Origin of the sequence: Mucilaginibacter sp. NFR10 (assembly GCF_900100445.1) — a bacterium.
In the GTDB taxonomy this organism is placed as follows: Bacteria; Bacteroidota; Bacteroidia; order Sphingobacteriales; family Sphingobacteriaceae; genus Mucilaginibacter; species Mucilaginibacter rubeus.
This window is the reverse complement of record NZ_FMTV01000003.1, coordinates 461373-519043: the sequence shown is the minus strand read 5'-3', so window position 1 is coordinate 519043 and position 57671 is coordinate 461373. Positions and strand designations below refer to the sequence as shown.

Sequence of the window (57671 nt, the reverse complement as noted above, 5' to 3'; positions counted from 1 at the left end):
CAAACTCTCCAGCGAACATGAAGTGCGCAATAGGTGCACCATGGCTTCCTGGTCTTCATAAATAGACGCGCTATCCATAAAAGTACTCAGTGAATCATGGCAAAGCTCTGTGTTAAAGGCTTCTATGAATTTTTTGGCAAAATCTTTGTCAACAGATTGTGGGGTTGTCATTACAAATTCCACACGGTTACAGGTAGCCAGGTAGAAGATCTCCGGGATATTGAACTGCTTTTTAACTTGTGCAAGTTTATCTGTCAGATTTTCCTGGCAAACCACCAATCTACCCAATTCCTTCAGTTCAATCTGTTTGTGCGTAAAAGCTATTACCTTTAGATACTTCAAAGCAGTTTTAAATTTGACCGAACAAAAGTATCACTATTCGGCACATCCAATGTCAACACTTTGTCAAACAGGCTTATTTGGAATGGTTATAAATTGCAAAAACGGCTTGTTTTGCAGTATTTAAACTGTTTTGCAATGCGTATCACAAAATATTTGTAAATTAAAACATGGATAAGTATAAAAAAATAAGCCTGGTAATACTCGTGGCGTTTTACGTGCTTGCAGGCCTTAATCACTTCCGCGATCCGGGCTTTTACTACGCCGTAATGCCCAATAACCTGCTTTACCCAGAGACTGTTAACCTCCTTGCCGGGATTGCCGAAATTTCATTAGGTTTGTTACTTATACCATCCAAAACAAGATACTGGGCTGCCTGGGGAATTGTTTTAATGTTGATTGCCTTTTTGCAGATCCACGTGAGCATGGCATTTAAAGCGCCAATGAAGTTAAATTCCATAACGGTTACACCTTTTTTAGCATGGCTGCGCCTATTCCTGCAGTTTGTGCTGATCTACTGGGCCTGGTGGCACACAACCGATACTAAAAAAGCCTAAACCAAAACAGCGTTTGGCTGTTGCTATCGAAGCAAAATAAAAATATGGATCTGCAAAGTATTGAAATGCGTAACCTGGAGGTACAGGACTACCAGGAGCTGAAAAAATCAATGAAATCGGCCTATATGGATATGGATGAGGACTATTGGGACGCCAATTCTATCCGTAAGCTAATCAAAATATTCCCCGAAGGGCAGATCTGTATCACCGTTAACGATACGGTTGTTGGCTGTGCGCTGGCCATAATTGTTGATTACCAAAAATTTGGCGATAACCACACCTACAAGCAAATTACCGGCGACAGTACCTTTAAAACCCATAATGACAAAGGGGATGTATTGTACGGTATTGATGTGTTTATCCATCCTAAATATCGCGGCTTGCGACTTGCACGGAGGTTGTACGATGCCCGCAAGGCCCTTTGCGAAAAACTGAACCTGAAAAGTATTATTGCCGGCGGGCGTATCCCCAACTATCAAAAATTTCAGAACGAGCTTACGCCGCGTCAGTATATTGATAAGGTAAAGTATAAGGAGATCTATGATCCAACATTATCATTCCAGTTATCTAATGATTTTCACGTGCGCAAGGTATTGCGTAACTACCTGCCCGAGGATAGCCGCTCAAAAGGTTTTGCTACCCTTATTGAGTGGAACAACGTGTATTACGAGGAAGTAAGCGATGTTATCAATCATAAAACAGTAGTACGTATTGGCCTGGTACAATGGCAAATGCGTTCGTACAGTAATATCAGTGAGCTGATGAAGCATGCCGAATATTTTGTTGATGCGGTGAGCGATTACCAGGCCGATTTTATCCTGTTCCCCGAGCTGTTCAATACACCGCTCATGGCCGATTATAACCACATGGATTCGGCCAAGGCCATGCGCGAACTGGCCAAATATACCCAGCCCATTATCGAGGAGTTTTCAAAACTTGCGGTTTCCTATAATGTGAACATTATAGCAGGCAGTATGCCTTATATTTTTGAGGAATCGTTGTATAATGTTTCCTACCTGTTCAGGCGTAACGGCAGCATGGAAGAGGTATACAAAATTCACCCAACCCCGGCCGAGATTAGCTCATGGGGCATGCGCGGCGGCGATGAGGTGAAAGTTTTTGATACCGATTGCGGCAAAGTTGGCATCCTGATTTGTTATGATGTAGAGTTTCCGGAATTGTCACGCATTTTGGCCGGTCAGGATATGCAGATCCTGTTTGTACCTTTCCTTACCGATACGCAAAACGGTTACAACCGGGTTAAGTTTTGCGCCCAGGCCCGTGCGGTGGAAAACGAATGCTATGTCGCTATAGCGGGTTGTGTAGGCAACCTGCCTAATGTAAATAATATGGGTATCAGCTATGCACAGTCGGCGGTGTTTACACCTTCAGATTTTGGTTTCCCGACTAACGGGATCCAATCTGAAGCTACGCCAAACACCGAAATGATTGTTATTGCCGATGTTGACCTGTCGTTGCTGGATGAGCTGCATGAGTACGGCAGCGTGCAAAATATCAAAGACAGGCGCACGGATTTGTATAACATTACTTTTAATGGGAAGAGGGTGTAGGGATTGTCCCCCTTAGTTGTTCCATCAATGCCTCTGCGAGTTTAAGTTTATCCACAAAATTGCTTGTCGTTTAAACAGCAAGTCGTCGTGTTTTGCCCCTCTGGGGCAAAGGGTATTTTATAACTTTACGAGCTACAAACCTTTTGCACCTCTGGTGCATCTGTCCTTGGGCGATTAATACATGTTTATTAAATTGTAAAAATCCCCCAGAGGGGGAAAAGGTTTGTAGAAATAACATCACACCCTATACCCGAACCCCAGAGGGGTTCAACTTATCAAGATTACCCAATTTGACTATTGATTTTATGGATAAACTTAAACTGCGAGAGACCGTGATGGGACTGGAATGTTTTAAATTTTGTGGTTGCTGTTAAAAGAATCCCTGAATATTTTCCAGCCGGCTTTCGTGAGTTTCCACAATTTTAAATACTTCCCATCATCAAGAACTTTACCATTTGGGTCAAAAACCTGCCAGGTGCCTTCTTCGGTAATGTAAGCTTTACCATCGCCATAGATATTGCCCGTTTGGAATTTAACACCTTTCACTTTTCCTGCAACAAAGGTATCCTCGAAATCCTTTTTCAGTGCATTTTTGCCATTTATAGGCAGCATATTTGGCGCCAATAATATAGCATCATCAGTATACAGGTTTATGATTGAGGCGTCACTTTTTGCAAACAGCTCATAATAAAGTGTATTTATTTTTTGAATTGAGCTTTTGATCTGCTGTAAGCCGGGATTATTTGCCTGGGCGATGCTGCTTTTGTACGTTAAGAAAAGACACAGGCATATAATTGCTGCAGTTAAGGTTTTTTGTTTCATGATCCTTTAAATATTGAATGAATAACTAAAGCGAAATTATATCCTTAAAATGGACCAAAATTGTAAAAATCGGAACAGCTTAATTATTGAGCGCGGCAGAAAAATCGGTTGAACTTTCGGGCGAAAACCGGGAAGGGGGCGACCCAGTGAAGAATTTAAAATCCTTTATAAAATGCGACTGATCAAAGTACCCGCACTCATAAGCGATAGAGGTGAGCGATAGTTTGTTTTCGGCAACCCGGTAAAGGCTTTTTTGAAACCGTGCTATTTTAGTGTACAAGTTCGGGCTCAGCCCGGAATAGTTTAAAAATATTTTCTGAAGGTACCGGGACGAAAGACCGTATTTAGCTGCCACTGTATTGATATTCTCCAGAAAATCCTCTTTGCTTAAGTCAAACATGATGTTGTTGACCAGCTTTAGCTTGCTGAATTTAGGCCCTGAGGTTAACAACCTTTTCATCAGAAATTCCTCCACTAAATCTATTCTCCGGTCCGGTGTTTTGGCCTCCATCAATCTCAAATGTAACAAAGCAGCTTCCTTTCCTCCCAACTCTTTGAAATCAATGATCCGGTCATTAAATTCTTCTATCCGCTCATTAAAAAAGCAGGCGGCGGTATGGGTAAAAAAGCGGATCCCAAACATACAATGCTTACCGTAAGAGGTAAAAGTAAATGGCTGTATAGTTTGTCCCCACAATTGTATATCGGGACAGGTTACCAGGTCTCCATTTTTTATTTGTTGAGGGCCATCCGCTCCCAGGTTGAATAAGATTTCGACAGCGCCGGTAGCAAACACCTTGTCATCAGTCATAACAGGAATATCTGTTTCGCACACAAAATAACATTGTATGAAATCTTTTAGTATGCCATTAGGACGATATTCGGTATAGCGCATGTTGACCGCAATCTGATATATTCAAATTTAATATAACTGTTTGGATGATTTTGCTTTTCAAGGTTAAATAAAATCTGCGAAAGGCCTGAAGGGAAGATAAGGCTTCGGTTCAGTTGCACTGATTTATTTCAATAACATTTTCGGCCTTTAATACTAAATTAGCCGCCATGATCAGGAAAGATAATTTCACCCTTCCCGGCGCTAAAGGGCGGCCAATGCTTATCGATGTAACCTACGATGATGTTTTTAAAAATACACCACTGGTAATTTTTGCACATGGCTTTAAGGGGTTTAAAGATTGGGGCACGCATGATCTGTTAGCCCGGTACTTTGCCGAAAAGGGCTTTCGTTTCCTGAAATTTAACTTTTCGCACAATGGCACAACGCCTGCCAGCCCCTTAGATTTTGCCGATCTGACAGCCTTTGCCGATAATACCGTCTCTATTGAACTGGAAGATTTGGATACCATCATTGATTTTGCCTGTAGTGGGGCAAGTATGCCTATGGCTAATGGTGTATACCTCATTGGGCATAGCATGGGCGGCGGTGTAAGTATTATCAAAACTGCCGAAGATAGCCGGATTAAAAAGCTGGTAACTATGGCTTCCATATCCGGTTTCCGGAACCTGTGGCCTAAGCAAATAGAACAACAGTGGCGTTTGCAGAGCGTTTTTTACTTTGAAAATAAGCGTACCGGGCAGCAAATGCCTGTTAAATCAACCCTGTTAGATGATCTGGACAATCACCCGCTGAGGCTGGATATCATTAGGCAGGCAAGTTTAATAAAACAGCCATGGCTCATCGTTCATGGTGATGCCGACCCTACCGTACCTGTAAGCCATTCCCTGCAATTGCATGAAGCTAATCCTGCTGCGGAATACATAGTGCAAAAAGGTGCAGATCATACTTTTGGCGGCGAACATCCTTTTACCGGAGATGCTTTGCCTGCCCCGCTGGTTGAGTTTTGTGATACGGCAATATCATTCTTAAGTAAATAAAGGTTGAGCCGCTTCAACCATTCGTAACTTTTTTGCGTTAGTTATATCATACCTGATATTAGTACTATAATTGCTGTTATGAGTTTACCCGCATCGCGAAAAAAAGGACGAAAATATCTCAATACCATACCTACCGATGAGGCCGGCTTTGGTAAAATGATCCCCATTTTAAGGGAGTACATGAACAACAAGGCCGAAAATACGCCTAAGAAAACTTTAGGCCCTTTTAAAACAGATCTATCGGTTTACAGTACACCGCCCGCGTCGGGCTTGCGCATTACCTGGGTTGGCCATTCCAGTATCCTGATTGAGATTGACGGCAAGCGCATCCTTACCGACCCGGTTTGGAGCGAGCGGGTTTCGTTTTCGCAATCATTTGGGCCGAAGCGGTTTTTTCAACCGCCGATAGCTTTGGAAGATCTGCCCCCGTTGGATGCGGTGATCCAGTCGCATGATCATTATGATCATTTGGATAAGGCTACCATTAAGTTTTTTGCGGATAAAAACATCCCTTTTTTCTGTTCGATAGGGGTAGCGCAGTATTTAACCAACTGGGGCATGGCCGCCAACTTTATTACTGAAATGGATTGGGGCGACAGCGCCATGATTGGCAATGAAATTGTACTTACGGCAGCACCCTCACGCCATTTTTCGGGCAGGGGAATTGTTGGGCGAAACGAAACATTGTGGTCGTCGTTCGTGATCAAAGGTCCGCAGCATAATATTTACTTTGGCGCCGATTCGGGTTACTCGCCCGAATTTAAGGCGATAGGAGAGGCTTTTGGTCCGTTTGATTTGACTATGCTGGAGATAGGTGCTTATGGTAAATTCTGGCCGGATATTCATATGGGGCCTGATAATGCTTCAAATGCCCATCTCGATCTGAAAGGCAAATTGATGATGCCCATCCATTACGGTACGTTTAACCTGGCTCCGCATGCCTGGTACGAGCCTATTGAATGGCTAACCGCTATGGCAAACCAAAAACACATCGATTTATTTGTACCCAAACCCGGTGAGCCAACCGAAGTAAAAGGTGTCTTTAATTCTGATTGGTGGAAGGAATATTTATCTTAGAGGGATAAAAAACAATAAAAAGCAATAAAAAACATGTCATTGCGAGCGTAGCGTGGCAATCGTACGGAGGCAGGTCCCGCCCTGTATGGTATGCGATTGCTTCGTCGTGCCTCCTCAATGACATGGTTATGTAATCGACCATTCCATGTCCCAATCCTATATATTAGTCATTAATGGTAAACCCGAAGGTCCATTTACCATTCCCGAACTCAAAGCCCGCGGCATCAAACCCGGCGATTTTGTTAAAACCGACGATATGGTAGATTATAAAGAGGCTCAGGAAATTGCCGAATTAAGGGAACTGTTCGGCTTTGCCCGCCCTAAGTTGCTCATGCAATACTACGGCAGTTTTGACCAGCGCTGGCTGGCCTCGGCGCTCGACTGGTTTATCCTGTTCGGCGTATTTGTTTTACTGGCAGCCATGGCGGTGTTCCTGTTCATTACGGATAAGCAGGCGCGGATATATACCTCTATTAGCATTGTCGCTTTTACGCCCATAGGCAAATTTATTTATCATGTGGTAATGGAAAGCTCGGTTAAGCAGGCTACTTATGGTAAACAAATGCTCAAAATAAAAGTAGTTGATATGGACGGAAACAGGATCAGTGTTGGCAAAGCCATTGGCCGTAACCTGGCCAAAATATTTTCGGTATTAACCTTTTTTATAGGCTACCTGATGGCTTTTTTTAATAAACAGCAGCAATGTTTACATGATATGATAGCGGGGACACTGGTAATTAAGGATAGGTTGGTGTGAAACGGAAGTGGTTTCCTTTCTGTTAGGGAAAGCAATAAGTAAAGTACACGCAAGAAGTTCTTCAAGATAAGTTATTTTCTTTTAACCAGTTCATATTCCAGCTTACCCCATTTTAAATGGATGGAATCGGCACTAAAATCGGTTTTGTAAATATTTAGTGTGTCGCCTTTAACGCGAAAGAGAAAGTTTTTTTGATGGTGGGTATCCACATTAAAACTAAGCTGGTCAAGATCATTTTCCGGGCCGGCCACAAAATCAGTATTAACGTAATAGGTTTCATACTCCGAAAACCCTCTTACTTTACCTGCGTTGGTAAAAGTTACAGATGATTGTTTTCCGTCGGCCCCCGTCATTATATAATCGCCGGATATGAGTAGTTTATTGGTAATATAATCTATTCCGTAGCCCATATCGTTTACTATTTGTTTATCCAAAACCCTAATATACTTTGTGCTATCAATAACTTGGTTGTTTTTGTTATAATGATAAAGAAGTAAACTGGTATCGCCGCCTGTTATTTGATAACCAAGCTCGTAATAATTGGTACTCACTTCATAATCAATCCAGTTGGTTTTGAATGAAGCACGGTTATTACCTTGTTTTAAAAACAGGGTCAGGTTTGCTCCCTCATGATTATTTAAGCTTACGCCTGCTACAAGGCTATCGCTTTTTGCCGATCCCAAACTAATTTCAAGAGCGGCGATGCCGGATAATTTTTTTGATGAAATGTAAGGCGATTTGGTACGGATAAGATCGGCAATGTAGTCACTTTTCACCCAATTGCCGTGCATTATAGTTTTAATTTGCTGCAGGGAGTCCCGGTTAGGAATTGTATTTGCAGTTTGTTTATCGGATTGTGATGCAGTGTCGGAAACAGGTGTTTTGTTTTTGCTTTTACAGGATATAACGGCAATAAGAATTAGAATAAGCAAACTGCTGTTTTTCATAATTTGTTTTAAGGTTCTACCCGGCTAAGATATATAAATTCAGTTTGAGACTATTGGCTGCACAATAATTTATCCTTCATGCACAGGTAGCCTAATCCCAACATATTCACTAAATTTGCATTATATTAATTTCCATCATTGATGAATACTGATGCTGTTAAAGTGCTGCCCGGCCGTTATTGTAACTCGTTAACCGAATATTCACGCTTTGTTACCCGCGAGGTTAATATTGGCGACGTGCCTATGGGCGGGAATAATCCAATCCGGATCCAAAGCATGACTACTACTGATACCATGGATACCATTGGTACGGTTGAGCAATCCATCCGCATGGTTGATGCCGGTTGCGAATACGTGCGCATTACAGCCCCCAGCATCAAAGAGGCCCAAAACCTGGCCGAAATTAAAAAGCAGCTTCGCGCCCGTGGCTACACGGTGCCTTTGGTTGCAGATATCCACTTTACCCCAAATGCTGCCGAGGTGGCTGCCCGTATAGTTGAAAAAGTACGCGTAAACCCCGGCAATTACGCCGATAAAAAAAAATTCGACCAGATTGATTATACCGACCTGGAGTACCAGGGCGAATTGGAACGCATCTTCCAGAAATTTACACCGCTTGTAAAAGTTTGTAAGGAATATGGCACCGCTATGCGCATTGGCACCAACCACGGTTCGCTGAGCGACAGGATCATGAGCCGCTACGGCGATACCCCGCAGGGCATGGTTGAATCGGCCATGGAGTTTATGCGGATGTGCGAGCAGTTGAATTTTTATAACCTCGTGATCTCCATGAAGTCGAGCAATCCGCAGGTAATGGTACAGGCATACCGCCTGTTGGTTGAAACCATGGTTGCCGAAGGAATGAATTATCCGCTGCACCTTGGCGTAACCGAAGCAGGTGATGGTGAAGACGGCCGGATCAAGTCTGCCGTAGGTATTGGTACACTATTGGAGGATGGCCTCGGTGATACTGTTCGCGTGTCCCTCACCGAAGAGCCCGAAGCGGAAGCACCGGTCGCTATTGAGCTGGTTCGACGTTACACTATGAGGGAAAAGGCGAAAGGTGAAAGGCAAAAGGTAGCTACGGAAGTTAAAAACCTTTCGCCTTTAACCTTTGACCTTTTACCTTCAAAACACAACCCCTACGAATATAAAAAACGTGAAACCTACGAGGCCAACGCTTTCATAGGCGGGCATTTGGTGCCGCGGGTTGTTGTCGACCTATCTAAAAAGAACCTGAAAGACCCGGCGGTATTGAACGAGGCGGGCTACCTGTACTCGCCTTTGCTGGATAAGTATAACATGGCCGAGCAATCGGTTGATTTTGTTTACCTGGCCGATGAATTGCCTTCATTTACCTTACCGGGCAACTTAAAACAACTATATAATTATAATACCTGGCTTAAACTGGCCGATAAAACCAACTGCCACCCGGTATTTACTTTACAGGAATATATTGGCGATGTCGATCGTTCATCAAAACTGAACCTTGTACATTTAAAACCTGCTGATATTGATTCGGAAGATTTCGGATCAATTCAACTTGATAAGTCGCTGGTGTTGGTACTTGAAACAGATGCTTTACACGGCATGGCCGAGCAACGCTCCTTCTTTTTTAAAATGGAGGAACTGGGACTTGATGTGCCCGTGATTGTGAAGAGAAGCTATGTTTTTGAGTCGGAAAGTCCGGAAGTCGGAAAGTCCGAAAGTGAGAAAGTCCATAGTCCATGGACCATGGACCATGGACAAACTCTTCTCCAACTCTACGCCTCTACTGACCTCGGCGCTTTATTAGTTGATGGTTTTGGCGATGGTATCTGGATAGATGCACCTGAATTGCCTACAAGTGTAATTACTTCTACTTCTTTTGGTATTTTGCAGGCTACCCGGTCAAGGATTTCTAAAACGGAATATATCTCTTGCCCAAGCTGTGGGCGTACCTTGTTCGATCTGATGGTTACTACCCAAATGATCCGCAGTCGTACCAGTCACCTTAAAGGGTTAAAGATTGGCATCATGGGCTGTATTGTAAATGGTCCCGGTGAAATGGCTGATGCCGATTACGGTTACGTAGGCTCTGGTACTGATAAAATTACCCTTTACCGTGGTAAAGAAGCGGTAAAGAAAAACATCAGTTCGGCCAATGCGCTTGATGAGCTTATCAATATTATTAAAGGCGACGGCAATTGGATTGACGCGGTGCAGGAGTAATTATCTGAACCGGGATTAAGCTGATTTACCGGATTTAAAGATTTTTAAAGTCCCCTGAGAACCTCTCGCAGAGAGATTCTCAGGGGACTTTAAGTTTGACGATTCACCATGCATCCTGAGAATCCATAAATCCTAAAAATCATGGTTCAGAAGCTCCGGAAGTTTTCGAGTTGCAAAGAAAAATGACTTAATGACTAATGCCCCAATGACCTCTTAAAGAAGGTCAAAGCCAATATCTTTCCTAAAGTACATGCCATCATAATAAATCCGGCTTGCATCGGCAGTAGCCTGTTGCAGGGCGCTGAACATATTATCCTGTACGGTAGTAATAGCTAATACACGGCCGCCTGTGGTTATTACATCATTGCCATCCATTGAAGTGCCTGCGTGGAACACGATCGAGTCGCGCACGTTTTCGGTACCGGTAATCACCTTGTTTTTCAGGTATTCGCCTGGGTAACCGCCCGCAACCATGACTACGGTGGCCGCTGTTTTAGGGCTGATGATGATCTCTTTTTCGTTCAGGTTCCCTTCGGCAACGCCTAACAGCAAATCAACAAAGTCCGAATCTATACGGCGCATCACACTTTCCGTTTCCGGATCGCCCATACGGCAGTTGTATTCAATAACCCAGGGTTCACCATTGCTGTTCATCAAGCCAATAAAAATAAAACCTTTATAAGGGATGCCATCTTTCTTCAAACCTTCAATGGTAGGGGTGATCACGCGCTCCTCTACCTTTTTCATATAGGCAGCATCGGCAAATGGAACGGGAGAGATAGAGCCCATACCACCGGTATTTAAGCCGGTATCCCCTTCGCCAATACGTTTATAGTCTTTAGCCTCGGGTAAAATTTTATAGCTGTTACCATCGGTCATCACAAAAACCGAGAGCTCAATGCCTGTTAAAAATTGTTCAACAACCACACGTGAGCTCGCTTCGCCAAATTTAGCATCGGCCAGCATAGCAGTAAGTTCGGTTTGGGCTTCCTCTAAAGTAAGGCAAATCAGTACTCCTTTACCGGCTGCAAGTCCATCGGCTTTCAATACCACAGGTAAACCGGCAGTAGCCAAATAAGTAAGACCATCCTGCAGGGTATCTTTGGTGAAAGTTCTGTAAGCAGCAGTAGGGATGTTATGTCTTTCCATAAACTGCTTGGAGAAATCTTTACTGCCTTCCAATTGTGCGCCTTCCTGCTGCGGACCAACAACCGGGATGTTTTTCAATTGCTCATCGGCCAGGAAAAAATCATGAACGCCTTTTACCAGGGGCTCTTCGGGGCCAACCAATACCAGGTTGATATCCTCTTTTAAAACAAGTGCTTTAATGCCTTCAAAGTCGGTAACTTTAATATTTACGTTTGTACCGTATTGGGTGGTGCCGGCATTGCCGGGAGCAATAAAAAGTTTGTCGCAATGAGCGCTTTGGGCTACTTTCCAGGCGAAGGCACTTTCCCTTCCGCCCGAACCAAGGATCAGAATGTTCATGCGGCAAAGATAGTTTTTTTAATAAGCCTTTAATACTATATATGAGGCTACTTGTGTTATAAGTAGTAAATTTACCCCATGGCCCGTAGACTCGAAAAGTTTGAAAAGCTCCCGGTATACCAAAAATCGCAGGAATTATTTGACCTGGCGGATGTAATTGCCGAATCATTAAAGGAAGACAGCATGAAAGAACATCTGGCCATACAGATGTGCAGTAATGCCGCTCTTATCCAGGCAAAAATTGCCGGCGCCGAAGGTGGTAGCCTGTATTCGCTGCGGATGCAAAATGCTGTGCTCATTAAACTTGCGGTACAGGATATGTTTAATGCCGTATCTTTTGCATCAATGGTAAAAATTAATGAAGAGGACTATGTACAGTTGATGAGGGAAAAGGTAGAGGAGTTTCGCCTGGTTTTTGTAGAATGGATCAGGGGATTTGATAAAAGCTATGATATCCCCGACAATTGGGCCATCCGCTTTGATACCAGTACGCCCGAACAGGAAAAGATGGAAGAGCTGATGTTTGATGAAGACCGCTTTTTTGGAGAATTTAACGAGGATGACGAAGACATGGGCAGCTTCAATGATTTTGACGATGATGAAGAGGATGAGGACAAAAACGACGACGATAAATAAAGCAGAATGACATCAATTTGATTTCGGATATCGAATTTTCGATTTCGGATTTTGAAAACAAAAAAAGCTGAAGGATTTTCCCTCAGCTCTTTTATGTTTTTTAGCTTTCTGCTTTAAGCCTTCGGCCTTCAGCTCAATTAGCAGTATTGTTCAAACGCGTCAATCAGGTTATCGGCAATCATTTGTGCCGGGCGGCCTTCTATCTGGTAGCGCTCAATCATATGCACCAGCTTGCCATCTTTAAACAGCGCCATGGCAGGTGACGATGGCGGGTAAGGCAGCATATAGTTACGCGCGGTATCAACAGCTTCTTTTTCCATGCCTGCAAAAACGGTTACCAGTTTATCAGGATGTTTGCCGTTTGCGGCGGCAATTTTAGCAGCCGGGCGCGCGTTTGCCGCAGCACAGCCACATACCGAGTTAACCATTACAAATACTGTACCTTCGCTTTCAATAGCGTTTTTTACAGCATCGGCATCTTTTAATTCTTCAAAACCAACCCTGGTCAGATCTTCCCGCATCGGGGCTACTAAATATTCCGGATACATCATTTTTTTTTGCTTTACAATAAAATCAGTGTTACAAAAATAAGAAATGATACTTGGTTTACGTTTATAAAAACTCAATAATAACAATTGGTTGACGATTAACGTAGAAGGCTATTTCATTGATAACCTGTTTACATACATTTAATATTGTTTTATTAACAGTAATTTTTAACTTGCATACCCCTAATTTATTTTGAATTTGATGAAACTTAAAACACCTGATATTAGCACTGTTGTTATCATCAACAAAAATCAACAGCATACAAAATCATTACAAATAAAAACCAAGCACCTTAACAGGCTTAAACACTACGCGTGGAGCATAGCTGCTGTTGTTGCCGTACTTGGTGGCTTGGTGTTTTACCTGCATCACAAAAGCGCTGTGCAGGAGGCCGAAAACCAACAGTTACAGGCGCAGATAGCTAAACTTAAAGGCACCATGCCGGTTGTTAAAGCAGAGGTAAATACGCAGGGTACTACCCAGTCGTACATTCAATCTATCGAGGTTAAACTTAAAACTATAAATGAGTATTTAAAAAGGCGCGGCCTTAAAGGTTTTACTGTAAAGGGTACCGGGGGCGATGGCAACAGGGAAGGGGTAAAGCTACCCGATACCGAAGCTTACAGCCTGTATGACGATTACCTTAAACATTTAACAAGCACCATTGCGTTTACCCCGATGGGCTACCCGAGGATCAGCTCGTTTACCTCATTTTTTGGTTACAGGAGCGACCCTTTTGATTCGGAGCATGCCGAGTTTCACCCTGGTATTGATTTTAAAGGTAACCGGGGCGATGCAGTAAAATGTACAGCCAGCGGCAAAGTTGTTTTTGCGGGATGGGCCGGTGGTTATGGTAAATGTGTCAGGATTCAGCATATTAACAACCTGGAAACCTTGTACGGTCATCTTTCGAAAATTGAAGTGAAGGTAGGGCAGCAGGTTACCGTTGGTGATAACATAGGCAAGGTAGGTTCAACCGGGCACTCCACAGGTACACACCTGCACTATGAAGTACGTAAAAACGGGAAGCCGGTTAACCCGGTAAATTTTTTAACCCTGAATAAATAAGTTCTAAGCAGGAAGTTTGTTAAATCGAAAGTCTTAAATCCTGAGTCGGAAGTTGACCATGGATTATTATGATGCAGATTTAGAAACTATCGGCTTCGGACTTAGAAGTTAAGACTTTAAAAACATGGCTATTTTTTCTAAAAAAGATAAGGTTGCACTTGATTTACAGGCAATCTCGACCCTCATTAGCGAAGGCAGTGTATTAGAGGGTAACCTGAAAGCCCCGGCTTTTGTACGGATCGACGGACTGGTTAACGGCGATGTAATGGTTGATGAGGGCCTGATCCTGGGCGAAAAGGGGGAGGTTAAGGGCAATATAAGTACTAAAGAGATCTTTGTTTACGGCACTGTAAGGGGTGATATTAATACCTCCTCGCTTGAAATAAAAGCTACAGGCCGTATAACCGGCGACATCAAAACACAGAACCTGGCCGTTGAAAATGGCGGGGTTTACAATGGTAACCTGACTATGCAGCAGGGAGAGGTGCAAAAGCAGTTGCAGGCATAAGTCCCTTGTTTTTGTTTTGATACAGAAATACGTATCTTTATATTATGACTACGATGACATTAAATGTGCCTGATGCACTTGAAAAAGAGCATGATGAAACTGTGCGTTTTCTTGCCGCCAAGTTATATGAAGCTGGTAAATTATCGTTAGGGCAGGCTGCTGAAATGTGTGGAATGGAGAAGGTTGATTTTCCGGCAGTATTAGCTGAATTTAACGTTAACTATATACAATACAACTACGAAGATATATTGGCGGATGTAGCCCGGATCAATGGTTGAATACGCCGTTATCACCGATACCAGTTGTTTGATTTTATTAGATAATATCCAGGCGCTGCATATTCTCCAATCCGTTTATAATCATATCATAACCACGCCTGAAGTTGCAGCTGAATTTAAAAAGCCCTTACCCGAATGGATACAGGTAATGACTGTAAGAAATTCGCAATTAATTGCTGTTTACTGTTTGCAGGTTGATATAGGGGAAGCAAGCGCTATAGCTTTAGCACAAGAAATACCGGATACTTTACTTATTGTAGATGATTTTAAAGGCAGGCGACTTGCAAGTCAGCTTAATATCAAATTCACAGGTACCCTGGGTGTTTTGATCGCAGCTAAACAACAAAATAAAATTCCGTCATTGAGGCCCTATTTTGAATTGATTAAGTCAACCAATTTTCGAATTGATCCGTTATTGTTAGAGCGGATATTGAAAGAGTTGGAAAATTAATATCGGTTAGCTTTTTAAGCCGCAGGCTCATTTATCGGACATCCTCGAAGCGCGTGAACCAAACATTTCATTTTCACAAGGATATCAGTTAACTTTGCACTCTCAAAATAAAATCGATATGTCATCAGTAGAAACTGCATTCGTTAAATACAAAGTAAAAGATCTGTCGCTGGCAGAGTGGGGCCGGAAGGAAATTGAACTGGCTGAGGCTGAGATGCCCGGCTTAATGGCTTTACGTAAAGAGTACGGGCCAAGCCAGCCGCTTAAAGGCGCAAGGATTGCCGGTTGTTTGCACATGACCATCCAAACCGCTGTTTTAATTGAAACCCTGATTGCCCTTGGTGCCGAAGTTACCTGGTCATCATGTAATATATTCTCAACCCAGGATCATGCTGCTGCTGCTATTGCTGCCGCCGGCATTTCTGTTTACGCCTGGAAAGGCATGAATGCCGAAGAATTTGACTGGTGCATTGAACAAACTTTATTTTTTGGCGAAGACCGCCAGCCGCTTAACATGATCCTTGATGATGGCGGTGATTTAACCAACATGGTATTGGATAAATACCCTGAGCTGGTTGCTGCTATCAAAGGCTTATCAGAAGAAACTACCACCGGCGTACACCGTTTATATGAGCGCATGAAAGCAGGAACCCTGCCAATGCCTGCTATTAACGTTAACGATTCGGTTACCAAATCAAAATTTGATAACAAATACGGTTGCCGCGAATCATTGGTTGACGCTATCCGTCGCGCTACCGACGTGATGATGGCCGGTAAAGTGGCCGTTGTTTGCGGTTATGGCGATGTTGGTAAAGGTTCGGCCGATTCTTTACGCAATTCCGGCGTACGTGTTATTGTTACCGAGATCGACCCGATCTGTGCTTTACAGGCTGCAATGGAAGGTTTTGAAGTTAAAAAACTAAGCACTGCTATCACTGAAGCTGATATCGTGGTTACTGCTACAGGCAACAAGAACATTGTTCGCAAGCAGCACTTCCGTGCGTTGAAAGATAAAGCAATCGTTTGTAACATTGGTCACTTTGATAACGAGATTGACATGGCCTGGTTAAACGGTGCTTATGGCAATACCAAAGTGGAAATTAAGCCACAGGTTGATAAATATACCATTGAAGGCAAAGACGTTATTATATTAGCCGAAGGCCGTTTGGTTAACTTAGGTTGCGCTACCGGTCACCCAAGCTTTGTAATGAGTAACTCGTTCACCAACCAAACTTTAGCTCAATTAGAGCTTTGGACAAATGGCGCGGCTTACGAAAACAAAGTTTACACCCTGCCAAAACACCTGGACGAAAAAGTAGCCCGCCTGCATCTTGCAAAAATTGGTGTTGAGCTGGAAGTACTTGACCAGGATCAGGCTGAGTACATCGGCGTAACGGTTGAAGGTCCGTTTAAACCGGAATATTACCGTTATTAATCTTTTTAAGGTTAAACAATAAAGGAGAAAGCCGAAAGGCTCTTTGCTTGGAAAATATGGAGAGGCTGTATCACATGGTGATGCGGCCTTTTTTGATTTATATGATTTGATGTTTTTCATTGGTCAAGTTCGATGAACTATCCCGGGCATCAGCTTTTGGAGGGTGCAGTTGAAATGTGTTTCACACTTGAAGACGCGCCACAAACAGGGAGGACTTGCGGCAGTAATTGATAGGTTATTTGATATTTAAGCTGATATGGATTGAAAAATCAGTAATATTCCTGTTATAATAGCTGTAATGACTAAACCCCAACTTTTAATGTAGCTGATTTTTAAAATTTTCCCACCCATGTCTTCATAATACGGGTCCTTCCCTTTAACAAAAATTCTGTAAAATAAATATGCAATTGCTAAAGAGAAAATACCGTAGAAGAATAGTTCCCAATTCATTTTTTTAATACCGTTTGTTAAGGTTGTAGTTTGAGGTTTAAGCGAATTTAGAAATTATTACTCATAAGAATTTATTTTTCGCCAACACTTAGAGCCATTAAAAAATGGTAATATTTATGTAGTTATGACCGTTAATTGTTTGTCATTTGCTAATATTGACAATCGATTACAATGTGTGATCTGTACACATTTATACCTGTTTTATGCGTAAATTATTTACTTTATTATTTGTTGTTATTGCACTATCGGCCCGGAGCCAAACCAGGGGCGATTTTTCGGGCACCGTTACCGATAGCAAGAACCAGCCTATCGCGGGCGCTACGGTGTATTTGCTCAATACCAATTACCAAACCAGTGCCGACAGAAGCGGAAAATTTATTTTAAAAAGCATAACTGCCGGGAAATATACCCTGCATATCAGCGCTGTTGGTTATGCGGCTAAAAATATCCCGGTAATTATAATCGGTACCAGTCGCCCAATAACAATTCAGTTGAATGATGCCAGCAACCAGTTGGATGAGGTTACGGTATCTGCCCAAAAAACCGAAGAGCAGGCACAACGTGTACCATTCAGCATTTCAACGCTCTCGGCCAAACAAATACAGGATTACAGGCTTTGGGACCTGAAAGACCTCACCGCCATTGTACCTAACTTAAACTCAGGTGCTCCCGGCGATGGCCGTACCGTTACCGGCATCCGCGGGATTGTTACCACATCATACGATCCGGCTGTGGCTACTTACGTTGATGGTGTAAACCAATACGGACTGGATACCTATATCCCCCAATTGCTGGATGTGGATAGGATAGAAGTGCTTCGCGGCCCGCAGGGAACGCTTTACGGCCGTAATGCTACAGGCGGCGTTATCAATGTGATCACCAGGCAGCCATCAAACACCCTGAGCGGTTTTGCCGGTGTTGATGTGGGTAATTACAATCAACAGCGCTATACATTGGGCATCAAGGCCCCATTAGTAAAAGGTAAATTGTATTTAGGCGTAGCTGGAATTTATTCAGGCTTTAATGGTTTTTATACCAACACCTTTAATAATACCCATTTTGATAAACAACATTACTTTTTAGGTAACTATTACCTAAAGTTTTTGGCTACTTCAAAGCTCGCTTTCACCCTGAATGTAAAAAACTACAACAACCGCAACAACGGCGCATTCACTTTAGCCGGTTCGCCCGATGATGCTCTAAGTCGTCCTTTTGAGGTTAACCAGAACGCTACGACTAAAATGGTTGATAATACTTTCCAGTCATCATTAACGGCTAATTACAGCGGTAGTGATTTTAATTTTACTTCGCAAACATCTTACCAGGTAAACAACCGCTATTATACCACACCTATCGATGGCGATTTTTCCCCTATCGACGCCGTATCTATCGTAAACAACTATGGCGGCAAATGGAATAAAGTAAAAACCACCATCCAGGAGTTCCGCTTTACTTCGCCGGCTTCATCTGCCTCAAAATTGAAATGGGCAGCCGGGACTTATGGCTTTTATCACTATGCGCCAAACAGGCAGGGCACTTACTTTGGTGACGATGCCGGCGCTGTTGGCTCGCCGATGACGGATTTTACCAGTATCAATACCAATACCGACAGGAACTATGGCATAGCTGTTTACGGGCAGGCTACTTATGCCGTGAATGAGCAGTTTGACATCACCGCGGGTTTGCGTTATGACTACGAGCATAAAAAAGAAAACGTAATGGGCGAGTTTCTGCCAAATGGCGGCGAACCGGTGGTTACCCGTTCGGATACTTCGTCAACGGCACATTACAAAGCCTTTACGCCTAAAGTGAGTTTGGCTTACCATGTATCGGCACACAGTAATTTGTTTGCTACGTACAGCCGCGGTTTCCGCGCGGGAGGCATTACCGAACTGGGTTCTGATCCTTCGTCTCCGCCGCTTTATTCTTTCAAGCCCGAGTACAGTAATAATTTTGAAGTAGGATCAAAAAACGACTTTTTAGATAACCGCCTCCGTGTAAACGTAACCGCATTTTATACCCGCGTTACCGATGCCCAGGTACCAACCCTGGTATTGCCTGATGCTATTACCATTACCAAAAACGCAGGCAAGTTAAGCAGCAAAGGTATAGAGGCCGAAATTAACGCTACCCCAATTAAAGGCCTGGAGTTTGATTACAACTTTGGTTATACCCACGCCCGTTATACTACGTTGGTTGTAGGCAACAATGGCGAAGAGGTGAATTTGAAGGGCAACAAGCAAATTTATACACCGAACATTACCAGTATGCTGGCCTTACAATATGGCTATGATTTGGGCGGTGCGCTGAAAACCAAATTGATTGCCCGCGGCGAGTGGCGCTATCTTGGCGATCAGTATTTTGACCTCGCTAACCAGATAGAACAAAAAGGCTACAGCAAGTTCAACGCGAGGGTAGGTGTAAGCACCAAAAGGTTTGGGTTGTTCTTTTGGGAAAGCAATATCGCCAACAAAAAATACATTGATTATGCCTATGATTTCGGCGCGACACACTTAGGCAACCCGCGGACCTATGGAGTGTCGCTAAATACTACTTTTTAATTGAAAAAGCAGGTTCAAACGTCCATGTTTGAATGATGCTTTTTTATAGCATTGGGATGTGCGATTCCCCTCTCGAGAGGGGTGGAGGGGTGTGTTTCTGCTTTGATAAACTTACAAACACACCCCTGCTACCGCTCGACCCATCGCGCCCCCTCTCAAGAGGGGATTTTAAAATGCTTCTTCTAAGCCATGCCCGGGTAAGTCGACGCATTAGGTTATTTTACCTTATAATATCCCGGATATTTTTCGTTAATTCAATCAAAATCTGACTGTTAATAAACTCCGATCACCATGAAAAAGAATATCCTGCCGCTGCTTATCGCTATAATTACCATTGCTATCACTTTTCCCGCGCATTCGCAGGTTATTACCAAATACGGAGATAACGTAAGCACGCTTGATGGCATCATGAAAGCTTATTACGATGTGGTCTCGGTTAAGAAAGGCGAAAAGGTAAGCTATGAGCGCGACAGCCTGCTGCATATTGCCAATGCTCATGTTGGTGCAGGCTATACCGATAAGCAAGGCAAACAGCAGTTTAGCTATATGACGCTGAAGGAATACCACAAACTGGCCGACCCATCATTGTCAAAAAATGGTTTTGATGAGCGGGAGATTGCCCGGCGGGTTGAAAAATTTGGCGGTATTTACCACGTATGGAGCACCTACGAATCGCGCAACACAGCTGATGGGCCGGTAACCGAACGCGGCATCAACAGTATTGAACTATTTAACGATGGCACCCGTTTCTGGATCCTCGCCTGGTTTTATGATGGCGAACGGAAGGATAATCCGATACCTGCGGAGTATTTGAAGTAAGTTTTTTGGGTTCATGGTTGATAGATCATGATTCATAGTTTGAGTATAGGCATTTTTACCATGATCTATGAACCATCAACCATGAACAACTATCAACTATGAACAGAAACAAAAAACTGCTAACTTCACCGCCCTGAAATCATATACTTTAATTATGAAATTATTAGAAGGAAAAACCGCGTTGGTTACCGGCGCGTCAAAAGGAATAGGCCGCAAGATTGCCGAAAAATTTGCCGAGCATGGCGCTAATGTAGCTTTCACTTATTTGTCGTCTGTTGAAAAAGGCCAGGCCCTTGAGCAGGAGCTGCAAAGTTTCGGCACTAAAGTAAAAGGTTACCGTTCTGATGCTTCCAAATTTGATGAAGCTGATAAATTGATTACCGATATTGTTGCTGATTTCGGTACGCTTGATATTGTTGTCAACAATGCCGGTATCACTAAAGACGGTTTGCTGATGCGCATGACCGAAGAAAACTGGGACGAAGTGCTTGACGTAAACCTGAAATCGATATTTAATGTTACCAAGGCTGCCTCAAAAATCATGATGAAAAACCGCAAAGGTGTATTCATTAACATGAGCTCGGTTGTTGGTGTGCAGGGCAATGCCGGCCAGGCCAACTATGCTGCCTCAAAAGCAGGGATCATTGGTTTCTCTAAATCAGTAGCTAAAGAACTGGGCTCACGTAACATCCGTACCAACGTGGTTGCACCAGGTTTTATCCGTACCGAAATGACCGAAGTGCTCGACCCTAAAGTTGTTGAAGGCTGGGCAGCAGGTATTCCGCTTAAACGCGCCGGTGAAACTGAGGACGTAGCCAATGCCTGTGTATTCCTTGCGTCGGATATGGCCGCTTACATCACCGGACAGGTTATCCCTGTTGATGGTGGTATGTTGTAAGAATGCACCCCCTCTAAATCTCCCCCAAAAGGGGAGACTTGAAAAAGCTTTTAAGCCCTCTCCTTTGGAGAGGGTTGGGTGAGGTTTAAAACTTATTCCCCTCCTTTCACAATAATTTCGCATTTTGCAGGTAATGTTTATTGGGCCGGATGATCTGCGCCCTGACGATACTATAGCTACAAATGTTTTCACTTACATGGGGTTCTGTTTCGGGATGGTGGTTGCCTGCCGGTTTATTGCTTGGCTTGGCATATGCCTGGCTCATGTATCGCAAGCCAGTTGACCTAAGTAAAAACTTACGCTATGTCCTTGCCGCTATCCGGGCGGTAACCGTGTTTTTTATAGCGGTACTGCTCATATCTCCCCTGGTAAAAACGGTTAAATACGAGCAGCAAAAACCTTTAGTGCTTATTGCGCAGGATAATTCATCGTCCATCAATACTTTTAAACCTGCAGGCTTTAACTCATCTGCTTTTGTCGATGATCTGGCTAAACTAAAACAGGAACTTGGCGACAAGTATGATGTGCAGGAATTTAACTTTGATAAAGGCCTGCATTCCGGCCTTTCAAAAAAAATTAATGGTAAGCAAACCGATATAGCAGGTGCGTTGCACCAACTTAACGACAGGTTCACTAATCAAAACATCGGCGCGCTGATATTGGCAACTGACGGTTTATACAACCAGGGTAATGATCCGCAGTATGAGGCCAGGAATATCAAAACCAGCATCTACACCATAGCCCTTGGCGATACCACAGCCAAGCGCGACCTGCTCATCGGCAACGTGAATTATAACAAAACGGCCTTTTTAGGGAACGATTTTGTGATAGAAGTGCTTGCCACGGCTTACCAAAGCAAGGGCGAAAGTATGAACCTGTCGGTTACCGAAGATGGTAAGCAGGTGTACGCCCAAAGCATTGCGGTAACCGCGAACGATTTTAAAAAGATCGTCCCCATAAAGCTGAACGCTGCTAAAAAAGGCATCAGAAAATATACTATCAGCATTGCTCCTGTTAAGAACGAGCTGTCCATCCAAAACAATACCGAAACTATTTATGTGGAGGTGCTTGATGCCCGGCAAAAGGTGCTGCTGTTATACAACGGTCCGCATCCCGATTTAACGGTGATTAAACAGGCTATCGAAACCAATAAGAACTTTGAGGTAAAGGCAAGTTCACTTGCTGATGCTTCAAGCATTAAACCGGCAGATTATAGCCTGGTGGTCCTGTACCAGCTTTCGGCAGGCGAATATCCGCCGGTGAAAAACTTTATTGCTAAGAGCAAAACACCGGTTTGGTATATCGTTGGTTCACAAAGTAACCTACAGGCCGTTAACAGTGAGCAAAACACGGTACGCATAAGCGCAGGCCGTGCTGAAACGCAGGAAGTGATGCCCCTGCCAACTAATGATTTTACGGCTTTCACCCTCTCCGATTCAGCGCGAAAAAAGATTACCGGCCTTCCGCCATTAGTAGCGCCGTTCGGCAGTTACGGAACCGCTACCGGTGCTTCAGTTTTATTGAAACAAAAGATTGGGACTGTAGCTACTACCTATCCTTTACTGGCCTTTGGCGATGAGGCCGGCCGGCGTATCGCCGTATTAACCGGTGAAGGTCTGTGGCGCTGGCAACTGGCCGAATATCAAAACTATGGTAACCGCAACGCTATTGACGAATTGCTGAGCCAAACTGTACAGTATTTAACTGCCAATGCAAACCGTCAGCGTTTTCGTGTTTATCCGGCCCGTAATGTATTTGATGAAGGGGAAAACGTGATCCTTAATGCCGAATTATATAATGAAGCCCTTGAGTTGATCAATACCTCTGATGTAAAGATAGAGCTGAAAAGCACGGCCGGAAAAAACTATAGCTTCCTGTTTACACGTACCGGGCAAAGCTATCAACTTGATGCAGGCACCCTCCCCATAGGCGAATACACCTACAACGCATCAACCCAAAACGGCAAACAGGAGTTTAAAGCTACCGGGCAATTCACCATACAACCACTTAACCTCGAAACCCGTCAAAGCGCTGCTAATCATACCTTGCTTAACACCCTGGCCAAACAAAGCGGCGGGCAAATGATCAAACTATCGCAAATTGCTCAGCTTGCTGATCTGATCCGCAAAAACGAAAATATCAAAACGGTGGTTTATGAAGATAAGCATTACAGCGATTTGATAGATCTGAAATGGCTGTTTGGGTTGATCCTGCTGCTACTGTCCGCAGAATGGTTTTTGAGGAAGCGGGAAGGGGAAGTGTAGGGTATTAGAGTCAAGACGATGAGATGTAAGAAACAAGAAGAGAAAAGAAAAAAAGCAGGGAATGTGCGATTCCCTCCCTTGGGAGGGTGTAGGGAGGGGTTTCATCGATATACTTACCCGTTTGGAATAGCGTATAACCCCTCCCTGCCAATGCGCAATCCCACTGCACCCCTCCCAAGGGAGGGAATTAAAAAGACCCGAATAATTATCATAAAAACGATAAAAAAATGGTTAAAATCATCCCATACAACCCCAAACTAAAAGCAATCGCCAGAAAACTTCGTAAAGAGATGACTTTTGGCGAGGTTCTCCTGTGGAATGAATTAAAAGAAAATAAGCTACTGGGTTTCGACTTTGATCGTCAGCGTTGTATTGATAATTATATAGTCGACTTTTATTGCAACGAACTAATGCTGGCAATTGAAGTAGATGGGCGGTATCATAATTATGAGGATGTTTTGATTAAGGATGATGTCAGGCAAGCGAAATTAGAAAGCTTCGGTGTTAAATTTTTAAGGTTCGCCGAGGCGGATGTAAAAGATGATCTGCCTAATGCATTACGGGCTATTGAAGGGATGATAATTGAGATTGTGAAAGACGACTCTTCGATTGAACTGCCGAAAGATTTTGATAGAACATTGTTGGAATAGCGTAGAAACCCCTCCCTACACCCTCCCAAGGGAGGGAATCGCACAGTCCGGCGCTCTTTAAAGCTCCGTATTTCGTCATTTACTTATCCTTACTTTCCGGCACCACCACATAAACATCCTCATTGGCTTTTTTCATGAGGTACTTTTCGCGGGCAAATTTTTCCATTTGCTGTGGGTTGGTGGTCAATTCTTTAAGCTCTTTGGTCACCTGGTCGGTTTGGGCTTTGTAGAAATCGCGCTCAAGCCTTAGTTTTTTAACCTGCTGGTGGTATTGGTATTGCGAAAAAAGATCGTTCCTGTCAAAAAATATCATCCACACCACAAAAGCAATGGTAACCAGGAAAAACTTGTTCTTGAAAAGATCTATAAGGCGTTTCATTGATACCGGCTGGATAATTTTCATTTAAAGCTATTTAATTTTTTCGACCGTTACAAATATGCTTATTAACTTATTAACAGGAAAGTTTTTTGCGGTGAATGGTTGATTGAGTTGATTAGGTGAGTGGTTGGTTTTCGGAGATTATAACTACTCACTTAATCAACCATTCACTTAATCAATTTAATATTTATCCTCTTTTAGCTCCACTCATACCGCTGGCCCCGCCGCGACCAGCCTCTGAACGGCTGCCGCCTGATCTTTTATTGCCGCCTGAGCGGCTGTTGCCTGCCGAACGGCTATTGCCGCCCCCTCCAGACCTGCGGTTACCGCCGCGACCACCACCACCGCGTTGACCACCGCCTGAGCCACCTTTTTTAGGCGCTTCGTTTATTTTGGCTGCCATAGCCGCCGGACTAAGCGGGTAGGGGTGACCTTCTTCAATAGGGATCTGTTTAGCTATCAGTTTATGTATGTCTTTTAAAAATTCCAGTTCTTCGGCATCACAAAATGAAAACGCTATACCGTTGGCACCTGCCCTGCCTGTACGGCCAATACGGTGTACATAAGTTTCGGGTACGTTTGGCAACTCATAGTTGATAACATGGGTAAGGTCATCGATATCAATACCACGGGCCGCGATATCAGTAGCTATTAATACTCGGGTTGTGCGGTTTTTAAAGTTAGTTAAAGCACGCTGCCTTGCATTTTGTGATTTATTACCGTGGATGGCTTCGGCAGTGATACCTACACGGTTCAGGTCTTTAACCACTTTATCTGCACCGTGTTTGGTACGGGTAAATACCAAAACGGTTTTAATGTCCTTATCTTTCAGGATGTGGATCAGCAACGATTTCTTATCTCCCTTATCCACATAATAAACTGCTTGCTGAATGGTATCCGCAGTTGATGAAACCGGGGTAACTTCAACTTTTTCGGGGTTATTCAGGATACTATCTGCCAGGCTTTGGATCTCTTTTGGCATGGTGGCCGAAAAGAACAGTGTTTGCCTTTTTGCCGGTACTTTAGCTATGATCTTTTTAACATCGTTAACAAAGCCCATATCTAACATACGGTCGGCTTCATCCAGTATCAGGAATTTAACATGCTCCAGGTGAACATAACGCTGGTTCATTAAATCCAGCAAACGCCCCGGGGTTGCCACTAAAATATCAACACCGCGACGCAAAGCATCAACCTGAGGGTTTTGTGATACGCCGCCAAATATTACGAGGTTTTTAAGGCCTGTATGTTTGCCATAATTGGTAAAACTTTCACCAATTTGAAGGGCAAGCTCGCGGGTTGGGGTTAAAACCAATGCTTTAATGGTTTTTTGCTCTTTGTGGGCTATCCTGTCCTGGTGTAATAATTGCAGGGTAGGGATAGCAAAAGCCGCGGTTTTGCCGGTGCCTGTTTGGGCACAGCCCAATAAATCCTGGTGTTGTAATATAATAGGAATGGCTTGTGCCTGTATTGGAGTAGGTGTGGTATATCCCTCTGTTTTTAAAGCCTTGAGGATTGGCTCAATTAAATTTAAATTTTCGAATGACATTCTTGATTGTTTGTAATATATAATGTGCTAACGCGAAAGCATAAGCGGATCTGAAGAGTTTGCTGGGCTCAAAACCGTAAGCGAACGGGTAATTAGCTGCAAAGATACGCTTTTTATTGTTAAGAAATTTTTAAGAGCAAGAACTACACTGGATTAGGCTGCCAGCGTTTCGGTATCAGGAGTTCCTTGTTCCTTTTTGGCCTTACGGTCCTTTTGCCATGATTCCAGCAGGATTAAGCCCATACCTATCATAATGGATACGTCGGCCACATTAAATACGCCTGTTTGGAAGATTCCGAAGTTCATGTGCATAAAATCTGTTACGCTGCCATAAAGCATCCTGTCGTAGAGGTTACCTGCGCCACCGGCAATAACCAAAACGATACCTGTGGTGGTTAATTTACCTATTGATGGTTTTAGCATGACATAAAAAACGCCAAAGGCAAGGGCCAGTAAGGGCAGCAATGATAGCAGGATGAATTTCCATGGGTTTTGCAGCGAATCGCCAAGACTTAAAAAAGCTCCCGTGTTTTCGGCATGCAGAATGGTGAAAAAGTTTTTGATAACAAAAATGTTATCGCTGATGTGAATATGCTCCCTAACGTAAATTTTAGTAACCCTGTCAAGCCCGATGCTTAAAACTAATACCAGCACTATACCCAATATCCTCAAAATCCCTTTTTTGTTCATTAGTTTATTTTAACAAGTTATTATAACGTGGTTGCCTTAGTTTAATTATATGGCTTTAGTTGCAGGAGGCAAAGGTATAAAAAAATAGGTGATTGAGATAGATAACTATAACAATGCACATCTATCAGGGTGTCATGGGTAGGTCCTCGAAGCATGTGGGCAGGCCTCTGCGCGCGACCCTTCGACGGGCTCAGGGTGACGGCCCTCTTTTTTTAGCTAAAACAAAAAAAGCCACCTGCTTTACACAGATGGCCTTTCACATCGTCAAAAAATTACTTTTTAAAGTATTTGAAATCTTTACCGATGAATTTGGCGTTAGCGCCTAATTCTTCTTCGATACGTAACAACTGGTTGTATTTAGCGATCCTGTCTGAACGTGAAGCCGAACCGGTTTTGATCTGGCCGCAATTTAATGCAACAGCAAGGTCAGCAATGGTCGAATCTTCAGTTTCGCCAGAGCGGTGGCTCATTACTGAGGTGAAGCCGTTGGTTTGAGCTAAAGTAACCGCATTGATAGTTTCGGTTAATGAACCAATTTGGTTTACTTTTACCAGGATTGAGTTTGCAATGCCTTCGCTAACACCTCTTTGTAAACGTTTAGTGTTGGTTACAAATAAATCGTCACCTACTAACTGTACTTTTTTACCAATTTTGTCGGTTAAGATTTTCCATCCTTCCCAATCGTCTTCGGCCATACCGTCTTCGATAGAGATAACAGGGTATTTTGCAACTAATTCGGCAAGGTAATCAGCTTGCTCAGCGCTGGTGCGGATAGCACCTTTTTCGCCTTCAAATTTAGTATAGTCGTATTTACCGTCTTTGTAAAATTCAGAAGCAGCACAGTCAAACGCGATGAAGATATCTTCACCAGCTTTGTAACCTGCTTTTTCAATAGCTTTCAAAATGGTTTCAACACCATCTTCAGTACCTTCAAAAGTTGGAGCAAAACCACCTTCGTCACCTACTGCAGTTGAAAGACCGCGATCGTGAAGGATCTTTTTCAGGTTGTGGAATACTTCGGTACCCCAACGTAAAGCTTCAGAGAATGAAGGAGCGCCAACCGGCATGATCATAAATTCCTGGAAAGCGATAGGCGCATCAGAGTGTGAACCACCGTTAACGATGTTCATCATCGGGATTGGCAGCGTGTTAGCATTTACACCACCAATGTAGCGGTATAAAGGCTGGCGGCTTTCCTGGGCAGCAGCTTTAGCTACAGCTAATGAAACACCTAAAATAGCATTGGCACCAATTTTACCTTTGTTTTCGGTACCGTCAATCTCAATCATCAAAGCGTCGATAGCATTTTGTTCAAACACATCGATACCTTTTAATTCAGGAGCTAAAACTTCGTTTACATTTTCAACGGCTTTTAAAACGCCTTTGCCCATGTATTTTGATTTGTCGTTATCGCGAAGCTCAACAGCTTCGTGAACGCCGGTTGATGCACCTGAAGGTACAGCAGCGCGACCAAATGCGCCGTTTTCGGTTAAAACTTCTACCTCAATAGTAGGGTTACCGCGCGAATCTAAGATCTGGCGGGCATGCACATCAATTATTATGCTCATAGTGAATTGTCAGAGTGTGGTTTGAATGAATACTATTAATAACGGCGGCTAAGTTAATGCGTAAATAAGGAAAACGCAATTGAAATTTTGTATTTGTAACGATTATAGGCAATTAATGATGCGATTTAACATGAAATTAATATAGAATGAGTGGTTTTTTCATGAAAACGGATGTCTGAACCGGGATTTGGGTGGATTTTTATGATTTATAGGATTTTTCTTTCCTTGCTTCCCCGGTTGCTGTGTCTCCACGGCAACATGTAAGGTTTGAAATTTGGTTGCCGTGGAGACACGGCAACGTGGGGAGGTTTTTTAATTCAGTTTAAAAAAAATCGGTGTAATCAGAAAAAGAATCAGTGTAATCCCAGAAATAAAATCAACATAATCATCCCACTCAACAGTGATTAATCGCTCGTAGTAGGGACGTGCTCACGCTGCACGGCATTTTTGCGCTGGATGCGATACATCAGGATGAGCATGATATTATCCTTATCGCTTTTAGCGGCAGCCGAATAATTATATTGGTTGATCCAGCCAGCCTGTAAGATCCATGATTTATCAAACTGATAACCTACTGCGGCTGATATCCGATTACGTTCAAAGTTAGGTACCTTATTATTAAGAAATACTTCGTCGAAAACAGAAATGAACCAGGTTTTGGCTTCAATTTTGGTTTTGTTCAATGGCACAAACACATTTAGCCTGTAACGGAAACGGTTACGGTAATCGCCGTTAACCCAGCGCTGCTCTACCCGGTAGCGGTGTTCGAGCTTTAAGCGGTACAGGAACTGGTTGCTGGTGATCTGTTCCCAAAAACGGGTTTCGGTAGTTGTAGGCCCTTTGCCAATATCCATATAATCAAAAGTAGTGTAGCGGCCGGTACCTAAAAGCGCGGTAAAGTTCCTGTCTATATCATAACTTACACCAGCCTTTACCTCGTAATACTGAAACTGGCTGAATACATTATTGGTACGGGTTTGAAACTCGGTGTAACCACCCCATTTGTGGGAACTATCGCCCGGCAAAACTACGGTTACTATGCCCCAGGTGCCTACTTTTGAATCCTGTGCCTTAACAGTAATTGAACATATAGTTAATAAAAAGAGCACTAAAGCGATGGAATTGACGGGCTTGATTGTCATTGCAGAGATTATTTCTGCAAATATATTTCCTAAATGTTATCTTAATGTTAATATTAACACCGTTAATGTTAACATAATGTTAAGTATTTGAGTTTGGATTCTGTTGGTAATATGGTTGAGACTTACGAAGTTTCTAAAACTTTGTAAGTCTGGATTTTAAAATTTGGGGTAGTACGAAGCAAAAAGGCATCAAGCGTGGTTATTCGGAAATCTCAAATTCCTGCATCTTTCCTGCTATTCCCACTTAAACGTTTTTACCGCTACCGCATAAATTCCGATAAACCAGGCAAAAAGAATCAGTAATTGGTGTGTAACGTCACCTAAGCCAGCGCCTTCAAAAGCCACTTTACGCATAGCATCGTTTAAATGGGTTAGCGGTAACACCTTGCTGATATATTGCAGCCAGTTGGGGAAGGCGGTGATTGAAAAAAAAGTACCCGAAAGCAGGAACTGCGGCAGCGTGATAATATTGGAAAGCGGTGGCACCGAACTTTCGTTTTTGGCGATGCCAGATACAGTAAAGCCGAATCCCATGAAAATGATCAACCCGATGGCCGAAAGTACCAGCATATTTAATACAGTTGTTACACCGTGGATCAGCGTAAAACCAAACATGTAATGCCCGACCAGTATAATAAATAACGAACCTAACAGGGAAAAGGCCAGCCTCGCAATAGCCTCGCCCAAAACAATGCTGTAACGTTTAACCGGGGTTGCAAAAAAGCGTTTGATAACCAATGTTAACCGTAAGCTCAGAAATACGAAAGCTGTACCAAAAACACCACTGCTTAGCAACGAAAAACCCAACTGCCCGGGTAAAATAAAATCGATGTATTTATATGGGCGGCCGCTTATGGTTTCTTCTTTAAGGTCGATCAGGTTGGGGACTTTAACTGTGGTGTACGACTGAATGCGTTTCAATTCTTCCGACTGAATACGATAAAAAATGTTGTTCAGGGCTGATTTTAATACACTTCCTTTATCGCCCGATGCCTGGCTGTACTGTACATGAACGGTCATTGACGCTGGTGGAGCAAAAGGTTTAAGATCAAGTATTGCATCAAGGTTACCTTTTGCCAGGTTTTTGCTCATTTCATCAGCCGTTTGATCATGGATAAGGTGCATGATCTTGTTTTTTTTAAGCGCGGTATAAACCGGGTTATTGGCGGATGTATCGCTCCCTTTGGCTACGCCCACATCTATCGACATACCGCCACCCCCAATATTGGCAAAAACAATGATAAATATTAATGGGAAAGCCAGTGTAAACACCACCGCCGAAGGGCTGCGTAATATCGACCGGAAACTGGCTTTGGCAATGGCCAGGGTTGCTTTTGTATTGCTGTATTTATTGTTCATCCTTTTATGTCATGTGCCATTAGGCGTCATTAGGTCATTGAGTCATTTTGCCTGTGGGTATCAATAGGTCGGGGAGTTTTTTATATTGCTAACTGCAAACTCAAAACTGCATACTGGCTCCCCCTTCAGGGGGCTGGGGGGCTATCCTTCCCGCCATTCCTTTCCGGTTAAATTAATGAATACATCCTTCAGGTTGGCCAGTTTTACTTGTTTTTTGCGTTCAAAACCTGTGGCTACAAGTTCATCAATGAAATGGTCGGGGGTGTCAATACCGATGATGTAGCCGCCGTCGACAAAGGCAACACGGTCGCACAGTACTTCGGCTTCATCCATATAGTGGGTAGTGATCACCACGGTGGTTCCCTGGTCGCGGATTTCGCGGATCAGATCCCAAAGGTTACGGCGGGCCTGCGGGTCGAGGCCGGTTGTGGGCTCATCCAGAAATATGATCCTTGGGTTATTGATTAATGTAGTGGCGATAGAAAAACGCTGTTTTTGCCCCCCGGAAAGGTCTTTATATTTAGCCTTTGCCTTATCGGTAAGAGCAACTTTTTCCAGCATCTCCATAGGTGTTTTGTCGATACCGTACAGGCCTGAAAACAGTACGATCAACTCCGACAGGTTGAGGTTGGGGTAATAACCGGCGGCTTGTAACTGTACGCCTATACGTTTTTTGATGCTATCGGCGTCGGTTTCAATATCAAAGCCATCAACAATGATGCTGCCGGATGTTTTATCACGAAGGGTTTCAATAATTTCGAGGGTGGTGGTTTTACCGGCGCCATTGGGGCCAAGCAGGCCGAAGATCTCGCCTTCATAAACTTCAAAACTAATGCCTTTAACGGCTGCAAAATCGCCATAGTTTTTTACCAGGTTGTTTACAGTGATGATAGGTTGTTTTGTCATAGGGTAAAAATGCATCACATTCATGAAATAACCATGAGTTTTTCGGCGAACTACGGAATTTTTACGGTGAAAGTGAATTTTGCGATGGGTAATTGATATTATTTATCATCTTCGAAAACCCTGTACCGGCCCCCGGATGTCTTAAAATGAAAAGCCCGGATGATCATCATCCAGGCTTGTAATACTCTCCGCAAAAGTTCGCCTATCAGGGTTAGGGGGCCTTATTTCACTTTTGCACTTTTTATAGTTTTGCTTACCGGCCTTTCGTATTTTTAATGATATAGCCTTCAGCTTGTGATTTTCCCCATTTCCAGGTTACTTCGTCTCCTTTTTTCATATGCTCACCCTTTTAAAGGATAAGATGTATGGTTAATTATTGATTATCAAAGATGAAATAACCATCCCTCGGGGTGCCGGGAAATTATTTTATTAAATGACCGATAGAGTGAACGATAACAACGGCATGTTCCGCGGCTTTCATAACTAAATGGATCAATTGAATTGCAAGTAAAGTTTTCATGGCATTATTTGTTGTTGTTTAGTGATCCAAAATTGCACACAAAAGGCACCCTGCCGTTAGGTTTATTAGGCGAAGCAAGTGCGGTTATCGGTGAACGGCAGTAAAACATCGGAGAAATACCGGTAAAAAAGTGATATCGTCGGTAAAACTTTGGAGAGTAAAAAGCAAAAACCTCAGAAGGGATATTAACTTTGAGAGTAGGTGTTAACAATCTAACTTATATGGATTACTATTTAGATGAGCTTGTAATAAATTTAAACGGTATAAATACTGCCGGCTTAATGGATACCTGGTTATGGTTGATAAAAGATTTTAAGGAAATTTTAATGATATCAAAGCTCGGCGATCTGTTCTTTATAGGATATAATGATTGTATTTACTGGCTTGCAACGGATATGTGTGATTTATCGAAAGTTGCTGATAATAAACAAGAGTTTTACAGTTTTTTAAATGACGATGAAAAAGTGGATAACTGGTTCATGCCTCAATTGTTAAAGGAACTTGAAGATGCCTGTATTTATTTAGGTGATCACCAGGTTTACAGCTATAAGAAAATGCCGGTTTTAGGAGGAGAATATACAGTTAACAATCTTAAGCCTGCCGATATTAAAGGTCATTTCGAATTAACCGGCATTATTGGTGAGCAAATAAAAGATCTACCCAATGGAACAAACGTCAAAATTAAAATAGTCGACTAATTGAGGTTTCAAATAAATTTTCAATATTAAAAAGCCGCTTTGCAAGATCGCAAAGCGGCTTTGTTTTTCATAGGCAGATGAATATATTAACTGATCAGGTTAGCCAACGCCTGGATAACGGTTACCGTATGCTCCTGCAGGGAGATCATCACAGCTATAAGTGGATTGTAAAATGTTTTCATAATAATGTTATTTGCCGCAAAGATGTGCCGTTAGGTCATTGTTGAACAGTTATTTTAGGTGAAACGGCATAAAATGTCGGTGAACGAGTTTCAGGTAAGGGAGAAGCGCTTTTAAACAAGCTTCTACGACCAAAAACCCTGTATCCTGATCTGGCTTGACGGATACCCCTGCAGTTTTAATAATTTACGTAATTCGCCTACCATGGTATGGTTGCCGGCAATGTAAAATACTGAGTGTTCAAGGTTATACTGTTGTTCCATTACCCACTGGATAAGGCTGTGGTGGCCGTATACATCATTACGTTCAATAGGCTTTAATGGCGATTTGAAATACTCGCTAAATAAACCCCTGTGATTTTCATCGGCCATAACTATAGCGCCCGAAAAACGCGTTGCGGGTAATACCATTTGCTGTAAGGCCAGCATATGCCCCACGCTGCTTTCATCGCCAAGGCCTATTATGGCCGGGGTGCCGGCCGGTGCGTGCCGGGTAGAACGGATTTTTAAATAGCGTACGGTATCGTTTTTTTGAAGTTGTTTAGCCCATTTACTGCCGGGACCGCTATGGGCTGCATCAATATACAGGGTGCAGGTGCTGGTTTCGGCATCCCAGCCCGCTGGGGTATAATCGCGGTAGGTAAGGTTATCAACTTTTATTTTTATGTAGGGTATTTCGTGCCAGTTTTGCATATCGGCCTGTGGTAAATGCAGGTCAATCTCAATCATGGTCGACGGCTCCCAATGCCTTACTTCAAGCACCCTGCCGCTTTGTAAAAGCTGGTTTTCAAACAAGCTGCCAGCCTTTCTTTTTAATTTATGAAGAGTGGATGTTTCCATGGTGTAGTGTTTTAATACTACAAAGAAACATTGAATTTTAGCCTCCTGAAATAGTAATTTCGGGGTAAATATTGGATTATTTACGGTGTTTGTCCCTAAACTCAAGGGGCGTGATGCATGCCGATTTTTTAAACAGCCGGGAAAAATAGGTATGGTCATCATAGCCCAGTGCGTGCGCAATTTCCTTTACGTTAAGGCCGCTGTAATATAGTAATCTTTTTGCTTCCAGCATTACTTCCTGGGTTATCCAGTAACTTACCGGGAACCCGGTGGTTTTCTTTAAAACCTCGTTAAGATATGATTCGGAAACATTAAGCATACCCGCGTATGCCGAAGGGCCTTTAACTGTGCGCACATGCCTCAACAACAGCTTTTTAAACTGATGTGAAATTTGCGCCGGCCTTGAAAGTTGCTTTTCTGGTGTATAAACGTTACTGAAAGTGGCCGCCGCCATGCCGGTAAATGATTGTATGAGCGATTGCAAAACCGGCAAAAAGAAAGCGCTATTATCATCCTCGTCGTTTTTTTCACGTAACAGGCAAAGGAGCTGCTGGTACTGCTTTAATTCAATATCGTTGAGTTGATAAGGCTGTTGCAAAAAAAGCTGGTTTTCAAAAATATTGCGGAAGTCGGCCGGAATATGCTGTGAATCGATGGCTACATACCAACCACCGGCAAGTGCATTATTTATCCGGTGATGTACCTGTCCCGGCAGAATATAATAAAATGTGTTTTCGCAAAAATGAACCTCGTTAAAATCTATCATCAGTGATGCTGATCCATTTTCAATCAAAAAAAACAGGTAATGATCGTCGCGATGGGCGCCCATCGGCACTTTTTTTGAATCTTCGCCGCTTTCAAAGTGCCTGATCTCAAAGCCTATGTTTGATCGTTCATGTAGCTGGTGTACAGGGATATCTTTCATTTTGCAGGGTAGTTATTGTATTATGGTAACGCAATCTTTAACCGTGAGGTACATTTTCTCCAGGCTAAGGAATTTATTTTATATGGAATTTGTTAAATATTTAGCTGAATTAACTTTTGGCTTTGTGCATTCTGCTTTCAGCTATATAATTACAATAATTCGGGGATTTATTTACCGCCATCAACCAGTGCATAAATCTCCTGCATGTAAATAGCTTCATCCATAGCAACATGAAAGTCTTCCCATTCATCAACAGTAAAGGTAAGCTGGATATCATTGACCGGCGTACGCATCACCACGCGCTCCTGTCCGTCGGGAAATGGGAAAGAATGATCACCGAAATCAAGATCGATAGCGAAATTTTTAAACTGGATAAATTGATCGGGTGTAAAGCTAAGGATCAGGTTATGGTGCCATATAAATAGGCATTGGCATTCGGAGCAACGGCTTACTACCGATGTTCCCTTTTGGCTGAGTATTTTAGCATCGCACATAAATTCCGGTAATTAAAAATGAATTGGTGCCTGCTCTGCTGATTAAATGTTTGATATAAACAATTAAACTACAGAACAGGACTTTATATTTTAAGCATTAATAATCAAATAATTGTTAATGGGCTTGCGGCTTACTATTTTGCGCATAGCGTATTAACAGCAACAAAGAAATATGTTATTTAGAATAAATCCAAATAAAAATAAAGAAAACTCCAAAATGTGTTCAGAATTTAAGAGAAGGGGCTTAATTAAGTATTTGTATATCAACGATATTTATCCAAAATCTTCTCCTTAGAGGATTGTAGTTTTTAACAAAACGGCCCTTCAAATTAATGGAGGGCCGTTTTATTTATACTGATAAGGGTTGCTTACTTGATATGCTTTTTTACGATCTCTGAAAGTGATGTCAGATCAAATGGCTTGGCAAGGTACCCATCGGCGTTACCGGCTTTGGCAATTTCTTTGATATTGCTCACGGCCGAAATAATGATCACGGGGATGTGGCTGGTAGCCGGATTGTCTTTTATGCTTTTACTTAGCTGCTGCCCATTTGCGTCACTGCTCCAATCGGTGAGCCAGTTATCAAGCAAAATCAGGTCGGGGTTAATAGTAGTCAGGGTACGCAGGATTCGGGCATTGTCGGATTGTACTACTTCGTAACCTTCTTCCTCCAATACATACACCACGGTATCGCGAATATCTTTATCGTCCTCTATAACTAAAACCTTTTTGGCCATAAACTTGATTGCTTTATACTTTATTAAAGCACCTTCTTTTTGAAGCTGCTGTGTTTAAGTACATAACAAACAAATACCCGGTATTTGTTTTAGTTATAGTATTAAATAAAAAATATATTATTTAATTAAATGTTAACCCGCAACGGTATTATAGCATGCCCGGCAGCGGGGCTCATAGCTTTCCTTCTCGCCTAATAATATTTTTGAATTATCATGTACCAGGCGGTACGAGTATTGGGCCGGGTTGCCGCACCTTACGCAAACGGCCTGCAGCTTGGTTACCGATTCGGCAATGGCCATAATGTTGGGCATAGAGCCAAATGGCCGGCCCTTAAAATCCATATCCAAACCGGCTACAATTACGCGTACGCCGCGGTTGGCCAGTACGGTACATACCTCGGGGAGTTCATCGTCAAAAAATTGCGCTTCATCAACACCTATTACATGGGCATCGCTGGCCAGCAGTAAAATAGCCGAAGCGCTATCAACCGGGGTAGAAGTTATTTTGCTGGCATTGTGCGAAATGATGGCATCCTCGCCATAACGGGTATCGGCTTTAGGGCTAAAAATCTCAACCTTAAGCTTGGCAATGCGGGCACGGTTAAGCCTCCTGATCAGCTCTTCGGTTTTGCCCGAGAACATTGATCCGCAGATAACCTCAATACTGCCGCCTACTTCGCTTTTACGCCTGAAAACCTCTTCGTGATATACCATTTATGACTTTTATAGTCGGCAAATATCAGAATTTAATCCTATTTTTGGTAAGCATTTTCCTAACATTGAGGCCATGAAGCAAATGGATGTATTTAAAAAGATAGGTGGGATTTTAAAAGAGCTTAATGATCAATACGACTACCTTGCAGCTGATCCCAGCGAACTTAACGAGCTTGAATTAGAACTTTTTGTAGCCAATGCCCATTTTTTAAAAGACCATGCCGAAATACTGCGCCGCATCAACGAGCGCTCGGCTGCTCCTGCACTGCTTGCAGAAAAAAACCAGCCGGCAGCTGAAGAACACACACCGGTGACACTGGTGTTACCTCCCGCTCCGGTGCCGGCAACACCTCCGCCTGCAAAGGAGGAAGCTTTGCATGAGCAGCGCTTTTTTGAACCGGTAGTACAACAGCATGTCCCTGTGCCGGTTGATAAGATAGAACTTACCAGCGATGCCGAACCGCCGGCCCCGGTGCCGTTTAACCCGGTAAAAATAGAAGTGATCAACCCCGCGCCCGAAATAAAAGAAACACCCGAACCGCAAATAAATATTGCTGCCGAAAAAGAGGCAGATACTTATTCATTTCAACAGGAAATTCCTGAAGGAAGCAGCTTTGAACTAAATTTAAACGAGGCTGATACCTGGGATGATGAAGCAGACAGGTTTGAGCAGGAAGAGCTGATTGGTGAACTTCCCGAAAAGCCGGTTGAGATAGTACCCATGGACGAACAGCCAAAGCCCGTACCGGTAACTGAGCCCATAAAACCCGCAGCAGAACCTGTTGTTGCTACAGCTCCTTCAACAGATACAAGCAACAACCAGCAGGTACTAACCTTTAATCAAAGGATCATGGCCCAAAAGGCTGAGAAAGCGAACAACGCGGCAAGCACCACTGCCGAGCTGCCGGTTACCGATCTTAAATCGGCCATAAACCTGAATGATAAGCTGCTTTATATAAAAGATCTGTTTAATGGTTACAGCCTGGCCTATAGTGAAGCTATTGAGATAGTAAACCGATTTAACACTTTTGAAGAAGCCGAACGTTTCCTGAAAACAAACTACGTAGTTAAAAATAACTGGGAAAGTAAAGCATCAACAGCCGATAAGTTTTACGCTTTGTTACGACGGAGATATCCTGCTTCGTAGCGGTTTAGTTCATAGTTGATGGTTCATGGTGAAGACGATTTTAGAGGTACCCCAACTTTCTGACTTACGGACTTCTGACTAAAATTATCAAACATTCGATTTCCTGTTTGAATCGAGTTTAATGAGCGTGAACAGGAGCATGGTAAAGCTTAACAGCGACGAGCCTCCATAGCTGATGAACGGTAAAGGGATCCCAATAACGGGTACTACACCAATGGTCATACCGATATTGATCACTACGTGAAAAAACAACACTGAAGCTACACCGTAACCGTAAATACGCGTAAAAGGGGATCGCTGCCGTTCGGCAATAAGAATTACCCGCAATATCAGGAACATGAAAAGGCTTATTACCGTTAATGAACCTGCAAAGCCCCATTCTTCGCCGACGGTGCAGAAAATAAAGTCGGTACTTTGCTCGGGTACAAACGAGTATTGGGTTTGCGTACCATGTAAATAACCTTTACCCCACATTTTCCCGGAGCCTATAGCTATTTTCGACTGGTTTACATTATAGCCTTTTCCCTTTAAATCGGTAGTGATACCCAGGAGTATGTTAATACGCTCTGTTTGATGTTTCTTTAAAACGTGGGTATAAATAAACTTTACACTGAATATAAACGCTATAGAGATTGCAAGGCCGATGATCACGGTTTTGATGAGCTGCCTGTTACGCTTAAATAAAAAGATAATGAAAGCGGTTATTACAGCCAGGATCAGGATAATATACAGCGGATTGTATAATAGCGATGTAACGAAAAGGGTGATGAACAACCCCGCTATCACCAGGAAATAAGGAGAAAGCCCTTCGCGGTATAAAACAAATATCAAAGAGCAAAATACCAGTGTGGAACCGGTATCGGGCTGCAGCATGATCAGCAACATCGGGAACCCGATAATCACGGCGGCCGTTAAAAATGATTTGGGTTCGGTAACCCGGATGTTGGTGCCGCTTAAATATCGCGCAAGCAATAAACAGGTTGCAAACTTGGCAAACTCCGAAGGCTGCAGCCGGAAACCGCCGCCCATGTTGATCCAGGCCTGGTTACCGCCTACGTTTCGGCCTATTACCAACACCAGTATCAGCAGCAAAACTATTACTACATAAAATGCTGGGGCCAGGGCAGCAATGAACCGGCTTTCGAGCAGCAGGATAACAATACCAATCACTACAGATACGCAAATAAAGATGAACTGCTTACCGTAATTGGTTGAGGCATCGACTATACTCGGGTGATTGGTGTCAAAAACTGCAGCATGGATATTGAACCAACCAATGGTGCAAAGTACCAGGTACAAAAAAACTGTAAGCCAATCTACATTGAAGAAGAAACTCCGCTGCTGAGTGCTCATGATCTTGCCCTCCCGCCAGTTAATGATTTAATCCAGTTCACCGGTTTATTGTTATAAGCTGATTCGCGCCTTTCTTTTTTTATTGAATCGGCCTTGAACTTTTTAATTGAATCAGCTTTGAATTTTTTGATAGAATCAACCTTTGCCGCCCTGATACTGTCACGCCTGCGTTCTTTTTGCAGATCTTGAGCATACAGGCTAAGATCGGGCAGGCGGTTGGCATTTGCAAAATAATCAACTGTAATTCCCGATTCGCGCGGGCTGATCTTACCTTTTAGATATTTTTCAACTATGAAGCTTGCAATAGGAGCGGCCCAATGCGCACCCTCGCCCGAGTTTTCAACTACAACAGCAATCGCTATCTTAGGATTATCGCGCGGGGCGAAAGCTACAAATACTGAGTTATCCTCGCCATGTGGATTTTGCGCGGTACCGGTTTTACCGCACATAATAATATCAGGTATCTTTGACCTGCGGGCTGTACCGTTTTCAACCACTGCCTGCATTCCGTTAATAACAGGCTCAAAATATCCCGAATCTATCCCAACATAGTTTTTTTCAACGTATTCTTTTTTAATTACGTTTTTGGCACCTATAGCTTTAATTAAATGCGGTTTATAATAAAATCCGCGATTGGCAATAGTACATTCCAGGTTAGCCATTTGCAATGGGGTTGCCAATAACTCGCCCTGGCCAATAGCCAATGAAATGATGGTGCTTGAACGCCAGCCGCCTTTGCGATAAACGTTGTCGTAATGCAAAGGTGTGGGTACGTTGCCCCGGCTTTCGGCAGGCATGTCAAGATCTAATCTAGCACCGAGGCCAAATTTCATCACATTGGCCCGCCATGCTGCAAAATTGGCTTCAGTCCGTTTCACGCCGTACCGGTCAACAATACGCTGAAATACCATCGAAAAATAACCGTTACATGATTCGGCCACCGCCCGGCTCATGTTTACCGAACCATGTGCTTCGCCTTTATTACACGGGACCAACCTGTTACCCGCCCGGTAGTGCCCGGTGCAATAGTAGGTTTCGCCCGGGTTAACGATGCCCTCCTGCAGCGCGATAAGGGCACTTAATGGTTTAAATGATGAGCCGGGAGGATATTGCGCCTGGATAGGCCTGATGAAAAATGGCTTATACGGGTTATTGTACATTTTGGCAAGGTTATTACCGCGCTGACGGCCTACCATGAGGTTAGGATCGTAAGTAGGGCTGCTCACATAACATAGGATCTCGCCCGATGATGGCTCTATGGCCACAATACTGCCCAGTTTGTTTTGCATCAGTTTTTCACCGAGCCTTTGCAGGTCAACATCTAACGACGAGGTCAGACGTTCGCCCGAACGGGGTACGGTATCAAGCGCGCCATTGGCAAATGAACCCTTGGGTACACCGTGCGAATCAACCATTTGTACCTGTACGCCGCGCTGACCGCGTAATACGTTTTCGTAGGCCTTTTCAACGCCGGTAACGCCGATATAATCGCCAAGGCGGTAATATCCGTTTGAGCGTTTGATATCCCTGTCGGTGACCTCGCCAATAAAACCTAAAAACTGTGCGGCTACCGAGTCGGGATAAGTGCGTATGGTGCGGGGCACTATAGCGAAGCCCGGAAACTCAAACAGCTTTTCCTGCAATGAAGCATACAACTGAACAGAAAGTTGTTTTTCAAATACGGATGCTGTATTGGGCGATTGTTTTTTAGCCTTGGTAAAGCGTTTGTCGAAACCCTCTTTGTCGATACCTATCATTTTGCAAAATAACATGGTATCAAAAGGTTTTACTTCCTTGGGGTTAACGGTAACATCATAAATGGGTTCGTTTTGTACAAGGATTTTGCCGTTACGGTCCAGTATAGGCCCGCGGGCAGGGTAAAGTATGGTAGTACGCCTTACGTTACTGTTGGCATAGATCTCGTACTTATCATCAACTATCTGGATATAGTACAGCCTTCCCAGCAGGGCTAATATGATAGCTATAAAAATACCGGTAACAACGTAGCGGCGTTCAAAAAACTTATTCATTTACGTTCTTTCCTTCTGAAAAATAGCAGGCCCGAAATTAGTATTAAAAATACGGTAAACAATGAACTCAAAACAACACGGCTTAGTGTGTATTGTATTTCAGAAAAACTAAAAACCTCTAAATTAAGCAGGAAAAAGTGGTGGAATAAAGTAAGTATCAACACATAAGTAAAAAACCACCTGAAACCCATGATACTCAAAGTAGGTTCGGGCTCGTTATCAAAGCCATCCTTTTGTACCGTGATGCTGATGAAAAGTACACGTACCAATGCCAGCACAACGCAGGCCGCAGCATGAAGCCCCGGTGTATCATAAAATGCATCAATAGTGAGGCCTGTCAGGAACGAGAGTACAAACAGCAACGGATTAGGTACTTCAAAGGGAAGCAACAAAATGAAAAGGATATAGAAATAAGGGGTGGCAAGATTATAAAACGTTATGTTTTTTAACAGGAAAACCTGCATAAAAACCAAAACTATAAACCTAACAAGGTTAACAAGGATAGTTCTACTCATTTTTGTTTTGTACGGCCTCCAGTACCGTTTGTTCACCGGCAAATTTGTTATTTACCACGTAAACGTATTGAAGCTTTGTAAAATCAACAGCTAAGGCTACCTCAACATTGATGAGTAAACCGCCGCCTTTGGCATGCAGGTTGGTAACTTTGCCAAACGGTATACCGGTAGGAAAAAGCGAATAGCCCGAGGTAACCACCGTATCGCCAATTTTGGGCTGAGCATTATTCTGGATATCTATCAATACACCCCTGTGCGGATCAAGATCGTTACCCCATACAAACGAGCCTATATCTTTAGTACCTGCAAGCATGGCGCTAAATCGCGTGTTTTTATGCAAAACCGATTGGATAATAGCTAAATGCTCGGTTACGGCAATAACCTGGCCCACAACGCCTGCACCTGTTATTACACCCATATCTTTTTGGATGCCGTCCCTGCTGCCCCGGTTAATAGTAATATAGTTGCTGCGTTTATTGAACGAATTATTGATTACCTTGGCAACAATATAAGTATATTGTTGTTTGTAAACGGTATCATTAACCTTGTGTTTTTCAACAGTATCAACATACATAGAAGCTTTGAGCTGGCCGCGAAGTTTGGCATTTTCGCGGGCAAGGCTATCGTTGGCTTCTTTTAATGACAGGTATTCTTTTAAAGCATCAACCTGGCTGTACAAGGTACCGGTTACCTTATTGGTTGAATTAATAAAAGACGCTTTTTGAAACGAGTTGTATTTAATATAAATAAGCAGCGAGCTAATCTCAAAAATCAGGAATAAAAAAAACGCGTTATACTTAGTTATAAATATCCAAAGGTTACGCATTGCTTAGATTAGATTTGAGATATGAGACGTGAGATATGAGATCGGAAAACATCGATAGCCGGTGTCTCAGATCTCATATCTAATATCTCACATCTAAATTACTGCATTAAAAATTTAAAGTTGCCAATGTTTTTAAGGGCGGTGCCGGTTCCGCGTACTACGGCGCGAAGAGGGTCTTCGGCAACGTGAACGGGTAGTTTGGTTTTGGCAGCCACACGCTTATCCAAACCGCGCAATAAAGCACCCCCACCGGTTAAGTAGATACCGGTTTGATAAATATCGGCCGAAAGCTCGGGAGGGGTAATTTCCAACGCTTTTAATATCGCTTCCTCAATTTTTGAAATTGATTTATCCAAGCAATGTGCAATCTCGGTATATGATACCATAATTTGTTTTGGCACACCGGTCATCAGGTCACGGCCTTGTACAGCAAAATCACCCGGTGGCTCGCTTAGTTCAGGAAGCGCGGCGCCAACCTCAATTTTAATTTTTTCGGCAGTACGGTCACCAATCATGATGTTATGCTGGCGACGGATATATTGAACAATGTCCGAATCAAAGTTATCACCCGCAACACGGATCGACTGGTCGCACACGATACCTGATAAAGCGATAACGGCAATTTCGGTAGTACCACCACCGATATCGATGATCATGTTGCCCATCGGCTCTTCCACGTCGATGCCGATACCTACAGCAGCAGCCATTGGCTCGTGGATGAGGTAAACCTCTTTAGCGCCGGCAATCTCGGCCGAGTCGCGCACGGCACGTTTCTCTACCTCGGTAATTCCTGACGGGATACAGATCACCATACGCAGCGATGGAAAGAACCATCCCTTGCCCTGGTTAATCATTTTGATCATCCCGCGGATCATGTGCTCGGCGGCGTTAAAGTCGGCAATTACACCGTCTTTAAGCGGGCGCACGGTACGGATATTATCGTGCGTTTTACCTTCCATTTGCATAGCCTGCCTGCCTATGGCAATCACTTTATTGGTTGTTCTGTCGAACGCCACGATTGAGGGTTCGTCAACAACAACTTTGTCGTTATGTATAATGAGGGTATTTGCTGTACCTAAATCGATAGCAATTTCTTGTGTAAAAAAGTTAAATAAACCCATCTGGTATTTCTTTCAGTATGTTATGCAAAGTTTATAAAAATACGCTTAAATAAATTAGCATTTTGCAAACTTAAGCGTTAAAAAATCACATTTATTGTGTTGGGGTTGGGTTGATAGAGCTTATTTATTAGATGGTTGACCGGATTTACAGGTAAATTAAGTTAAAACAGGTTAAAAACATTTTTCCTTTTCACCAAATCAATCCCTACTCTTCAATCAAACGTTTTTAACCTAATAAACTACTCACCAAATCAACCCGGTCAACCTTAAATGTTAGTGTTTAAAGTGACGTACGCCGGTAGTAACCATAGCCAAACCTTTTTCATTGCACATGGCAACCGAAAGCTTGTCATTAATCGATCCGCCCGGTTGTAAAATGGCGGTGATCCCAGCTTCGGCAGCCAGTTCGGCACAATCAGGGAAGGGGAAGAAAGCGTCGGACGCCATTACCGCACCGTTCAGGTCGAAGCCAAAGCTTTGTGCTTTGATCACCGCTTGCCTAAGTGCGTCAACCCTTGAGGTTTGACCCACACCACTTGCCATTAGCTGGTTATTTTTAGCAAATACAATGGTGTTTGATTTGGTGTGCTTTACAATTTTATTAGCGAAGAACAGGTCTTTTAGTTCGGCTTCGGTTGGTGCTTTTTCAGTAACAGTAGTCATTTGGGCTGGACCTTCAATAACAGCGTCTTTATCCTGCTCGATTACACCGTTCAATAAAGTTTTGAAATGCTTAACAGGCAGTTCAACCGGCTGACGAACCAACAGGATGCGGTTCTTTTTACCGGAAAGGATCTGCACTGCTTCGTCTGTAAATGCCGGAGCGATCAGCACCTCATAAAATATCTTGTCGATCTCGGTAGCAGTTTCTGCGTCGATTTCGGCATTGGCAATAATTACACCACCAAAGGCAGATACCGGGTCGCAGGCTAAAGCATCGATCCATGCTTCTTTAATAAATGAACGTGAAGCTACACCGCAGGCATTGGTATGCTTAAGGATAGCGATAGTAGGCTCGGTAAACTCATCAATAATAGCAACTGCAGCATCAACATCAACCAGGTTGTTGTATGAAAGCTCTTTGCCGTTCAGTTTGTTGAACATGGCATCAAGGTTACCATAGAAAGTGCCTTTTTGATGCGGGTTTTCGCCGTAACGTAAAACCTGGCTGGTTTGGATACTTTGTTTAAACACCGGAAGCGGCTCAGCCTCGTTAAAGTAGTTGAAAATATGTGTATCGTAGTTTGACGATATGTTGAATGCTTTTTGAGCGAATGAACGGCGCTGATCAATTGTGGTAGCACCTTCCTGCGTTTTCAGGATATTTTCAAGGCCGGCGTAGTCATCTTTTGAAGCTACGATCACTACGTCTTTAAAGTTTTTTGCAGCTGCGCGGATCAAAGAAATACCGCCGATATCGATCTTTTCGATCACATCTTCGGCACCGGCGCCTGATTGTACAGTTTCTTCAAACGGGTACAGGTCAACAATTACCAAATCAATTTCAGGAATTTCATATTGCTCTAACTGCTGTTTATCTCCATCAAAGCTCCTGCGGGCCAAAATACCACCGAAAACCTTAGGGTGCAGGGTTTTAACACGGCCACCAAGGATTGAAGGATAAGAGGTAAGGTCCTCAACCGGGATCACATTTACACCTAAATTGCGGATAAAAGTTTCGGTACCTCCGGTTGAATAGATATTTACACCAAGGCGGTTTAACTCATGAATGATGGGCTCTAAGTTATCTTTGTAATAAACAGAAATTAAAGCATTTTTTATTTGAACTGACTGGCTCATGTACACACTGTTTTTTGAGCCGCAAAGGTAGTGATATTTAGTTAATTGGAGGTTAGTTAATTAGAGATTAGTTATTAGCATAGGATCGATATTTATCCACATCGAAATTTTATAGCAGGCGATATTTAATGTGTATTACCGTGCGTTCGATAGGCTAATTGTTGAGGTATTCATAAATAATTGGTAACTTAGTATATGACTACGGTGATTATTCAATCAAATTCGGAAAAAAAGACCCGCTTGTTGATGCAGCTTGCTGAAGAGCTTGGTCTTTCTGCGCAAACACAAGAAGTTAAGGATTTGAATACAATTGACGTCGCGAGGGGGATTGGAAGAAAAGCAACAGACGAAGAGCTGATTAATTATTTAAATAAAGATCTTGATGAAGAAGCTATCCCGTTAGATAAAGCTTTTTCTAAATATACTCAATAAGCCCATTCTGTATTTTGAACGTTACTATTAAGCCTAAGGCCTTAAAGGTTATTGATGCGATTGTTGATTTTGTAGAATCGAAAAATACACCGGGAAGCGGTGCAAGATATGCTTTGAAATTCAAGACAGCTATCAAAAGATTAGCTGTACCTGGAGTACAGCATTCCATTTGTAACCATAAGGTTTTAGCCGCGTTCAAATATTCTTGCAGTCATTTCAATGACTGGGTTATAGCCTTTAAAATTGTTGATGGTGAATTGACTGTTTACGGAATTATACATGGGTCATTGTTGTTTTAATAACCCATAAAAGAACTTAGATAACCCCCTAATCACTAAACAACTCAGCTTTTCATCTTTTTCAACAGCGCCTCAACAACTTTCGGGAAATGATTATGCTCTAACTGCTGGCCTTTAAATTTTACGATCTCAAGCGTATCGCCCGGTTCAATTTTAAATTTCGACTGGTGGATAATCTCGCCTTCGTCAAAGTTTTCGTTAACGAAGTGAATGGTGATGCCGCTTTCCTCTTCTTTATCTTCTAATATTTTGCGGTGTACGTTATCGCCGTACATGCCTTTGCCGCCATATTTGGGTAACAGGGCAGGATGCAGGTTAATAATCTTATTGGGGAATGCTTTTAATAATGATTGGGGCACAAGCCATAAAAAACCGGCGAGCACAATCAGATCAACCTGTAAGTTTTTTAGCAGGCGGATAACACCGTCTGTTTCATAAAACTCATGGCGACTGAAAATATGCGAGGGTACCTCAAAGTTATCGGCACGCTGTAAAACGTAAGCTTGAGGATTATTGGTAAGTATCAGCACAACTTCGGCATCGGCATTGCGTTTAAAATGCTCCATTAACTTTTGGGCGTTTGAGCCGGAACCTGAAGCGAAAATGGCAATTCTTTTTTTCATCGATAATTTATTTTTCAACGAAGATGAAGCTACAATAGTTTCATCGGGCTGACTGTTTACTTGGCATTGAAACTATTAAAACCATTTTACAATTAAAAATATTTAAAACTATTGGGTGGCAGTTACTTTTTGCCTGATAAACCCGTAACGCATAATGCGTCGTTTTTTTGTTGCCGAATAGTTTGGTTCAACATCCCCTGTTTCTAATACCAGCGAATAATTACCCAAGGTAACTATTTTAGTGTTTTCAAATGGCTTTGAGGTACCGCCCGATGCTTTGGTGGTATCTTTACAAACCATGTCCGAAATTAAAAATAATTTATTTGCAGTAAGTGACCAGCGGCCCTTCGCGGTATCTGATTTGCATTGAAAATTAGTGTAGCTGCAGGAATTGTCGGCATTGAAGGTAAAAAGTTGGGTATCCTGGCAAGTTTGGTTTAAGGTATCTAAAGATACCTGGGCATCACCCACATAATTGGTAACGGTTATAGAAGCCAATTGCCAGTTACCTGCTAATAATCCGGGTATGTGGCTTAAGTTATCTTTCTTGCATGAATTAACAATCAGCGCAATACTTATTAAAAACAGGAAAAACAACAGCGGGGTTCTTTTCATTTATTAAAGGCAAAATTATAAAATATGGTTGATTACCTTGCATCAGTACACTGTAATAAACGCTATAAATTAAATTTATTTCAAAACCAATGCGCGTTCCATACCAAAAACTTGAAGCCGAATTTGAAAGAGTACTATTAAGTATTGATCTGCCGCTTGCAAAAGCCCGGCAATGCGCCGCCATTTTCGCCGCCAACAGCAGGGATGGTGTTTACAGTCATGGCCTTAACCGGTTTCCTGCTTTTGTACAAACTGTAAAGGAAGGCTTGTTTAAACCGGATGCTGAAGCTGTAATGGTAGACAATCTGGGTGCAATTGAGCAATGGAACGGTAATTTTGGTCTTGGCATGTTAAACGCAAGCACATGTATGAGCCGGGCTGTTGAACTGGCCGGAGAGTACGGCATAGGCTGTGTGGCTATCAAAAATACCAACCACTGGATGCGTGGTGGCACTTATGGATTACAGGCGGCTGATGCCGGATTTATAGGCATTTGTTTTACAAACACCATTGCTAACCTGCCGCCCTGGGGCGGGCTCGACCCGCGGCTTGGTAATAATCCCCTGGTTATTGCGGTGCCGCGTAAAGGCGGACATGTCTTATTGGACATGGCTATTTCGCAATACTCGGTAGGTAAGCTGATGGAGAGCAAATCGCAAAATAAACCTTTGCCATTGCCCGGTGGCTATGATCATGAAGGGAATTTAAGTACTGATGCCGATGCCATTTTGCAGTCAAAACGGATGTTGCCTATTGGTTTTTGGAAAGGGTCGGGTTTATCGCTGATGCTTGATCTGCTGGCGACATTACTAAGCGGAGGAAAATCTACCTCAAAAATCAGCGAACACGAAAAGGAGTGGGGCGTATCGCAAGTGTTTATCTGCCTGAAAACAGACACTGAGCAAAATGAGCGTTTAATAAATGAAATCCTGGGCTACACCAAAAGCAGCAATCCTGTTGATGGTGAACAGGTTTCATACCCTGGCGAAAATATGCTCAAAACAAGAGAGCGGAATTTACGGGATGGGATACCTGTTAATGAGGAGATCTGGGAAAGGGTTTTGGCGATGTGAACCGATGGATTGACTACTGACAAATTTACCCTACCATCATTCCCTCAAATTTTTCCCAAAAGCCATCGCGCGGTACGGGAGCGATAATAGCAACCGGTTCGTTTTTTACCGGGTGTACAAACGTAAGCTTGCGTGCATGCAGGCAAATGCTTTTGCGCAGGCTGCCGCGGGGATAGCCATATTTATTATCGCCTACGATGGGGCAGCCGAGGGTTGAAAGCTGTACCCTGATCTGGTGCGGGCGACCGGTTATCGGGTCAACCTCAATTAAATAGTATCCGTTTAGCTCGCCCACCAATTTATAGCTTAGCTCCGAGCGTAAGCTGCCCTGTACTTCTCGGTCATGGGCTTTGGTTACATTTTTCTGTGAGTTTTTTACCAGCCAATGTACCAGGGTGCCTTCTTCGGGAAATGGTTTTTTGCGCACTACTGCATAATAGGTTTTATGCATTTCGCGGGCTTTAAACATTTTGTTGATCCGGTCGAGCGCTTTACTGGTTTTGGCAAACAGGATCACGCCGCTTACCGGTCTGTCAAGGCGGTGTACCACGCCTAAAAAAGCGCCGTTAGGCTTGCTGTATTTTTTGGCGATGTATTTTTTTACCTTTTCGTCCAGCGGCTCATCGCCGGTTTCGTCAACCTGTACAATATCTCCCGCACGTTTATTTATGGCAATAAGGTGGTTGTCCTCATAAAGAACATCCTTATCGGTAATATCGGCATTGCTATAATTAAATTCAGGACGGGCCATTTGTGTTAGTTCATGGTTCATGGTTAATAGTTCATGGCCATCATTTTTACTATGATCTATGAACTATCAACTATAGGCTAATTAATACTGCTCTTTCTCGTTAGGGAAACTGTTACTTTTTACGTCGGTATTGTAATTTTTGATCGCATCGTGCATGATATCATACAGGTTGGAGTATTGGCGTAAAAAGCGGGGCTTAAAGCCTTTGTTAATCCCCAGCATATCATGGATCACCAGTACCTGGCCGTCGCAATGCTGACCGGCGCCGATACCTATTGTAGGGATTTGCAGACTTTCAGATACCTCCTGCGCCAGTTTGGCCGGGATTTTTTCCAATACAATACCAAAGCAGCCAAGCTCCTGTAGTTTAAGGGCATCCTCGCGCAGCTTTTGCGCTTCGGCTTCATGTTTGGCGCGTACAGTGTATGTTCCAAACTTGTATATGGATTGCGGTGTAAGGCCAAGGTGTCCCATTACCGGGATGCCGGCGGTTAAGATCCGGCTAACTGATTCGGCTATTTCAACGCCGCCTTCAATTTTAACGGCGTGTGCCCCGGCTTCCTTCATAATGCGGATGGCTGAGTTCAGCGCTTCCTTTGAGTTGCCCTGGTATGATCCAAAAGGCAGATCGACAACCACCAATGCACGTTTAGCCGCACGTACCACAGATGATGCATGATAGATCATCTGGTCGAGCGTTATAGGCAGCGTAGTTTCGTGACCCGCCATCACATTGGAGGCCGAATCACCAACAAGGATGATATCAGTCCCGGCATCGTCGACTATGGTAGCCATCGAATAGTCATATGCGGTAAGCATAGAGATCTTTTCGCCACGAACCTTCATCTCCTGGATGGTATTGGTGGTGATACGCTTTATTTCTTTATTTACAGACATTGATAAATGTGTTATCGCAGTGCAAAGGTAAGCATGATTTCGGATTTCGGAATTTTGATTTCGAAGGTGATTTTTGGATTTCGAATTTCGGAATTTCGATTTCGGATTTTTCTGTTTTTGATTTGTTATTTTGATTGGCAGGGAGCGTATTCATTACTAATAAATCCGAAATCCCACATTCGAAATCCGAAATCAAAATAAATCAGAAATCTCACATCCGAATACCGAAATTATTTTCTACTTTTGCGCCGTGAATCCGGAAGTTCCTTACTTCAATATTTCTATCAGTTTTCACGGGGCTTTGAACCAGGCGATCCGATCATTTAACCCTTTCAATTTTTTTAAGCGATGAATTATTTCACCAAATTACCGGCTATATTGCTGCTTGCCGACGGCACCGTTTTTTACGGTAAAGCTGCTGGCAAAATGGGTACTACCACCGGCGAGATTTGTTTTAATACCGGCATGACCGGCTACCAGGAAATTTTTACCGACCCTTCATACTTTGGGCAAATTATGGTAACCACCAATGCGCACATTGGTAACTACGGTATTGCTAATGAAGAGGTGGAATCGGGCAGGATCCAGATTGCAGGTCTGGTTTGCAAAAATTATAACATTGCCTACAGCCGTAAACAGGCCGATGAATCGATACAGGATTATTTCCAGGAGCAAAACATAGTTGGTATATCTGATATAGATACCCGTCAGCTTGTTCGCCACATTCGTGATAAAGGCGCTATGAATGCCATCATTTCATCAGAAATATTGGATCTGGATGAGTTGAAAGCAAAGCTTGACCTGGTACCTTCAATGGATGGCCTTGAGCTTTCATCACAGGTAACAACTACCGAAACTTATACTTTTGGCAGCGAAGATGCTCCTTACCGTGTAGCGGTGCTTGACCTTGGTGTAAAGAAAAACATCCTTCGCAATTTTGATTCGCGCGAGGTTTATGCCAAAGTATTCCCGGCTAAAACAACCTACGCCGAAATGGAAAAAGATTTTGCCCCTACAGGCTACTTTATTTCAAACGGCCCCGGCGATCCATCAGCTATGCCTTACGCGGTTGAAACTGTAAAAGAAATTTTAGCTGCTGATAAGCCGATGTTTGGGATTTGCTTAGGCCACCAGTTGCTGGCTTTGGCTAACGATATCCCAACTCAAAAAATGTTTAACGGTCACCGTGGTTTAAACCACCCGGTAAAAAATATTATCATTAACCATTGCGAAGTTACTTCACAAAACCACGGTTTTGGTGTAGTGCCGGAAGCTGTACGTGCTTCAGATAAAGTGGAGATCACCCACGTAAACCTGAACGACCAGTCTATTGAAGGCATTCGCGTAAAAGGCAAAAAAGCCTTCTCGGTACAATATCACCCGGAATCATCACCTGGCCCGCATGATTCAAGGTATTTGTTTGATGACTTTATCAAACTGATGAAATAAATATTAATTGCAGATGTGCAGATTTTAAATGTGCAGATGCCCGAAGCCTTTCAATTTAGTTTGGAAGGCTTTTTTATTTCTCAGGATTCCTTTTTAACTTAGTTATATACCTGCCTGAATTATGAAGAAATCAATTAACCTGCTTTTAACGGCAGAAGAGAAAGCTATTCTCTGGGCTCAAAAAACCAAGATTGCCGATCTCGTTACCTTCGCCCCGGATGAAGTTGCAATGATATTAAATGCAGATGCCGAACGCGCCAGGGAGATAAATGCATTGATTGAATTTCAAAGTATCCCATCATTAGGGATCAATTTTGCGACTGAGCTGATACAGCAAGGCTATTATTCTTTAGAACAATTAAAAGGTAAAGACCCAGTTGAACTTTTTAATGCATTTGAACGCCACGTAGGCGCCTGGGCCGATCCATGTGTGGAGGATTCATACCGATTATTATCACACTATATTAAGCATGGCGACACCGGAAAAAGCTGGTGGCATTTTACCGCCGAGCGTAAGGCTTACCGGGCCGAGCATGGCTTCCCTGCAAGCCGACCTGCAAAGGCGTGGTACGAGTTGCCGCAGTATCGTAAGGGGAAAGAGTTTGTGGGGAGTAAATAAAAAAGTACGAGATTGTGCGATTCCCTCCCTTGGGAGGGTGTAGGGAGGGGTTTCATTGATATGCTTATTCGTTTAAAATAGCGTATAACCCCTCCCTGCCACTGCTCATTCCAACACATCCCTCCCAAGGGAGGGAATTAAAAACATCATCCCATAAAAAAACGCGAACAATTTACTCATTCGCGTTTTTAGTATAAAAAACTCAGGCGGATATATCCTGAATTAGTTTAAGTATGATTGCAACAGGTTTGATTTTGAATTGTGGCGTAAACGCATCAAAGCCTTGTCTTTTAACTGGCGAACACGCTCACGGGTTAAATCAAATTTTTCACCTATTTCCTCTAATGAGTGAGGTGCATGACCACCAAGGCCAAAGAATAACATCAGTACTTCACGGTCACGTTCGGCAAGGATACCTAACGAGCGTTTAATTTCCTGTGATAATGAATCAGCCATTACTTCGGTATCTGTTGCTGCATCAGAGCTGGCCAATACGTCAAGCAAGGTGTTTTCTTCACCCTGGATGAAAGGTGCGTCCATTGAAATCTGCCTGCCGGCGTTATTCATTGAATCGGCAATTTTATCAACCGAAATTTCCAGGTTGTCTGCAAGTTCTTCGGGTGTTGGCTGTCTTTCAAACTCCTGCTCCAGTTTTGAAGCTGCTTTGTGAATTTTACTCAATGAGCCAATCTGGTTCAGTGGTAAACGCACAATACGCGATTGCTCGGCAATGGCCGACAGGATTGACTGACGGATCCACCATACGGCATATGAAATAAATTTAAAGCCTTTGGTTTCGTCAAAGCGTTTTGCCGCTTTAATTAAACCAAGGTTTCCTTCGTTTATTAAGTCGCCCAGGGTAAGGCCCTGGTTTTGGTACTGCTTAGCAACCGATACCACAAAGCGAAGGTTTGTTTTTGTCAAACGTTCTAACGCTACCTGGTCGCCCTCACGGATCTTTTGCGCCAGGATCACTTCCTCTTCAGCTGTGATCAAATCTACCTTACCAATATCATGCAGGTATTTTTCGAGCGATGCCGATTCGCGGTTAGTGATTGATTGGGATATTTTAAGTTGTCTCATTTTTTAATACAGATTATTAAGCTAAAAACGGTTCAATAAGATACATGTGCCGGGTTAAACAACCGGAGGTAAAAACAGATTACATTAAACTTTGCTTCCTTCTTTATTTGTGAACCCGGGATAAGTATTTAATATTTAAAACGAGGGTTTGCTACTGATATTATTGCTGTAAGGAGCGAGCGGTTTAAAAGTTTTAAAATAATGTGCTAACCAGAATGTGTAATCAACATATTACCCTATAATGAACAGCACAAAGGTAAGCATTTATTTGCTATTATAGTGTCATTTTAACACCATGAAACAACGGTGAATGTAAATATTTTTTGAAATTAAACTAATCTTGTTTAGGTTCGGGCGCTTGTTGGGTGTCATCGGTCTTCTGCTCATCATCATCTGCTTTTGTTTTTTATGGTTTCTGTTCCACTTAATTTTTATTTTACCATCATCGCCATCGGTGGCAAGTATGTGTAAAACAATGCCTTTCATACGTTTTTTATTACGTTCGGTTTCATCTGCTATTTTGCTGTCATTCTTCGGGTTTCGTATCGGTACATCAAGGGCTATGTTAGTACCCCGCGATAGCGAATAGGTACCTTCCACATCCATGTTGAGTACGCTCGAGTTAATTTGCATGGGCGCAATTTTTATTTTATCACCATCAAGATCAAACCGGGCTTTTAAATCACCAAAAGTTATATTATCCAGGTCGCGAAAAGGGAAGGCAAATTTGCCTACGCTTTTTATGGGCGCAAAGTTTACCAATGCACCATCTGTTAAATTAACCTGTGCAAATCCTTTTATTGATTTCGGTACCAGGTCGCCGGTGTTTTTGATCCCGCCTTTAATATCAACCCTTGCCGATAGAAAACCCCGCAAGTTATCGCTGGTAAAATCCTTGAGACCGAAGTTGTTAAACGATGCAAAGAAAGTATTAGTATTTACGTGGTTAATAGTTGTGCTAATGGCAAAATTATTGGTTGGCCCCTGCAGCACCAGGCCGCTTAAACTCAATGATCCTCCCGAGCTTTTAAGGCTTACATTGCGCATTTTCATGGTGTTGTCGGCTAAAAGGATATCGGCATTAACGCTTGTCGCCAAAAACTTTTTATAATATACTTTGGCTAAGCGCAAGTGAAGTTCGGCCTGCCCTTTATCAAAGGCGGTATTAAGTTGATTGGTAATTTTGGCATTAGACATCCTTTTGCCCGCTCCTCCGCTGCTTTTACTGCTTTCGTATCCGCGGTTGTTCAGGAAGCCTAAAAACTCGCCAAGATGTATCTGCGGACTGGTGATCTGCCATACAATCAAAATCTTTTGTGGATCGGTATAATACAGGTTGAGGAAATTGCTCACCTTACCCTGCATGTACACTACGCTACTGCCATTTTGCAGGCGGATATTATTTATATAAAGATCTTTATCGGTAAATTTTAAGGCAATGGAGTTGTTTTTGAATACGAGCCCACGAGGGAGGTAATTTACATCCGCATTTTTAATATCTACATTACCGGTAACGAAGGGTTTGGTGAATTTAAAATTTACAATATCGGCTTTATAAGCAAGTTTTAAATCAACAATGCCTTTGGTAAATTTCAGGCTTTCATCGCCAATAACCGGGTTAAGTTTGGTAACGGGAAAGCGCGATCTGAAAATCCCGGTAGCCACCGGTGTATTCAGGTTGTTGATAAATGCGGTATCAATAGTAAATGGAATATTCTTATAGCTGCCGTTAAAATGATAAAGCTTTATAACCGAGTTATCGTCATTTAAACCTTTGCCATTGATGTAGTTATTACTGAATACGCCATTAAAACTACAATCTTCAACAGTGCCGCCCCGGGTAGTTAACACATTGTTTTTAACCTTGGCCGTAACGTAAATCAACGGATCGCCGCCGCCGCCAAAACTTCCTTTCAAATCGCAGGTAACATCAATTGGCTTTTTCAGATCAAACATTTTGAGGCTTTTGGTGATGTTGGCAGCCAGTAGGTTAGCAGCATCGTTCCATAAAATTTCATCCGCTTTCAGGTTAATGGTGAAATCAGTTTCGGGCGATTTAAGATTAAACTGTGCACCCACGGTAAATGGGTTATCGCCAATGTTTAATGTATTGGGGGCAAGGTTAATAACCTGCGATGCATAATCATAACTGATATCAAAATGCCCCTTTAAAAGCCTGTTTTTCATAAAGCTTCCCTTTTTGGTATTGAAGGAAAAGCTGTTTGCTATCGTATTCAGGTCGATATCGGCGTTCCACCCTTTAGCAGGGTAATCCAGGCGGCCCCGGATATCATTAACAGCGAATTTGAATAGTTTATAAGCATGACGGTCATCAACCACAAAATTCACTTTGTTTAACGAAAACCTCCCGATCTGTGTTGATGAACTGGTTTGTTTTTCTTTCGGGTCTTTTTCAAGTTTAGGTTTTGTTTTAAATATCGAGGTATTGCTGTAGCCGGTGCTATCGGTAAACAGATCGATATCGGCATTGCTGATATCTATTTTATTGATCACCACTTCGCCCTTTAAAAGGGCAGAGGCGTTTACTGATACTTCAAAATCTTTGGCGGTAAGCAATGTATGATGATGCTGCGCCCAGCGGTTATCTTTCAGTACTACATCTTTCAGTTCGACAGATACCCCAGGAAAACCTTTAAATAACGTTGGATCAATAGTGCCGATGGTTAGCGTTCCGTTCAGGTTTTTATTGAGCTCGGAGGTGATCATAGCAAGCACCCTTTGTTTATTATTATTAACATAAACAGTAAGGGCAATAAACATAATTATAATTAAACCAACGAGCGCTCCGGCGACCTTTAAGGTTATTTTTAACCATTTTGGCATTTCAACTAATTTATTGTTAAAGCGTTATGGTTATATAATTGTTTGTATTGTAACATATAATTAACACAAGGTATAGGAATGGGTAAATAAATCTGCTATAAGATACAATATTTTAAAGGTATAATCGGCTACATCAGTATCATGGAAACAACTAATAAAATAAGGGCTATTATAACAGGAGCCACCGGTATGGTAGGCGAGGGGGTATTGCATCAATGTTTATTGAGCGATAAGGTTGAAGCAGTATTGGTTATTAACCGTAAACCCTGTGGTGTAACACATCCTAAACTGAAGGAAATTATACATGCTGATTTTTTTAACCTCAAACCCATTCAGGATCAGTTAGAAGGTTACAATGCCTGCTTTTTTTGTTTAGGCGTTTCGTCGGTAGGGATGAGCGAAGAAGCTTATTATAAAGTAACTTACCTGCTAACCATGCACGTGGCCGAAATTTTGAGCCGAATTAATCCGGATATGACTTTTTGTTATGTATCCGGTGCCGGTACCGACAGTACTGAAAAGGGCCGCAGTATGTGGGCCCGGGTAAAAGGTAAAACCGAAAATGATTTGATGAAGCTGCCCTTCAAACAGGTATTTAACTTCAGGCCCGGCTTTATGAAAAGCTTTAAGGGGGCAAAAAATACCCTGCCATTTTATAAATACATCAGCTGGATGTACCCTATAGGCCGCCTTATTTACCCAAAAGGTTTTATTACACTTGAGGAAGTTGGGAAAGCCATGATCAATACCGCGAACCGCAGCGCCGGCCGCTGGATATTAGATGGAAAAGATATTGTTGCCATGGCGAATAGCTAACAATGGGTAATGATATATGGAGAAAGCTATCGTGTAAAACCCGATATATCGTAAATGTTGGGTAGCTGTATTTTAATTAATGCATTGATTAATAGTATTTTGTGTTTTTGGAGCAAGCTTTGAAATGGTGCTGTCAACAGTATTATTTATGAAACTTAAACTCTAGTAAAAAATGAACACAAAATTCATGAAAGGCCGCTTAAAAGCACATTTAGTTGCGGCGACTATCTTATTAGGCAGCTTGTTTGCCTTTACTTTTAAGGCCGCTGCCCAGGCACAGCCTGTTAAAAACATTGTATTAGTGCATGGGGCCTTTGCCGATGGCTCGGGCTTTAAGGCCGTGTACAATATCCTTACAAAAAAAGGTTATAATGTTACCGTGGTGCAAAACCCGCTTACTTCTTTAAAGGACGATGTTGACGCTGCCAACCGGATCCTGGATAAACAGG

Annotated in this window: 56 protein-coding genes (2 of these 56 cut by a window edge); 26 read left to right on the top strand and 30 right to left on the bottom strand. The window is 42.8% G+C overall.

Features of this window, described 5'->3' with window-relative positions; genetic code table 11:
* Positions 1–342, bottom strand: the beginning of a protein-coding gene (gene hemA, locus BLP33_RS13390) for a glutamyl-tRNA reductase (protein ID WP_090529068.1). Its footprint begins 885 nt before the window's first position; the window shows 342 of its 1227 coding nt (coding positions 1–342); its start codon is at positions 340–342; its stop codon lies beyond the left edge, outside the window.
* A gap of 167 nt (positions 343–509) precedes the next feature.
* Here hemA and BLP33_RS13385 point away from each other — a divergent pair, with 167 nt between their 5' ends.
* Both BLP33_RS13385 and BLP33_RS13380 read left to right on the top strand, forming a co-directional pair.
* Positions 510–896, top strand: a complete 387-nt coding sequence (locus tag BLP33_RS13385) for a DoxX family protein (RefSeq protein ID WP_090529065.1) — start codon at positions 510–512, stop codon at positions 894–896.
* 44 nt (positions 897–940) lie between these two features.
* Positions 941–2467, top strand: coding sequence for a carbon-nitrogen hydrolase family protein (locus BLP33_RS13380; RefSeq protein ID WP_090529061.1), 1527 nt, complete (start codon positions 941–943; stop codon positions 2465–2467).
* A gap of 351 nt (positions 2468–2818) precedes the next feature.
* Here BLP33_RS13380 and BLP33_RS13375 read toward each other — a convergent pair whose 3' ends face one another.
* On the bottom strand, positions 2819–3289 hold the full coding sequence (locus BLP33_RS13375) for a YybH family protein (protein WP_090529058.1): 471 nt from the start codon (positions 3287–3289) through the stop codon (positions 2819–2821).
* 79 nt (positions 3290–3368) lie between these two features.
* Positions 3369–4184 carry a helix-turn-helix transcriptional regulator gene (locus BLP33_RS13370; RefSeq protein ID WP_090529055.1) on the bottom strand — a complete coding sequence of 272 codons (816 nt, stop codon included), beginning with the start codon at positions 4182–4184 and terminating at the stop codon, positions 3369–3371.
* A 167-nt stretch (positions 4185–4351) separates the two neighbouring features.
* Here BLP33_RS13370 and BLP33_RS13365 point away from each other — a divergent pair, with 167 nt between their 5' ends.
* From BLP33_RS13365 to BLP33_RS13355, 3 genes are all read left to right on the top strand, one after another.
* Entirely contained in the window at positions 4352–5182 is an 831-nt protein-coding gene (locus tag BLP33_RS13365; protein WP_090529052.1) for an alpha/beta hydrolase family protein, read from the top strand.
* Positions 5183–5260: 78 nt separating this feature from the next.
* The gene (locus BLP33_RS13360) at positions 5261–6259 is read left to right on the top strand and encodes an MBL fold metallo-hydrolase (RefSeq protein WP_090529049.1); all 999 of its coding nucleotides are present in this window, start codon (positions 5261–5263) and stop codon (positions 6257–6259) included.
* 145 nt (positions 6260–6404) lie between these two features.
* Positions 6405–7016, top strand: coding sequence for an RDD family protein (locus BLP33_RS13355; protein WP_090529046.1), 612 nt, complete (start codon positions 6405–6407; stop codon positions 7014–7016).
* A gap of 71 nt (positions 7017–7087) precedes the next feature.
* Here the strand turns inward: BLP33_RS13355 and BLP33_RS13350 are convergent, their stop codons facing one another.
* Positions 7088–7963, bottom strand: a complete 876-nt coding sequence (locus BLP33_RS13350) for a hypothetical protein (protein ID WP_090529043.1) — start codon at positions 7961–7963, stop codon at positions 7088–7090.
* A 141-nt stretch (positions 7964–8104) separates the two neighbouring features.
* On the opposite strand from BLP33_RS13350, the gene ispG reads away from it, so the two are divergent.
* Entirely contained in the window at positions 8105–10174 is a 2070-nt protein-coding gene (gene ispG, locus BLP33_RS13345; protein ID WP_090529041.1) for a (E)-4-hydroxy-3-methylbut-2-enyl-diphosphate synthase, read from the top strand.
* A gap of 213 nt (positions 10175–10387) precedes the next feature.
* Here ispG and purD read toward each other — a convergent pair whose 3' ends face one another.
* The gene (gene purD, locus BLP33_RS13340; protein WP_090529037.1) at positions 10388–11662 is read right to left on the bottom strand and encodes a phosphoribosylamine--glycine ligase; all 1275 of its coding nucleotides are present in this window, start codon (positions 11660–11662) and stop codon (positions 10388–10390) included.
* Between the two features lie 78 nt (positions 11663–11740).
* Here purD and BLP33_RS13335 point away from each other — a divergent pair, with 78 nt between their 5' ends.
* On the top strand, positions 11741–12298 hold the full coding sequence (locus BLP33_RS13335; protein WP_090529033.1) for a hypothetical protein: 558 nt from the start codon (positions 11741–11743) through the stop codon (positions 12296–12298).
* A 137-nt stretch (positions 12299–12435) separates the two neighbouring features.
* Here BLP33_RS13335 and BLP33_RS13330 read toward each other — a convergent pair whose 3' ends face one another.
* The gene (locus BLP33_RS13330) at positions 12436–12846 is read right to left on the bottom strand and encodes a BrxA/BrxB family bacilliredoxin (RefSeq protein ID WP_090529680.1); all 411 of its coding nucleotides are present in this window, start codon (positions 12844–12846) and stop codon (positions 12436–12438) included.
* Between the two features lie 202 nt (positions 12847–13048).
* Between BLP33_RS13330 and BLP33_RS13325 the strand changes: the two genes are divergently transcribed.
* The 10 genes from BLP33_RS13325 to BLP33_RS13275 all read left to right on the top strand — a co-directional run bounded on the left by BLP33_RS13325 (position 13049) and on the right by BLP33_RS13275 (position 24229).
* On the top strand, positions 13049–13915 hold the full coding sequence (locus BLP33_RS13325) for a M23 family metallopeptidase (protein ID WP_090529029.1): 867 nt from the start codon (positions 13049–13051) through the stop codon (positions 13913–13915).
* Positions 13916–14039: 124 nt separating this feature from the next.
* Complete coding sequence (locus BLP33_RS13320) at positions 14040–14423, top strand: bactofilin family protein (protein WP_090529026.1); 384 nt, start codon at positions 14040–14042, stop codon at positions 14421–14423.
* Positions 14424–14467: 44 nt separating this feature from the next.
* The gene (locus tag BLP33_RS13315) at positions 14468–14701 is read left to right on the top strand and encodes a UPF0175 family protein (protein WP_090529023.1); all 234 of its coding nucleotides are present in this window, start codon (positions 14468–14470) and stop codon (positions 14699–14701) included.
* Positions 14694–15152: a PIN domain-containing protein gene (locus tag BLP33_RS13310; protein WP_090529020.1), complete on the top strand. Its 459-nt coding sequence runs from the start codon at positions 14694–14696 to the stop codon at positions 15150–15152. Before BLP33_RS13315 ends, BLP33_RS13310 begins: the two co-directional genes overlap by 8 nt.
* A 118-nt stretch (positions 15153–15270) precedes the next feature.
* Positions 15271–16587 (top strand): adenosylhomocysteinase, encoded by a 1317-nt coding sequence (ahcY, locus tag BLP33_RS13305; protein ID WP_090529017.1) that lies wholly within the window; start codon positions 15271–15273, stop codon positions 16585–16587.
* A 653-nt stretch (positions 16588–17240) separates the two neighbouring features.
* On the top strand, positions 17241–19598 hold the full coding sequence (locus BLP33_RS13295; RefSeq protein WP_090529012.1) for a TonB-dependent receptor: 2358 nt from the start codon (positions 17241–17243) through the stop codon (positions 19596–19598).
* Between the two features lie 291 nt (positions 19599–19889).
* Positions 19890–20417, top strand: coding sequence for a hypothetical protein (locus BLP33_RS13290; RefSeq protein WP_090529009.1), 528 nt, complete (start codon positions 19890–19892; stop codon positions 20415–20417).
* Between the two features lie 154 nt (positions 20418–20571).
* A complete protein-coding gene (gene fabG, locus BLP33_RS13285; protein ID WP_090529006.1) occupies positions 20572–21315 on the top strand; it encodes a 3-oxoacyl-[acyl-carrier-protein] reductase in 744 nt (247 codons plus the stop codon).
* Positions 21316–21497: 182 nt separating this feature from the next.
* Positions 21498–23579, top strand: coding sequence for a vWA domain-containing protein (locus BLP33_RS13280; protein WP_139159986.1), 2082 nt, complete (start codon positions 21498–21500; stop codon positions 23577–23579).
* A gap of 227 nt (positions 23580–23806) precedes the next feature.
* Entirely contained in the window at positions 23807–24229 is a 423-nt protein-coding gene (locus BLP33_RS13275; protein ID WP_090529000.1) for an endonuclease domain-containing protein, read from the top strand.
* Positions 24230–24308: 79 nt separating this feature from the next.
* On the opposite strand, the gene BLP33_RS13270 is transcribed toward BLP33_RS13275, so the two are convergent.
* The 7 genes from BLP33_RS13270 to BLP33_RS13240 form a co-directional block, all read right to left on the bottom strand.
* Positions 24309–24632 (bottom strand): FtsB family cell division protein, encoded by a 324-nt coding sequence (locus BLP33_RS13270; protein ID WP_254780129.1) that lies wholly within the window; start codon positions 24630–24632, stop codon positions 24309–24311.
* A 163-nt stretch (positions 24633–24795) separates the two neighbouring features.
* On the bottom strand, positions 24796–26157 hold the full coding sequence (locus BLP33_RS13265) for a DEAD/DEAH box helicase (RefSeq protein ID WP_090528997.1): 1362 nt from the start codon (positions 26155–26157) through the stop codon (positions 24796–24798).
* Positions 26158–26310: 153 nt separating this feature from the next.
* Complete coding sequence (gene lspA / locus BLP33_RS13260) at positions 26311–26847, bottom strand: signal peptidase II (protein WP_090528994.1); 537 nt, start codon at positions 26845–26847, stop codon at positions 26311–26313.
* Between the two features lie 272 nt (positions 26848–27119).
* On the bottom strand, positions 27120–28415 hold the full coding sequence (gene eno, locus BLP33_RS13255; protein WP_090528991.1) for a phosphopyruvate hydratase: 1296 nt from the start codon (positions 28413–28415) through the stop codon (positions 27120–27122).
* Positions 28416–28819: 404 nt separating this feature from the next.
* Positions 28820–29557, bottom strand: a complete 738-nt coding sequence (locus tag BLP33_RS13250) for a DUF2490 domain-containing protein (RefSeq protein WP_090528988.1) — start codon at positions 29555–29557, stop codon at positions 28820–28822.
* A gap of 234 nt (positions 29558–29791) precedes the next feature.
* Positions 29792–30916, bottom strand: a complete 1125-nt coding sequence (locus BLP33_RS13245; RefSeq protein ID WP_090528984.1) for an ABC transporter permease — start codon at positions 30914–30916, stop codon at positions 29792–29794.
* A gap of 141 nt (positions 30917–31057) precedes the next feature.
* Positions 31058–31822 (bottom strand): ABC transporter ATP-binding protein, encoded by a 765-nt coding sequence (locus tag BLP33_RS13240; RefSeq protein ID WP_090528981.1) that lies wholly within the window; start codon positions 31820–31822, stop codon positions 31058–31060.
* A 741-nt stretch (positions 31823–32563) separates the two neighbouring features.
* Between BLP33_RS13240 and BLP33_RS13235 the strand changes: the two genes are divergently transcribed.
* Positions 32564–33040 (top strand): T6SS immunity protein Tdi1 domain-containing protein, encoded by a 477-nt coding sequence (locus BLP33_RS13235; protein WP_090528978.1) that lies wholly within the window; start codon positions 32564–32566, stop codon positions 33038–33040.
* Between the two features lie 305 nt (positions 33041–33345).
* On the opposite strand, the gene BLP33_RS13230 is transcribed toward BLP33_RS13235, so the two are convergent.
* From BLP33_RS13230 to BLP33_RS13210, 5 genes are all read right to left on the bottom strand, one after another.
* Complete coding sequence (locus tag BLP33_RS13230) at positions 33346–34059, bottom strand: SIP domain-containing protein (protein ID WP_090528975.1); 714 nt, start codon at positions 34057–34059, stop codon at positions 33346–33348.
* Between the two features lie 76 nt (positions 34060–34135).
* Positions 34136–34984 (bottom strand): helix-turn-helix domain-containing protein, encoded by an 849-nt coding sequence (locus BLP33_RS13225; protein WP_090528972.1) that lies wholly within the window; start codon positions 34982–34984, stop codon positions 34136–34138.
* A 167-nt stretch (positions 34985–35151) separates the two neighbouring features.
* On the bottom strand, positions 35152–35478 hold the full coding sequence (locus tag BLP33_RS13220; protein ID WP_090528970.1) for a DUF6686 family protein: 327 nt from the start codon (positions 35476–35478) through the stop codon (positions 35152–35154).
* A 368-nt stretch (positions 35479–35846) separates the two neighbouring features.
* Positions 35847–36215: a response regulator gene (locus tag BLP33_RS13215; RefSeq protein WP_090528968.1), complete on the bottom strand. Its 369-nt coding sequence runs from the start codon at positions 36213–36215 to the stop codon at positions 35847–35849.
* 132 nt (positions 36216–36347) lie between these two features.
* Positions 36348–36929, bottom strand: a complete 582-nt coding sequence (locus BLP33_RS13210; RefSeq protein WP_090528965.1) for a thymidine kinase — start codon at positions 36927–36929, stop codon at positions 36348–36350.
* 73 nt (positions 36930–37002) lie between these two features.
* On the opposite strand from BLP33_RS13210, the gene BLP33_RS13205 reads away from it, so the two are divergent.
* The gene (locus BLP33_RS13205) at positions 37003–38076 is read left to right on the top strand and encodes a hypothetical protein (protein WP_090528962.1); all 1074 of its coding nucleotides are present in this window, start codon (positions 37003–37005) and stop codon (positions 38074–38076) included.
* A gap of 87 nt (positions 38077–38163) precedes the next feature.
* Here the strand turns inward: BLP33_RS13205 and rodA are convergent, their stop codons facing one another.
* The 6 genes from rodA to purH form a co-directional block, all read right to left on the bottom strand.
* Positions 38164–39429, bottom strand: a complete 1266-nt coding sequence (rodA, locus tag BLP33_RS13200) for a rod shape-determining protein RodA (protein ID WP_175490007.1) — start codon at positions 39427–39429, stop codon at positions 38164–38166.
* On the bottom strand, positions 39426–41459 hold the full coding sequence (mrdA, locus tag BLP33_RS13195; protein ID WP_090528956.1) for a penicillin-binding protein 2: 2034 nt from the start codon (positions 41457–41459) through the stop codon (positions 39426–39428). The genes rodA and mrdA overlap by 4 nt, the downstream gene beginning before the upstream one ends.
* Complete coding sequence (locus BLP33_RS13190; RefSeq protein ID WP_090528953.1) at positions 41456–41974, bottom strand: rod shape-determining protein MreD; 519 nt, start codon at positions 41972–41974, stop codon at positions 41456–41458. Before BLP33_RS13190 ends, mrdA begins: the two co-directional genes overlap by 4 nt.
* Positions 41967–42800, bottom strand: coding sequence for a rod shape-determining protein MreC (gene mreC, locus BLP33_RS13185; RefSeq protein WP_090528950.1), 834 nt, complete (start codon positions 42798–42800; stop codon positions 41967–41969). Before mreC ends, BLP33_RS13190 begins: the two co-directional genes overlap by 8 nt.
* A 98-nt stretch (positions 42801–42898) precedes the next feature.
* Positions 42899–43921, bottom strand: a complete 1023-nt coding sequence (locus BLP33_RS13180; RefSeq protein ID WP_090528947.1) for a rod shape-determining protein — start codon at positions 43919–43921, stop codon at positions 42899–42901.
* A gap of 273 nt (positions 43922–44194) precedes the next feature.
* Positions 44195–45721 carry a bifunctional phosphoribosylaminoimidazolecarboxamide formyltransferase/IMP cyclohydrolase gene (gene purH / locus BLP33_RS13175; protein ID WP_090528944.1) on the bottom strand — a complete coding sequence of 509 codons (1527 nt, stop codon included), beginning with the start codon at positions 45719–45721 and terminating at the stop codon, positions 44195–44197.
* Between the two features lie 195 nt (positions 45722–45916).
* Here purH and BLP33_RS13170 point away from each other — a divergent pair, with 195 nt between their 5' ends.
* Together BLP33_RS13170 and BLP33_RS13165 are read left to right on the top strand one after the other, a co-directional pair.
* The gene (locus BLP33_RS13170) at positions 45917–46153 is read left to right on the top strand and encodes a hypothetical protein (protein WP_090528942.1); all 237 of its coding nucleotides are present in this window, start codon (positions 45917–45919) and stop codon (positions 46151–46153) included.
* Positions 46154–46167: 14 nt separating this feature from the next.
* Positions 46168–46452 carry a type II toxin-antitoxin system RelE/ParE family toxin gene (locus tag BLP33_RS13165; RefSeq protein ID WP_175490006.1) on the top strand — a complete coding sequence of 95 codons (285 nt, stop codon included), beginning with the start codon at positions 46168–46170 and terminating at the stop codon, positions 46450–46452.
* A 44-nt stretch (positions 46453–46496) separates the two neighbouring features.
* Here BLP33_RS13165 and purN read toward each other — a convergent pair whose 3' ends face one another.
* Both purN and BLP33_RS13155 read right to left on the bottom strand, forming a co-directional pair.
* A complete protein-coding gene (gene purN, locus BLP33_RS13160) occupies positions 46497–47075 on the bottom strand; it encodes a phosphoribosylglycinamide formyltransferase (RefSeq protein ID WP_090528933.1) in 579 nt (192 codons plus the stop codon).
* Between the two features lie 108 nt (positions 47076–47183).
* Positions 47184–47690: a DUF5004 domain-containing protein gene (locus BLP33_RS13155; RefSeq protein WP_090528930.1), complete on the bottom strand. Its 507-nt coding sequence runs from the start codon at positions 47688–47690 to the stop codon at positions 47184–47186.
* An 89-nt stretch (positions 47691–47779) separates the two neighbouring features.
* Between BLP33_RS13155 and yiaK the strand changes: the two genes are divergently transcribed.
* Entirely contained in the window at positions 47780–48763 is a 984-nt protein-coding gene (yiaK, locus tag BLP33_RS13150; RefSeq protein WP_090528927.1) for a 3-dehydro-L-gulonate 2-dehydrogenase, read from the top strand.
* Between the two features lie 25 nt (positions 48764–48788).
* Here the strand turns inward: yiaK and BLP33_RS13145 are convergent, their stop codons facing one another.
* The gene (locus tag BLP33_RS13145; RefSeq protein ID WP_090528924.1) at positions 48789–49535 is read right to left on the bottom strand and encodes an RluA family pseudouridine synthase; all 747 of its coding nucleotides are present in this window, start codon (positions 49533–49535) and stop codon (positions 48789–48791) included.
* A 60-nt stretch (positions 49536–49595) separates the two neighbouring features.
* Positions 49596–50411, bottom strand: coding sequence for a 3-methyl-2-oxobutanoate hydroxymethyltransferase (panB, locus tag BLP33_RS13140; protein WP_090528921.1), 816 nt, complete (start codon positions 50409–50411; stop codon positions 49596–49598).
* A gap of 348 nt (positions 50412–50759) precedes the next feature.
* Here panB and carA point away from each other — a divergent pair, with 348 nt between their 5' ends.
* Positions 50760–51860 carry a glutamine-hydrolyzing carbamoyl-phosphate synthase small subunit gene (gene carA / locus BLP33_RS13135; RefSeq protein ID WP_090528918.1) on the top strand — a complete coding sequence of 367 codons (1101 nt, stop codon included), beginning with the start codon at positions 50760–50762 and terminating at the stop codon, positions 51858–51860.
* A 121-nt stretch (positions 51861–51981) separates the two neighbouring features.
* Positions 51982–52479 carry a helix-hairpin-helix domain-containing protein gene (locus BLP33_RS13130; protein WP_090528915.1) on the top strand — a complete coding sequence of 166 codons (498 nt, stop codon included), beginning with the start codon at positions 51982–51984 and terminating at the stop codon, positions 52477–52479.
* Positions 52480–52701: 222 nt separating this feature from the next.
* On the opposite strand, the gene BLP33_RS13125 is transcribed toward BLP33_RS13130, so the two are convergent.
* Both BLP33_RS13125 and BLP33_RS13120 read right to left on the bottom strand, forming a co-directional pair.
* Positions 52702–53562, bottom strand: coding sequence for a sigma-70 family RNA polymerase sigma factor (locus BLP33_RS13125; protein ID WP_090528912.1), 861 nt, complete (start codon positions 53560–53562; stop codon positions 52702–52704).
* 282 nt (positions 53563–53844) lie between these two features.
* Positions 53845–56406: an AsmA family protein gene (locus BLP33_RS13120; protein WP_090528908.1), complete on the bottom strand. Its 2562-nt coding sequence runs from the start codon at positions 56404–56406 to the stop codon at positions 53845–53847.
* A gap of 141 nt (positions 56407–56547) precedes the next feature.
* On the opposite strand from BLP33_RS13120, the gene BLP33_RS13115 reads away from it, so the two are divergent.
* Both BLP33_RS13115 and BLP33_RS13110 read left to right on the top strand, forming a co-directional pair.
* Positions 56548–57222, top strand: a complete 675-nt coding sequence (locus BLP33_RS13115) for an NAD-dependent epimerase/dehydratase family protein (RefSeq protein WP_090528906.1) — start codon at positions 56548–56550, stop codon at positions 57220–57222.
* A gap of 172 nt (positions 57223–57394) precedes the next feature.
* Positions 57395–57671, top strand: partial view of an alpha/beta hydrolase gene (locus BLP33_RS13110; RefSeq protein ID WP_090528903.1) — the 5' portion only. 515 nt of this gene lie beyond the right edge of the window; 277 of the gene's 792 nt are visible here — the first part of the coding sequence; its start codon is at positions 57395–57397; the stop codon falls past the right edge of the window.

Excerpts from the sequence above, each read along its gene's own strand:
- BLP33_RS13385 (WP_090529065.1), top strand. The coding sequence starts at position 510 with ATGGATAAGTATAAAAAAATAAGCCTGGTAATACTCGTGGCGTTTTAC.
- BLP33_RS13380 (WP_090529061.1), top strand. The coding sequence starts at position 941 with ATGGATCTGCAAAGTATTGAAATGCGTAACCTGGAGGTACAGGACTAC.
- BLP33_RS13375 (WP_090529058.1), bottom strand. The coding sequence starts at position 3,289 with ATGAAACAAAAAACCTTAACTGCAGCAATTATATGCCTGTGTCTTTTC.
- BLP33_RS13370 (WP_090529055.1), bottom strand. The coding sequence starts at position 4,184 with ATGCGCTATACCGAATATCGTCCTAATGGCATACTAAAAGATTTCATA.
- BLP33_RS13365 (WP_090529052.1), top strand. The coding sequence starts at position 4,352 with ATGATCAGGAAAGATAATTTCACCCTTCCCGGCGCTAAAGGGCGGCCA.
- BLP33_RS13360 (WP_090529049.1), top strand. The coding sequence starts at position 5,261 with ATGAGTTTACCCGCATCGCGAAAAAAAGGACGAAAATATCTCAATACC.
- BLP33_RS13355 (WP_090529046.1), top strand. The coding sequence starts at position 6,405 with ATGTCCCAATCCTATATATTAGTCATTAATGGTAAACCCGAAGGTCCA.
- BLP33_RS13350 (WP_090529043.1), bottom strand. The coding sequence starts at position 7,963 with ATGAAAAACAGCAGTTTGCTTATTCTAATTCTTATTGCCGTTATATCC.
- ispG (WP_090529041.1), top strand. The coding sequence starts at position 8,105 with ATGAATACTGATGCTGTTAAAGTGCTGCCCGGCCGTTATTGTAACTCG.
- purD (WP_090529037.1), bottom strand. The coding sequence starts at position 11,662 with ATGAACATTCTGATCCTTGGTTCGGGCGGAAGGGAAAGTGCCTTCGCC.
- BLP33_RS13335 (WP_090529033.1), top strand. The coding sequence starts at position 11,741 with ATGGCCCGTAGACTCGAAAAGTTTGAAAAGCTCCCGGTATACCAAAAA.
- BLP33_RS13330 (WP_090529680.1), bottom strand. The coding sequence starts at position 12,846 with ATGTATCCGGAATATTTAGTAGCCCCGATGCGGGAAGATCTGACCAGG.
- BLP33_RS13325 (WP_090529029.1), top strand. The coding sequence starts at position 13,049 with ATGAAACTTAAAACACCTGATATTAGCACTGTTGTTATCATCAACAAA.
- BLP33_RS13320 (WP_090529026.1), top strand. The coding sequence starts at position 14,040 with ATGGCTATTTTTTCTAAAAAAGATAAGGTTGCACTTGATTTACAGGCA.
- BLP33_RS13315 (WP_090529023.1), top strand. The coding sequence starts at position 14,468 with ATGACTACGATGACATTAAATGTGCCTGATGCACTTGAAAAAGAGCAT.
- BLP33_RS13310 (WP_090529020.1), top strand. The coding sequence starts at position 14,694 with ATGGTTGAATACGCCGTTATCACCGATACCAGTTGTTTGATTTTATTA.
- ahcY (WP_090529017.1), top strand. The coding sequence starts at position 15,271 with ATGTCATCAGTAGAAACTGCATTCGTTAAATACAAAGTAAAAGATCTG.
- BLP33_RS13295 (WP_090529012.1), top strand. The coding sequence starts at position 17,241 with ATGCGTAAATTATTTACTTTATTATTTGTTGTTATTGCACTATCGGCC.
- BLP33_RS13290 (WP_090529009.1), top strand. The coding sequence starts at position 19,890 with ATGAAAAAGAATATCCTGCCGCTGCTTATCGCTATAATTACCATTGCT.
- fabG (WP_090529006.1), top strand. The coding sequence starts at position 20,572 with ATGAAATTATTAGAAGGAAAAACCGCGTTGGTTACCGGCGCGTCAAAA.
- BLP33_RS13280 (WP_139159986.1), top strand. The coding sequence starts at position 21,498 with ATGTTTTCACTTACATGGGGTTCTGTTTCGGGATGGTGGTTGCCTGCC.
- BLP33_RS13275 (WP_090529000.1), top strand. The coding sequence starts at position 23,807 with ATGGTTAAAATCATCCCATACAACCCCAAACTAAAAGCAATCGCCAGA.
- BLP33_RS13270 (WP_254780129.1), bottom strand. The coding sequence starts at position 24,632 with ATGAAAATTATCCAGCCGGTATCAATGAAACGCCTTATAGATCTTTTC.
- BLP33_RS13265 (WP_090528997.1), bottom strand. The coding sequence starts at position 26,157 with ATGTCATTCGAAAATTTAAATTTAATTGAGCCAATCCTCAAGGCTTTA.
- lspA (WP_090528994.1), bottom strand. The coding sequence starts at position 26,847 with ATGAACAAAAAAGGGATTTTGAGGATATTGGGTATAGTGCTGGTATTA.
- eno (WP_090528991.1), bottom strand. The coding sequence starts at position 28,415 with ATGAGCATAATAATTGATGTGCATGCCCGCCAGATCTTAGATTCGCGC.
- BLP33_RS13250 (WP_090528988.1), bottom strand. The coding sequence starts at position 29,557 with ATGACAATCAAGCCCGTCAATTCCATCGCTTTAGTGCTCTTTTTATTA.
- BLP33_RS13245 (WP_090528984.1), bottom strand. The coding sequence starts at position 30,916 with ATGAACAATAAATACAGCAATACAAAAGCAACCCTGGCCATTGCCAAA.
- BLP33_RS13240 (WP_090528981.1), bottom strand. The coding sequence starts at position 31,822 with ATGACAAAACAACCTATCATCACTGTAAACAACCTGGTAAAAAACTAT.
- BLP33_RS13235 (WP_090528978.1), top strand. The coding sequence starts at position 32,564 with ATGGATTACTATTTAGATGAGCTTGTAATAAATTTAAACGGTATAAAT.
- BLP33_RS13230 (WP_090528975.1), bottom strand. The coding sequence starts at position 34,059 with ATGGAAACATCCACTCTTCATAAATTAAAAAGAAAGGCTGGCAGCTTG.
- BLP33_RS13225 (WP_090528972.1), bottom strand. The coding sequence starts at position 34,984 with ATGAAAGATATCCCTGTACACCAGCTACATGAACGATCAAACATAGGC.
- BLP33_RS13220 (WP_090528970.1), bottom strand. The coding sequence starts at position 35,478 with ATGTGCGATGCTAAAATACTCAGCCAAAAGGGAACATCGGTAGTAAGC.
- BLP33_RS13215 (WP_090528968.1), bottom strand. The coding sequence starts at position 36,215 with ATGGCCAAAAAGGTTTTAGTTATAGAGGACGATAAAGATATTCGCGAT.
- BLP33_RS13210 (WP_090528965.1), bottom strand. The coding sequence starts at position 36,929 with ATGGTATATCACGAAGAGGTTTTCAGGCGTAAAAGCGAAGTAGGCGGC.
- BLP33_RS13205 (WP_090528962.1), top strand. The coding sequence starts at position 37,003 with ATGAAGCAAATGGATGTATTTAAAAAGATAGGTGGGATTTTAAAAGAG.
- rodA (WP_175490007.1), bottom strand. The coding sequence starts at position 39,429 with ATGAGCACTCAGCAGCGGAGTTTCTTCTTCAATGTAGATTGGCTTACA.
- mrdA (WP_090528956.1), bottom strand. The coding sequence starts at position 41,459 with ATGAATAAGTTTTTTGAACGCCGCTACGTTGTTACCGGTATTTTTATA.
- BLP33_RS13190 (WP_090528953.1), bottom strand. The coding sequence starts at position 41,974 with ATGAGTAGAACTATCCTTGTTAACCTTGTTAGGTTTATAGTTTTGGTT.
- mreC (WP_090528950.1), bottom strand. The coding sequence starts at position 42,800 with ATGCGTAACCTTTGGATATTTATAACTAAGTATAACGCGTTTTTTTTA.
- BLP33_RS13180 (WP_090528947.1), bottom strand. The coding sequence starts at position 43,921 with ATGGGTTTATTTAACTTTTTTACACAAGAAATTGCTATCGATTTAGGT.
- purH (WP_090528944.1), bottom strand. The coding sequence starts at position 45,721 with ATGAGCCAGTCAGTTCAAATAAAAAATGCTTTAATTTCTGTTTATTAC.
- BLP33_RS13170 (WP_090528942.1), top strand. The coding sequence starts at position 45,917 with ATGACTACGGTGATTATTCAATCAAATTCGGAAAAAAAGACCCGCTTG.
- purN (WP_090528933.1), bottom strand. The coding sequence starts at position 47,075 with ATGAAAAAAAGAATTGCCATTTTCGCTTCAGGTTCCGGCTCAAACGCC.
- BLP33_RS13155 (WP_090528930.1), bottom strand. The coding sequence starts at position 47,690 with ATGAAAAGAACCCCGCTGTTGTTTTTCCTGTTTTTAATAAGTATTGCG.
- yiaK (WP_090528927.1), top strand. The coding sequence starts at position 47,780 with ATGCGCGTTCCATACCAAAAACTTGAAGCCGAATTTGAAAGAGTACTA.
- BLP33_RS13145 (WP_090528924.1), bottom strand. The coding sequence starts at position 49,535 with ATGAACCATGAACTAACACAAATGGCCCGTCCTGAATTTAATTATAGC.
- panB (WP_090528921.1), bottom strand. The coding sequence starts at position 50,411 with ATGTCTGTAAATAAAGAAATAAAGCGTATCACCACCAATACCATCCAG.
- carA (WP_090528918.1), top strand. The coding sequence starts at position 50,760 with ATGAATTATTTCACCAAATTACCGGCTATATTGCTGCTTGCCGACGGC.
- BLP33_RS13130 (WP_090528915.1), top strand. The coding sequence starts at position 51,982 with ATGAAGAAATCAATTAACCTGCTTTTAACGGCAGAAGAGAAAGCTATT.
- BLP33_RS13125 (WP_090528912.1), bottom strand. The coding sequence starts at position 53,562 with ATGAGACAACTTAAAATATCCCAATCAATCACTAACCGCGAATCGGCA.
- BLP33_RS13120 (WP_090528908.1), bottom strand. The coding sequence starts at position 56,406 with ATGCCAAAATGGTTAAAAATAACCTTAAAGGTCGCCGGAGCGCTCGTT.
- BLP33_RS13115 (WP_090528906.1), top strand. The coding sequence starts at position 56,548 with ATGGAAACAACTAATAAAATAAGGGCTATTATAACAGGAGCCACCGGT.